Origin of the sequence: Micromonospora sp. NBC_01392 (genome assembly GCF_045040125.1) — a bacterium.
Taxonomy (GTDB): Bacteria; Actinomycetota; Actinomycetes; order Mycobacteriales; family Micromonosporaceae; genus Micromonospora.
In genome coordinates, this window is record NZ_CP109549.1 from 2,940,172 (window position 1) to 2,997,842 (window position 57,671).

The window sequence follows — 57,671 nt, forward strand, 5'->3', positions numbered from 1 at the left end:
CGCCACCGCGACCCTGGCCGAGGTGTCACCGGTGGACGGCGGCGTGCAGGTGGTCACCGCGGTCACCGTGGAGAGCGACGCCGGCGGCAAGCCGGTCTGCGTCGCCGAGACGGTCAGCCGCCTGGTGCGGGGCGTGGCCCGATGACCGCGCTGTCGCTGGCGGGTTCTCCTGCAGCCGTTCATGGTCGACCGGGTCGGGATTCGTGTACGAGAGCCGCGCCCTGCCGCTAACCGAGGCTCAGCGGGGCGAAGGCGGCTGCCTGTTCGCCTCGTTGATCTCGTACAGTGGCCGCCGGCTTCGGCTATCGCCGTACGAAGGCGGGTCTGAGCATCGATGAACCAGGTGCACGTGTACGACATGCCGTTCGTGCCAGCGGGCAGGGACTGCCAGTTCTGCGGCGAGCCCTTGGTCGACGTCGTCCACCCGAGCTTGCGGTCATGGACCGCCTCCAGGAACCTCGTCCAGAACTCCTGGTAGGCCAAGGCTCGGTCGCTTGCAGCGGTGTCGCCCTTGGCGATCGTGCTCCTTCCAGTTCGCGCCCGCGCGCGAGGCGAGCCATCCCGGCGTCCATTCCTGGTCGGCAGCCCAGAGATTTGGGTCCGTCGCAGACCTGACCGGCGCCGGCGATGAAGGGCAGCCGGGCGTCGAGGTCAGGTGATGGCCAGCAGCACGGCTTGGCCGTCTGCGGCTGCGGCACGGTAGAACCGGCGCAGATCGGTGTAGTGCGCATGCGCGGATGCGGGCGCGTGCCGGCCCGGCGTGAGCCCTCGTCGACGCGCAGCGGGCCTTCGGCTCGGCGGGCGGCGGTCCCGCCCGGTGGGCGCCACGGTATTGACAGACAGAGTCCCGACCGCCGAGGCTGTATCAAGCGATATCTGTCGATGAGTACGGGGCATGATGCGACGCAGGATCTTCGCGCTGGCCACCGCCGCCGCGGTCGTCGTCGGCGGGGCCATGACGATGGTGCTGCCGTCGGCGTACGCCGCGACGGCGTGCACGGTGGACTACACCATCACCCGAGAGTGGTCCAAAGGGTTCTGGGCCGAGCTCACCGTCACCAACCTGGGCTCTCCCGTCACCGACTGGTGGCTGCGGTTCCGTCAGGTCAGCGGCCAAACGATCACCATGGGCCTCGACCGGCTGCCGGACGGATACACGCTCGGCAGCGGCGAGCTGTACCCGATGACCATGCTCCGCCCACCGGCGGGGTCCACGCTGCCGACCGGCGCCTCGGTGACGGTGCGCTTCGGCGGCAACTACCGGGACGCGGAGCCCGAGCCGACCGACTGGGTCTTGAGCGGCCAGCCGTGCAACGTGGACGTCGGCAGCCCGACCGGTTCGTCGCAGCCGACGGCTTCGGCGAGCCCGCAGCCCAGCCCACGGCCGGGCGGCCCGTCGGTGTCGCTCACCTCGCCCCTGCCCAACGACTTCTTCGCCGCGCGGGGCGTCATCCCGATCCGTGCGGAGGCCACGGCGGCGGCCGGCCGGCGGATCGAGCGGGTCGAGTTCCGGGAGCGCGGCACGTTGCTCGCCGTGGACACCACCGCGCCGTACGCGTTCGACTGGCGCGGCGCGTCGCCGAACAGCGGCACCCGCGTCACCGCCACCGCCTACGACAGCGAGGGCGCCCAGGCCACCGCCGAGGTCCGCGGCATCCGGGTGCTCCCGCCGCCGGCACCCGGTGCCGCACCCGCGCTGAAGGCGATCGGCAACCGCATCCGCACGGTCACCACCGACCCGAGGCCGTACCGGCCACGCGGAATCATCCGGTCGGCCGCGCCCGGCGAGTGCGCGTGGGGACCGATCCGCTGGGACGGCCCGGTCGACGACGCGTCCGTGGGCGCGCTGCGGGCCCGCGGCGTCGACGCGGTGCGGGTCGTGCTGAGCGACGCCTGCTTCGTCTACACCGGCAGCCCCACCGACAGACAGAACCGCGTCGGCTACGTCGACGAGGCGGCCCGGTACGTCGACCGGCTCGTCCGGGCCGGCATCACACCCATCGTGTCGCTGCGCCAGAGCGACCTTCTCGCCGTGCGCTCCTTCTGGAGCGCGGCGGCGGAGGTGTTCGGCGCCGACAACGCGGTGATCTTCGACATCTCGCCCTACGACTTCCCGGCGGCCGGTGGCACCGGTCCCGCGGTGGCCTGGACCTGCTGGCGCGACGGCGGCGTCGCGTGCGCGGGCACCAGCCTGCCGAGTTTCGGTGTGCAGGAGCAGATCCGCCTGCTTCGCGTGCAGGGCTCGTTCAACCTGGTCCTCGCCGCCGGGATCGACGGCGGCAACGACCTGCGCCGGTGGCTGGAATACCGCCCGGCCGACCCGGACGGCCGCAACGTGGCCGCCGCCTGGCGCGTCGACGACCGCTCGGCCTGCGCCACGCCGGCCTGCTGGCAGTCCACCCTGCTCCCGGTCGCCGCCCAGGTACCGCTGGTCGCCACCGACGTCAGCGCCGGTTCGGCGGCGCCGACGTTCGTGCTGCGGACGGTCACCTGGCTCGACCAGCACGGCATCGGCCACCTGCGCCGGTGACCGGGGGAGAGGTAAGCCTGAGGTTCCCCGGTTGGCCGGAACCATGATGGCATTCGTCAACCTGGGCGCAGCCTGGGCCTGTCGCGACGAAGAGGTGGCTCCTTCGCGGCCGGCCAGTCCGGTGACCGTGTGGCGGACAGGGCTGGCCCTGGTCATGGAGTCGACCGCCGGGTGCCGGCGATGACGGAGTACGAGCGTCCGACAATCATCGCCGTCCTCGACGGCGCGCTCATCCGAGCCGGCTCTGGCACGCCGATCGGCGCAGTGGTCTCGGCGCTCCCGCACGGGTGGTGGACCGCAGGGTCGGTTTCGGACAGTGGGGTATTGTGCCGAGCGGCACGAACTGTTGCGAGGTGCCCCACCCGGTGGTGGGGAGAATCGGGAAGCCGGTGTGACTCCGGCACGGGCCCGCCGCGGTAACCAGGGAGCTGCCGCCCACGCGCACGTGTGCGCAGTCACTGGCCGAACCGGCTGGGAAGGCGGGCGGACCGGTGTTGATCTGGGAGTCCGAAGACCGGCCTCGCGTCATCGGGCCCCACCGAGGTGGGGCATGAGCGCAGCGGGAGCCTGCCCATGATCAGCGACATCTACGACGTGATCCACCGTCGCCGCGACGTCCGTGGCCAGTTCAGTGGCGAGCCCCTCGCCCCTGGCGTACTCGACCGCGTCCTTGCGGCGGCGCACGCCGCACCCAGTGTCGGGCTGTCCCAGCCCTGGGACTTCATTGTGATCCGTGACCGGGGCCTGCGCGAAGCGTTCCATCGGCATGTCCGTGCCGAGCGCGACACGTTCGCCGCCACCCTCGGCGTCCAGGACGCTCGACGATTCTCCGGCATCAAGATCGACGGCATCCTGGAGTCGACACTGTCGATCGTGGTGACCTACGACCCCGACCGTGGTGGCCCAGCGGTCCTGGGTCGCCACGCCATCTCCGACACCGGCCTGTATTCGACCTGTCTGGCCATCCAGAACCTCTGGCTGGCCGCCACCGCCGAAGACCTCGGCCTCGGCTGGGTGTCGTTCTATCGCGAGCAGTTCCTCCAGCGGTTGCTCGCCATTCCGGCCGGCATCCGACCCGTCGCCTGGCTCTGCCTCGGCCCCGTCACCCACCTCGAAGCGGTGCCCGATCTCGAACGACACGGCTGGCGCCACCGCCGCCCCCTGGCCGCGGCGATCCACCACGACCGCTGGAACCCCGCGTCCGCCACGAGGTGACGTCTCTGCCGCATGGGTAGGGGCAGCGCCGGACTGCTCCTACCCGCGCTACCTGATCGCTCTCGGTCAGCGGCCTGTTCGGGGCTGTGCGATCGAGACGGCCCGGGCACCGGCGGAGCGCCGGTCCGGAGGGTCGTGACCCCGGCGGGCCAGCTGGGGGACTGATCGGCCGGTCTCGATGGTCCGGGCGACGGTTGCCCGCGGTGGAGTGGCGTTGACCGCAGGTCGTGAGGTGTGGCAGCATTCGCGGCCTGACGGCAGTGAAGGAAGCCGGTGCGATTCCGGCGCGGTCCCGCCACTGTCACCGGGGAGTGATCCCCCCTTGCGAGCCACGACCGTGCGTGCGCGGTTGGAAGGCCGGGGGTGAGCGTTGATCCGGGAGCCAGGATACTTCGGCCGTCGGACGTACCCCAGGGCGTGGACACCCGAGGAGGACCCGATGACGCACGGCATCTCTTTCATCGACGAACATCGTCATGATCCGCACGGTGGACGCTCCGCCGCACCCGTTGCCTGCCACGCCGCCGGTCGTGCCGGCGTGCCCCGTGCCGGCGCACCCGGGACCGTGGACCCCCTCGGCCGGGGCGCGTGCCGCCAGCGTTGACCGCTCCCCGACCCGCGTCTCGGTGAGTCGCGCCGCGGGTCGCCGCACCCGCTGACGCCGCTCCCATCCCGCTTCGCCCCGGTCGCCTTCGCGCGACCCGGTGCGTCACTCTCCGGAGTTTTCCGTGCGCATCCTGTTGCTGTCCACCGCCGACACCGACCTGCTGGCCGCCCGCGCCAGCGACGCCGACTACCGGCTCGCCAACCCCGCGCGGGTCGCCGCCGACGCGGTGCCCGCGCTCGTCGACGGCGTCGACCTCGCCGTCGTACGCCTGCTCGGCGGCCGGCAGACCTGGCCGGACGGGCTGGCCGCCGTGCTGGCCAGCGGCGTCCCGACGGTGGTGCTCGGCGGTGAGGCGCTGCCCGACGCGGAGCTGATGGCGGTCTCCACCGCGCCGTCCGGTGTGGTCACCCAGGCGCTCGCGTACCTGGTCGAGGGCGGCCCGGCGAACCTGGGCCGGCTGGCCCGGTTCCTGTCCGACCGGGTGCTGCTCACCGGCGAGGGCTTCGCCCCGCCCGCGCCCACCCCGGCTTACGGCGTGCACGGCGATCCGGAGATCGTCCCCGGCCGGCCCACCGTGGGGATCGTCTTCTACCGGGCGCACGCGCTGGCCGGCAACACCGGCTTCGTCGACGTGCTCGCCGACGCGGTACGGGCCGCCGGCGGGAACCCGCTGCCGATCTTCTGCGGCTCGCTGCGGGGGATGACCGCCGGCGCCGGTCCGCTCGGTCTCTTCGGCCGGTGCGACGCGCTGCTGGTCACCGTGCTCGCCGCCGGCGGAGCGGTGGCCGCTGACGCCTCCGGCGGCGGCGACGAGGACGCCTGGGACGTCGGCGCCCTCGCGGCGCTGGACGTGCCGGTGATCCAGGCCCTCTGCCTCACCAGCACCCGCGAGCAGTGGGCCGGCAGCGACGCCGGACTGTCCCCGCTGGACGCCGCCATGCAGGTCGCCATCCCCGAGTTCGACGGCCGGATCATCACCGTGCCGTTCTCGTTCAAGCGAATCGACGCCGACGGGCTCTCGGTCTACGCCGCCGACCCCGACCGGGCCGCCCGGGTGGCCGGCATCGCGGTCCGCCACGCCCGGCTGCGGCACGTGCCCGCCGCCGACAAGCGCGTCGCGGTGGTGCTCAGCTCGTACCCGACCAAGCATTCCCGGGTCGGCAACGCGGTCGGTCTGGACACCCCGGCCTCCGCCGTCCGGCTGTTCGCGGCGATGGCCGACGCCGGCTACCACCTGGGCGACGCCCCGCCACCCGACGACGGCGACGCCCTGATCCACGCGTTGATCGCCGCGGGCGGCCACGACGTGGAGTGGCTCACCCCGGAGCAGCAGCGCGCCGCCGAGGCCCGGATACCGGGGCGCACGTACCGGCGGTGGTTCGACGAGTTGCCCGCCGCGCTGCGTGAGCGGATGCGGGAGCACTGGGGTGAGCCGCCCGGCGAGCTGTACACCGAGGGTGGGGACATCGTCCTGGCCGGCCTGCGCTTCGGCAACGTGGTGCTGCTGATCCAGCCGCCGCGCGGCTTCGGGGAGAACCCGATCGCCATCTACCACGACCCGGACCTGCCGCCCAGCCACCACTACCTGGCCGCGTACCGCTGGCTCGCCGCGCCGGTCGCCGACGGTGGGTTCGGCGCGGACGCCGTGGTGCACCTGGGCAAGCACGGCACCCTGGAGTGGCTGCCCGGCAAGGGCCTCGGCCTGGCGGCCGACTGCGCCCCCGACGCGGTGCTGGGCGACCTGCCGCTGGTCTATCCGTTCATCGTCAACGATCCCGGTGAGGGCACCCAGGCCAAACGGCGTGCCCACGCCGTCGTGGTCGACCACCTGGTGCCGCCGATGGCCCGCGCCGAGACCTACGGGGACCTGGCCAGACTGGAGCAACTGCTCGACGAGTACGCCACCGTGCAGGCCCTCGACCCGGCCAAGGCGCCGACCGTGCGGGCGCAGATCTGGGACCTGGTCTGCGCCGCCGAACTGCACCACGACCTGCACGCCGAGGCGATGCCCGACGCCGACGACTTCGACGACTTCGTGCTGCACCTCGACGGCTACCTCTGTGAGGTCAAGGACGTGCAGATCCGCGACGGGCTGCACGTCCTCGCCACCGCCCCCACCGGCGAACCGCGGGTCAACCTGGTCCTCGCGGTGCTACGCGCCCCGCAGGTCTGGGGCGGCGCCCGTGCCCTGCCCGGCCTGCGGCAGGCTCTCGCCGGCGCGTACGGTCTCGACGAGCAGGCGCTGCTCGCGTCGCCGGGGCGGCGGGTGGCCCTGCCGGCCGCGCTGACCGAGGTCGTGGACGGGCCGTCGGTCACCGCCGCCGACGCCGTCGACCTGATCGAGGCGCTGGCGCGCCGGCTGGTGGTCGGCATGGAGACCCTCGGCTGGGACGCCGACGCGGTCGAGGCGGTGGTCACGGAGGTGACCGGCCGGGCCGTCCCGGACGCCGCCGCGGTGCTCCGTTTCGCCGCCACCGAGGTGGTGCCCCGCCTGGCGCGGACCACCGACGAGCTGACCAACACCCTCGGCGCCCTGGACGGCCGGTTCGTGCCGCCCGGCCCGTCCGGCTCTCCCACCCGGGGGCTGGTCAACGTGCTGCCCACCGGTCGCAACTTCTACTCCGTCGATCCCAAGGCCATTCCCAGCCGCAACGCCTGGGACGTCGGCACGGCGCTGGCCGACTCGCTGCTCGCGCGGCACCTCGCCGACACCGGCGCGTACCCCCGGTCGGTGGGGTTGTCCGTCTGGGGCACCAGCGCCATGCGGACCCAGGGCGACGACATCGCCGAGGTGCTGGCCCTGCTCGGCTGCCGACCCGTGTGGGACGACCGGTCGCGGCGGGTCACCGGCGTCGAGGTGGTGCCGACCGCGGAACTGGGCCGCCCCCGCGTCGACGTCACGGTCCGCATCTCCGGGTTCTTCCGCGACGCGTTCCCGCACGTGGTGGCGCTGCTCGACGACGCCGTCCGGCTTGTGGCCGCGCTGGACGAGCCGGACGCGGAGAACTTCGTCCGCGCGCACGTCGCCGCCGACCTGGCCGAGCACGGCGACGAGCGGCGGGCCACCGCCCGGATCTTCGGCTCCAAACCGGGCGCGTACGGCGCGGGACTGCTGCCGCTGATCGACGCCCGTACCTGGCGCAGTGACGCCGACCTCGCCGAGGTGTACGCGGTCTGGGGTGGCTACGCCTACGGCCGCGGTCTCGACGGGCGGGAGGCGCGTGCCGACATGGAACGCTCGTTCGCCCGGATCGCGGTGGCCGTGAAGAACCAGGACACCCGCGAGCACGACATCGTCGACTCCGACGACTACTTCCAGTACCACGGCGGGATGGTGGCGATGGTCCGCCACCTGACCGGCGCCTCGCCGGAGGCGTACGTGGGTGACTCGGCGATGCCGCACGACGTGCGCACCCGGACGCTGGGCGAGGAGACCCGGCGGGTGTTCCGGGCCCGGGTGGTCAACCCGAAGTGGATCGCCGCGATGCGCCGGCACGGCTACAAGGGCGCGTTCGAGCTGGCCGCCACCGTGGACTACCTGTTCGGCTACGACGCCACCGCCGGGGTGGTCGACGACTGGATGTACGAGCACCTGGCCGCCGCCTACGTCTTCGACGACACCACCCGTGACTTCCTGGAGCGGTCCAACCCGTGGGCGTTGCGCGGCATCACCGAGCGACTGCTGGAGGCCGCCGACCGGGGGCTGTGGGCCGAACCGGAGCCGGCCACCCTGGACCGGCTCCGCGACACGTACCTCGCCAGCGAGGGTGACCTGGAGGAACGCGCATGAGCACCTTCCCGTTCAGCGCTGTGCTCGGCATGGCCGACATGCGGCTGGCGCTGCTGCTCAACGCCGTCTCCCCGGCGATCGGCGGGGTGCTGGTGCGGGGCGAGAAGGGCACCGCCAAGTCCACCGCCGTACGGGCCCTCGCCGCGCTGCTGCCACCGGTGCGGCGGCTGGCGGGCTGCCGGTTCGGGTGCGATCCGGCCGCGCCCGACCCGGCCTGCCCGGACGGTCCGCACCCCGCCGGCGCCGCCGCCGAGACCGCGCCGGCCCGGCTGGTCGAGCTGCCGGTCGGCGCCGCCGAGGACCGGGTGGTCGGCTCGCTGGACCTGGAGCGGGCCCTCGGCGAGGGGGTACGCGCCTTCGAACCGGGCCTGCTGGCCGCCGCGCACCGCGGCGTGCTCTACGTCGACGAGGTGAACCTGCTGCACGACCACCTGGTCGACCTGCTGCTCGACGCCGCCGCGATGGGTCGCAACCACGTCGAGCGGGAGGGCGTCTCGGTCAGCCACGCCGCCCGGTTCCTGCTGGTCGGCACGATGAACCCGGAGGAGGGTGAGCTGCGTCCGCAGCTCCTCGACCGGTTCGGGCTCACCGTCGAGGTGGGCGCCAGCCGGGACCCGGCGGTCCGGGTCGAGGTGGTCCGTCGCCGGCTGGCCGCCGACGCCGACCCGGCCGGCTTCGCCGCCCGCTGGGCCGAGGCCGATGCGCGGACCGCCCGACAGGTGGCCGCCGCCCGGCAGCGGCTCGCCCGAGTGCGACTGCCGGACTCCTCGCTGCGCCAGATCGCCGAGGTCTGCGCCACGTTCGACGTGGACGGGATGCGCGCCGACATCGTCACCGCCCGTACCGCGATGGCGCACGCCGCCTGGCACGGGCGGGACCGGGTGACCGTCGACGACGTCCGGGTGGCCGCCCGGCTGGCCCTGCCGCACCGGCGTCGCCGCGACCCGTTCGACACTCCCGGCCTGGACGACAAGCGCCTCGACGAGGCGTTGCAGCGCGCCCAGGACGAACACCCCGACGACCCGGACGACGGCGGCGGCGACGGCGACGGCGACGGCGACGGCCCGCGGGGCGGCGGTTCCGGCGGTCCGGGCGGTCCGGGCGGTCCCGGCGGTCCGGGCGGTCCCGGTGGGGCGGCGGGGGACGGTCCCGGCTTCGGCGGGGGCGGCCCGGACGGGCGCGGCGGAGACCCGGCGGCCGGGGACGGTCGTGGTCCCGACAGGGCCGGTCCGGGGCGGCACAGCTCCGGCGGGCGCGACACCGTCGACGCCGAGCGTCGTGGACCCGACGCCGACCGAGGCGGACCCGACGGAGAGCCGTTCGCCGGGGACAGGTCGCACGGTCCCGCCGGTCGGCCTGCGGACGGCCGGCCCGGGTGGGCCGACGGCGGCGGGCCCGGCGACGGCGACGACCAGCGTCGTGACCGGCCCGGTCCGGGCGACGCCGCCGCCGGTCAGTCGGTGGCCGTACCCCGGGGTGGGCTGAAGGCGCGGCTGCTCACCGCGCCCGGGGTGGGGGACGGGGTGCCCGGTCGGCGGTCCCGCGCCCGCACCGGGCGGGGCCGCACCACGGGCGCCCGGGTGCCGGCCGGTCGGGTGGCCGCGCTGCACCTGCCGGCCACGGTCCGCGCGGGCGCGCCGCACCAGGCGGCCCGGGGTCGGCTCACCGGCCCACTGCGGCTGCGCCCGGACGACGTGCGCGAGGCGGTCCGCGAGGGACGCGAGGGCAACCTGGTGCTGTTCGTGGTGGACGCCAGCGGGTCGATGGGCGCCCGCGAGCGGATGACGGCGGTCAAGGACGCCGTGCTCGCCCTGCTCACCGACGCGTACCAGCGGCGGGACAAGGTGGCGGTGATCGCCTTCCGGGGTGACCGGGCACGCACCCTGCTGCCGGCCACCTCGTCGGTGCTGACCGCCTCGATCCGGCTGGCCGAGATGTCCACCGGTGGGCGCACCCCGCTGGCCGAGGGCCTGCTCGCGGCGGCCGACCTGCTGAGCCGGGAACGGCTGCGCGACCCGAAGCGCCGCCCCCTGGTGCTCATCGTCACCGACGGCCGGGCCACCGCGGGCCGGCGCCCGCTGGAGCGGGCGGCCACGGCGGCGACGGTGCTCGCCGCCACCGGCGCCCCCTGCGTGGTCGTCGACTGCGAATCGGGCCCCGTTCGCCTACACCTGGCCCGCCGCCTGGCCGTCCAGCTCAGTGCCCCGCACCACCTGCTGAACGCCCTCACCCACCCTCTCGCCCGCGATCTTGCACTTACTGCCCCGGCATAGCGGACGAAGCGCACACATGGCGGACCGAAACCGCAAGATCGCGGGAGTGCTCGCGGGGATGACGACGAGGAGAGATCGCTGATGCCACAGGGGAAGCCGAGCACGGTACCCGACGACGGCCTGACCACCCGGCAGCGGCGGCACCGGCCACTGCTGCTCGTCCACACCGGACAGATGAAGGGGAAGTCGACCGCCGCGTTCGGGTTGGCGCTGCGGGCCTGGACCGCCGGCCTGCCGATCGGGGTGTTCCAGTTCGTCAAGAGCGCCAAGTGGCGGGTCGGTGAGGAGAACGCCTTCCGGGCGCTCGGCGAGGTGCACGAGCGCACCGGTCAGGGCGCGCCGGTGGCCTGGCACAAGATGGGCGAGGGCTGGTCCTGGATCCAGCGCGGCGGTGCGGCCGACCACGCCGCCGACGCGCTGGAGGGCTGGCGGCAGATCCAGCGCGACCTGGCCGCCCAGCGGTACGGGCTGTACGTGCTGGACGAGTTCACCTACCCGATGAAGTGGGGCTGGGTGGACGTCGACGAGGTGGTCGCCACCCTCGCCGACCGGCCCGGCTTCCAGCACGTGGTGATCACCGGACGGGACGCCGACCCACGGCTGGTGGAGGCGGCCGACCTGGTCGCCGAACTGACGAAGGTCAAGCACCCGATGGACGCCGGTCAGAAGGGCCAGAAGGGTATCGAGTGGTGACCGGCCCGACGACGCCCTGGGCGCTGCCCCGGCTGGTGGTGGCCGCGTCGGCCAGCGGGCACGGCAAGACCACGGTGGCCACCGGGCTGCTCGCCGCGCTGCGCCGCCGTGGCCTGACGGTCAGCCCGCACAAGGTCGGTCCGGATTACATCGACCCCGGCTACCACGCGCTCGCCGCCGGCCGGGCCGGCCGCAACCTCGACCCCTTCCTGGTCGGCGCGGACCGGATCGCCCCGCTGCTGCGACACGGCGCGAGCGTCCCCACGCCCGCCGACGTCGCCGTGGTCGAGGGCGTGATGGGCCTGCACGACGGCGCCGTGGGCCGGGGCGACTTCGCCTCCACCGCGCACGTCGCCCGGCTGATCGACGCGCCGGTGCTGCTGGTGCTCGACACCACCGCGCAGGGTCGATCGGCCGCCGCGCTCACCCTCGGCATGGCCGCCTTCGACCCGACGGTGCGCATCGGCGGGGTGATCCTCAACCGGGTCGGTTCGCCCCGGCACGAGACGCTGCTGCGCGACGCGCTCGCCGAAGTGGGCGTGCCGGTGCTCGGGGCGGTCACCCGGGCCGTCGAGGTGGCCGCCCCGGCCCGGCACCTGGGGCTCGTCCCGGTCGCCGAGCGGGCGCCCGAGTCGCTCGCGATCGTCGCGGGCCTCGCCGACCTGGTCGAGTCCACCGTGGACCTGGACGCCGTGCTCGATCTGGCCCGCACCGCCGCGCCGCTGCGGGTGCCCGCCTGGGATCCGGTCGCCGCCGTCGGCGGCCCGGCCGGCGGGGACCGTCCGCTGGTCGCGGTCGCCGGTGGTCCGGCCTTCACCTTCTCGTACGCGGAGACCACCGAACTGCTCACCGCGGCCGGCGCCGACGTGGTCACCGTCGACCCGCTGCGCGACCCGGCGCTGCCCGCCGGCACCCGCGCGGTGATCGTCGGGGGCGGTTTCCCCGAGGCGTACGCGGAGGCGCTGGCCGGCAACGCCACCCTCCGTGCCGAGGTGGCCGCCTTCGACGGCCCGATCGTCGCCGAGTGCGCCGGGCTGCTCTACCTCGGCCGGTCCCTGGACGGCGCGCCCATGTGCGGCCGGCTCGACCTGACCGCCCGGATGACCGGTCGGCTGACCCTCGGCTACCGGGAGGCGGTCGCCGCCGCGGACTCCCCGGTGTCCCGGGCCGGCGACGCGGTACGCGGCCACGAGTTCCACCGCACCACCACCGACCCCGGCCACGGCGCGCAGCCGGCGTGGCGCTGGAACGGCACGGCGCACGGCTTCGTGGCCGGCCGGGTGCACGCCTCCTACCTGCACACCCACTGGGCGGGCGCCCCGGCCGCCGCCCGGCGCCTGGTCGAGGCATGTCGATGACCGCCGGCAGTCGAGCCGCCGCACCTGTCGACGCGGTGCTGACCGGGGTCGGCGTCGGGCCCGGCGACCCGGAACTGCTCACCCTCAAGGCGGTGCGGGTGCTGCGCGCGGCCGACCTGGTCTTCGTACCCGTGATGGCGGACCGCCCCGCGGGCGGCGTGGACCAGGGCGGGGGCGCCGGCCGGGCCGAGCGGACCGTGCTGGCGCACGTCGGGGCGGACCGGCTGCGCCGGCTGCCGTTCGCCCTGGACGACCGGGGCGGGGTGAGCCCCCGGCGCGCGGCGGCCTGGGACGCCGCCGCCCGCGTGGTGGTCGAGGCGGTCGACGCCGGGGCGCGGGCGCTCGCCTTCGCCACCATCGGCGACCCCAACGTCTACTCCACCTTCGGCTACCTGGCGCAGAGCGTCCGCGCGCTGCGCCCGGCGGTGCGGGTCGCCACCGTGCCCGGCATCACCGCCATGCAGGAGCTGGCCGCGCGCAGCGGCACCCCGCTCTGCGAGGGACGCGAGCCGCTGACCCTGCTACCGGCGACCGCCGGGCTGGCGCTCTTCGCCGACGCGCTGGCCGGCCCCGGCACCGTGGTCGCCTACAAGGGCTGGCGGCGGCACCCGGAGCTGGTCGGGGAGCTGCGCCGGCAGGGCCGCCTCGGCGATGCCGTGCTCGGGTGCGGCCTCGGGCTGCCCGACGAGCGGATCGGTGCGGTGGACGACGCCGCGCACGACCTGCCGTACCTGTCGACGCTGCTGGTTCCCGCCCGCCGGGACCGCCGAGGAGGAAAACTGTGACCAGCTCCGGCAAGGTGTGGTTCGTCGGGGCCGGCCCCGGCGCGGCGGACCTGTTGACCCTGCGGGCGGCCCGGGTGATCGCCGACGCCGACCTGGTGATCTGGGCGGCCAGCCTGGTGCACGCCGACGTGCTCGGCCACGCCCGCGCCGACGCGGAGATCGTGGACTCGTCGCAACTGCCCGTCGAGGGAGTGCTGCCGCTGTACGAGCGGGCCGCGCGGCGCGGGCTGACGGTGGCCCGGATCCACTCCGGCGACCCGGCGCTCTGGGGCGCGGTGCAGGAGCAACTGGACCTGTGCCGGGCGCTCGGCCTGGCCGTCGAGATCGTTCCCGGCGTCTCGTCGTTCACTGCCGTCGCCGCGATCGCCGGACGCGAACTGACCGTCCCCGAGGTCGCCCAGTCGGTGATCCTCACCCGTCTCGAAGGCGGCAAGACCCCGATGCCGCCCGGCGAACGGGTCCGCGACTTCGCCCGGCACGGCACCACGATGGCGCTGTTCCTCTCCGCCGCACGGTCCGGCCAGGCGCAGGCCGAGCTGCTGGCCGGCGGCTACCCGGCGGACACCCCGGCGGTGGTCGCGTACCGGGCGACCTGGCCGGACGAGCTGGTGGTGCGCTGCACGGTGGGCACCCTGGCGGCGACGGTCAAGGAGCACCGGCTCTGGAAGCACACGCTCTTCCTGGTCGGGCCGGCGCTGGCCGCCACCGGGACGCGTTCCCACCTCTACCACCCCGGGCACTTCCACACCTACCGGCGGGCCGAGCCGGCCGCCCGGGCCGAGTTGCGCCGCCGCGCCGCCGCCCGCCCCGCCGATCCGGTGGGCGGTTCCGAGTGACGTACCCGGAACCGCCGCTGCGGGAGCCGGACCTGCCGCGTACCGCGAAGGTGCGGCCCACCGCGCTGCGTACCGGCTGGACCACCGGGGCCTGCGCGACGGCCGCGGCCAAGGCCGCGGTGACCGCGCTGGTCACCGGCGTGCCGCAGCCCGAGGTGGAGATCGGGCTGCCGGCCGGCCGACGGGTCCGCTTCCCGGTCGCCCGCTGCGAGCTGACCGGCGTCCCGCCGCGGCGCGCCGAGGCGGTCGTGGTCAAGGACGCCGGTGACGACCCGGACGTCACCCACGGCGCGGAGCTGACCGCCACGGTCGACTGGACCGACGCCCCCGGGCTGCGCCTGGCCGGCGGGCCGGGCGTGGGCACCGTCACCAAACCCGGCCTGGGGCTCGCCGTGGGCGGCCCGGCGATCAACGACACCCCGCGTCGCATGATCGACGCGGCGGTGGCCGAGGTGGTCGACCTGGCCGAGGTCGGCGTCCAGGTGGTGATCAGCGTCCCCGGGGGCGAGATCATGGCCCGCAAGACCACCAACCGGCGGCTCGGCATCCTCGGCGGCATCTCGATCCTCGGCACCACCGGGATCGTCCGGCCCTTCTCCACCGCCTCCTGGCGGGCCAGCGTCGTGCAGGCCGTGCACGTCATGGCCGCGCAGGGCGAGCGGACCGTGGTGCTCTGCACCGGAGGGCGTACCGAGCGGGCGGCCCGCGCGCTGCTGCCGGAGCTGCCCGAGGTCTGCTTCGTCGAGGTCGGTGACTTCACCGGCGCGGCGGTCCGGGCCGCCGTCGCCGACGGCATGACCGGTGTGGTGTTCGTCGGCATGGCCGGCAAGCTGGCCAAGCTCGCCGCCGGCGTCCTGATGACCCACTACACCCGCTCGGCCGTGGACCTGTCGCTGCTCGGCGCCGTGACCGCCGAGGCCGGGGGCGGACCGGCGCTGGTCGCCGCCGTGACCGGGGCGAACACCGGCCGGCACGCGTACGAGCTGTGGGAGGCCGCCGGGCTGCTCGGCCCGGCCGGGGACCTGCTCTGCCAGCGGGTCCGGCAGGTGCTGCTGCGCTTCGCCGGGCACGCCGTCACCGTGGACGTGGCGATGGTCGACTTCGCCGGGAGTCGCACGGTCGCCGCCACCGGCCGGTGGTCGCGGTGAGCACGGTGACAGTGGTCGGCCTGGACGCGGCCGGTGCGCCGGCGCATCCCGCCCTGACGCCGGCGCTCGCCGCGGCCCGGCTGGTGGTCGGCGCGGCCCGACACCTGGCCGCGGTGCCCGTGCCGCCCGGCGCGGCCACCGTCACGCTCGGGCCGCTCGCCCCCGCCGTGGACCGGCTGGCCGCCGCCGTAGCCGCCGGCGTACCCGCCGTGGTGCTGGCCAGCGGCGATCCCGGCCTGTTCGGCATCGTGCGGCGGCTGCGCGCGGCCGGGCTGCCGCTGCGGGTGGTGCCGGCGGTGTCCAGCGTGGCCGCCGCGTTCGCCCGCGCCGGGCTGCCCTGGGACGGCGCCGCGGTGGTCACCGCGCACGGCCGGGACCCGCGGCCGGCGCTGAACGCCTGCCGGGCACTGCCGCTGGTGGCGGTGCTCACCGCCCCCGGCGCCGGGGCTGCCGAGCTGGGCGCCGGGCTGGTCGGCTGGTCCCGCCGGCTGCTGGTCGCCGAGCACCTGGGCACCGACGCCGAACGGATCTGCGAGGTCACCCCGGCGCAGGCCGCCGCCGGGACGTGGTCCGATCCGCACGTGCTGCTCAGCGTCGCCGCGCCCGAGTCCGGCGGGATGCGGTGGGACAACCAGCCGGCCGCCGCGCCGGTCGACGGGTGGGCCCTGCCGGAGAGCGCCTACGCCCACCGCGACTCCATGATCACCAAGTCGGAGGTGCGCGCCCTCGTCGTCGCCCGGCTGCGCCCCCGGCTGGGCCGGCTGGTCTGGGACGTCGGCGCGGGCAGCGGATCGGTCGGCGTCGAGTGCGCCCTGCTCGGTGCGGCGGTGCTCGCCGTCGAGCACGACGCCGGGGCCGCCGACGCGATCCGGGCCAACGCCGCCGCGCACGCCGTCGACGTACGGCTGGTCGTCGGGCGGGCCCCGGCGGTGCTGGCCGGCCTGCCCGACCCGGACGCGGTCTTCGTCGGCGGCGGGGGCACCGACGTCCTCGCCGCCGTGCTGGCCCGCCGCCCCGACCGGGTGGTGCTCACGCTGGCCGCCCTGGACCGGGTCGCGCCGGCCGTGGCGCTGCTCCGCGCCGCCGGCTACCGGGCCGGGGGCAGCCAGCTCTCCGCCGCCCGCCTCGCCGACCTGCCCGGCGGGTCGATCCGTCTCGCGGCCACCAACCCGGTGGTCGTCCTCACCGGGGAGCTCACGTGCACCACCTGACCCCGCACGCCCGGATCGGGCTCGTCGCGGCCACCGCCGCCGGCCGACGCCACGCCCGGACCGTCGCCGCCGCCTGGCCGCACGCCCGGCTGGTGCCGGGGGAGAGCGTCGCCGACGCACTGCGAACCGCCTGGTCCGACTGCGACGCGGTGATCGCCTTCCTGGCCACCGGCGCGGTGGTCCGGATCCTCGCACCGCTGCTCGGCGACAAGCGCACCGACCCGGCCGTCGTGGTCGTCGACGAGGCGGCCCGGCACGCCGTGGCGCTGCTCGGCGGGCACGCCGGCGGCGGCAACGCCCTCGCCGAGGCCGTCGGCGCGCTGGTGGACGCCCGGCCGGTGGTCACCACCGCCACCGACGCGGTCGACCTGCCCGGCCTGGACACCCTCGGCTGGCCGGTGGAGGGTGCCGTCGCCGCGGTCTCCCGGGCCGTCCTGGACGGCGAACCGGTCCGGCTGGTCGCCGACGCCGACTGGCCACTGCCCGCCCTGCCGCCGAACGTCCGCCCGTCCGTCGCCGACGCGCCGGGTGCCGCCGACGGGGTGCCGGCCGGCTACCGGCTGCTGGTCACCGACCGGCTGGTGCCGCCGGACGACCGGACCGCCGTGCTGCGACCCCCGTCGCTGGTCGCCGGCGTCGGGGCCAGCCGGGGCGTGCCCGCCGACGAGGTGCGCGACCTGCTGCACCGGGAGCTGACGTCGGCGGGGCTCAGTCCGGCCAGCCTGCGCTGCCTGGCCAGCGTCGACGCCAAGGCCGACGAGGCGGGCATCGTGGCGACCGCGGACGCGCTGGGCGTACCGCTGGTGACGCATCCGGCGGTGACGCTGGCGGCGGTCGACGTGCCGCACCCCAGCGAGGTGGTGCGCGCCGTGGTCGGCACACCCAGCGTCGCGGAGGCCGCCGCGCTGCTCGACGTCGACGGCCGGTCCGGCGACGCCGAACTGCTGGTGCCCAAGACGGCGTCCGCGATGGCCACCGTGGCGGTGGCCCGGCACGCGCCGCGCGGCCGGCTCGCCGTGGTCGGGCTCGGGCCGGGCGCCGCCGACCTGCGCACTCCCCGCGCGGTCGCCGAGCTGCGCCGGGCGGCCGTGGTGGTCGGTCTGGACCAGTACGTCGACCAGGTGCGCGGCGTGCTGCGCCCGGGCACCCGGGTGCTGGCCAGCGGGCTGGGCGCGGAGGAGGCCCGGGCCCGGGCCGCCGTCGCCGAGGCCGCCGCCGGCCGGGCGGTCGCGCTGATCGGCTCCGGCGACGCCGGGGTGTACGCGATGGCCAGCCCCGCCCTGGAGTACGCCGACGAGCGGATCGACGTGGTCGGCGTACCCGGGGTGACCGCGGCGCTGGCCGCCGGCGCGCTGCTCGGCGCCCCGCTCGGCCACGACCACGCGTACCTGAGCCTGTCCGACCTGCACACCCCCTGGGAGGTCATCGAGCGGCGGGTGACCGCCGTCGCCGAGGGCGACTTCGTGGCGCTGTTCTACAACCCGCGCAGCCGGGCCCGCGACTGGCAGCTCGGCCGGGCGCTGGCGATCCTCGCCGCGCACCGCCCACCGGACACCCCGGTCGGCGTGGTGCGCAACGCCAGCCGCGACGGCGAGCGGGTGCACCTGGCCACCCTGGCCACCCTCGATCCGCAGGTGGTCGACATGTACAGCGTGGTCGTCGTGGGCAGCAGCGACACCCGCCTGGTCGCCGGCCGGATGGTCACCCCCCGGGGGTACCGGTGGCGCTCGTGACCATCGGCGCCTGCCAGGGCTGCGGCGCCTGCCTGCTCACCTGTCCCACGCACGCGATCCGGCCGGTCGCCGGCGGCCTGACCGTCCGGGCCGACCGCTGCACCGGCTGCCTGGAATGCGTGGAGATCTGCCCGGTGGACGCGATCCGGGTCACCGACCCCGACGAACGTGGAGGAACCCGATGAGTACGACCACCGTCAGCACCGCACCCCCGGTCGGCCGGTGGAGCCGCGCCGAACGGGTCCGCCTCGGCGGCATCGTGCTCGCCGTCGCGATGCTGCACGTCGCCGGCTGGAGCCTCTACCTGTACTGGAACAACCAGCCCGCGGCGGCCGGTGGGCTGGCCGGCGCCGGCACCCTGGCGTACGTGCTCGGGGTGCGGCACGCGTTCGACGCCGACCACATCGCCGCCATCGACGACACCACCCGGCTGATGCTGCTGCGCGGTCGGCGGCCGGTGGGCGTCGGCTTCTTCTTCGCGCTCGGGCACAGCGCGGTGGTGCTGCTGCTGGCCCTGATCGTCGGCCTGGCCTCGACGAACCTCAGCGGCGCGGGGCTGGTGCGGGCCCGCGAGCTGGGCGCCACCGTCGCGATCGTCACCGCCACCGTGTTCCTGGCGCTGGTCGCGGTGCTCAACGCGGTGGTGTTGAGCGGGCTGGCCCGGCTGTGGCGCCGGCTGCGCCACGGTGGCCTGGACGAGCGGGAGCTGGACCTGCACCTGCTCAACCGAGGGCTCATGCAGCGGGTCCTCGGCGGTCGGGCCCGGGCGCTGGTGCGCTCCTCGTGGCACATGGCCCCGGTCGGTTTCCTGTTCGGCCTCGGCCTGGAGACCGCCAGCGAGGTGACCCTGCTGGCGCTGTCGGCGAGTACCGCCGCCGCCGGTGGCCTGCCGGTGCTGGCCCTGCTGACCCTGCCGCTGCTCTTCGCCGCCGGGATGTCCGCCATGGACACCGCGGACAGTCTGCTGATGAGCCGCGCCTACTCGTGGGCGTACCGGCAGCCGGCCCGGCGGCTCTTCTACAACCTGGCCACCACCGCGATGACGGTGCTGGTGGGCGCCGTGGTGGCCAGCGTCTACCTGGCCGGGCTGCTGGTCGACCAGCTGGGGATGACCGCGCTCGCCGGGTACGCCGCCGTCGCCGACCACTTCGAGCAGCTCGGATACGTCGTGGTGGGTCTCTTCGTGGCCTCCTGGGTGGGCGCGGTCGCGCTGTGGAAGCTGCGCGGCTACGACCGCCGCTACGCCGGCACGCTGCCCGCCGGCACCGGGGAGCAGCCGTGAGCCGGGTGGTGCACCCGATCGAGGCGGAGTCGTACCGGATCCTGCGCGAACGGGTCGACCTCACGCACCTGCCGCCGCTGACCCGCGCGGTGACCGAGCGGGTGGTGCACGCCAGCGCCGACCTGGCGTACGTCGACGAGCTGGTCTGCGACGAGGCGGGCCTGGCGTCCGGGCTGGCCGCGCTGCGCGCCGGCGTGCCCGTGGTGACCGACGTGGCGATGGTCGCCGCCGGGATCACCCGGGCCGGCCTGGACCTGGTCTGCCCGGTCGCCGAGCCGGCCGCCGCCGAGCTGGGCCGGGCCGCCGGGATCACCCGGTCGGCGGCGGCCGTGCGGATCGCCCTGGACCGGGTCGGTCCGGGCGCGGTCTGGGTGGTCGGCTGCGCGCCGACCGCGCTTGTCGAACTGCTCACGCTGGCCGCCGCACCGGCGCTTGTCGTCGGTATGCCGGTCGGTTTCGTCGGCGCCGCCGAGTCCAAGGCGGCGCTGCGGGCCAGCGGCCTGCCCGCCGTGTCCAACGTGGGGGAGAAGGGCGGTTCGGCGGTCGCCGCCGCCGCCCTCAACGCCCTGCTCTACATCGAGGAGATGCCATGACCGGTCTGGTCATCGTCGGGCACGGTACGCGCAGCGCGGCCGGGGTCGACCAGTTCGCCGCGCTCGTCGAGCGGGTTCGTCGACGCGGTGTCGTCGGGGACGTCGAGGGTGGCTTCATCGAGCTGTCCCGTCCGCCGCTGACCGACGCGGTGACCGCGTTGGTGGAGCGGGGACACCGGGCGCTGGTGGCGCTGCCGCTGGTGCTCACCGCCGCCGGGCACGGCAAGGGCGACATCCCCGCCGCGATGGCCCGCGAGCAGCAGCGCCACCCCGGGTTGACCTACCGCTACGGTCGTCCGCTGGGCCCGCATCCCCTGCTGCACGCCGCCATCGAGGAGCGGATCGACGCCGCGCTGGCCGGCGCCGACCGGGCCGGTACGTGGATCGCGTTGATCGGCCGGGGCTCCACCGACCCGGACGCCAACGCCGAGGTGGCGAAGGTCGCGCGGCTGCTCTGGGAGGGACGCGGTTACGCCGGTGTCGAGCCGGGGTTCATCTCCCTCGCGGAGCCGTCGGTGCCGGCGGTGCTGGAGCGGCTGCGCCGGCTCGGGGCGCGGCGGATCGTGGTGGCGCCGTACTTCCTGTTCGCCGGGGTGCTGCCGGACCGGATCGTCGCCCGGTCGGCCGAGTTCGCCGCCGCGCACCCGGATCTGGACGTGCGGGTGGCCGAGGTGATCGGCGACTGCGACGCGCTGGCGGACCTGGTGCTCGAACGGCACGCCGAGGCGCTGGCCGGGGACATCCGGATGAACTGCGACACCTGCGCGTACCGGGTGCTGATGCCGGGCTTCGCCGACAAGGTGGGCCGTCCGCAGCGCCCGCACGACCACCCGGACGACCCGGTCGACGGTCACCACCATCACCACGGCCACGGCCACCATCACCACCACGAGGCGACGGCGGGGTCGGTCGCGGTCGTCGGCGGCGGGCCCGGCCCGGACGACCTGATCACGGTACGCGGAAAGGCCCTGCTGGACGCCGCGGACGTGGTGGTGGTCGACCGACTGGCCCCGCAGGGGCTGCTCGCGGGGCTGCGTGACGACGTGCTGGTGGTCGACGCGGCCAAGGTGCCCCGCGGTCCGTCGATGGCGCAGGACACGATCAACGCGGCGCTGGTGACGCACGCCCGCGCCGGCCGGCGGGTGGTCCGGCTCAAGGGCGGCGACCCGTACCTGTTCGGTCGCGGCCACGAGGAGGTGCGGGCCTGCGCGGAGGCCGGTGTGCCGGTGACCGTGGTGCCCGGCGTGAGCAGTGCGTTCGCCGCGCCGGCGCTGGCCGGTGTCCCGGTGACCCACCGCGGCGTCGCGCACGACGTCACCGTCGTCTCCGGGCACCTGCCGCCGGGTCACCCCGGCTCGCTTGTCGACTGGGCGGCGCTGGGCCGCGCCCGGGGCACGCTGGTGCTCCTCATGGCGGTGGACACCATCGCCAAGATCGCCGCCGTGCTGGTCGAGCACGGCCGCGCCCCGGAGACGCCGGTGCTCGCCGTGCAGGACGCCGGGCACCCCGGGCAACGCGCGGTGCCGGCCCGGCTGGACGAGATCGGCACGGTCGCCGCCCGGCAGGGTATCCGTCCGCCGGCCGTGTTCGTGGTGGGTCAGGTGGCCGCGCTGGGCTGACCGGCGGGCGGGCGGGGCGTGGGCGACGACAGGTGTCCCGGACCGGGCCAGGGCGAGCGCCGTGGGTGGCAGGAACGCCTTGATGCGCAGCGCCCCGCTCAGGGGCTCGCCGGATCCGGCCGGCGACGCGCGAAGGCGTCGAGCCGGCCCCAGCGGCCGGGAATGTCCAGCAGGGTGATCCGCTCGAAGGCGGGCGGGAGCGCCGGGGTGGTGGCGAGGTGGTCCTCGTGGGGCTCCATGCCCAGCATCGTGCGGAGCAGAAGCAGCGACGCCCCGCTGGACCACGCCTGCGGGCTGCCGGCGGTCGGATACCGGACCGGGTAGCGGGTGGTCCGGCGGTCGAACCCGCCGAACGCCTCGGGCAGGCGACCCTCGAAGAAGCCCGCGGCCTCGATGATTCCCTCGGCGATGCGTCCCGCCTCGTCGGTCAGACCGTAGCGCCGCAGGCCCCAGGCGATGAAGGAGTTGTCGAACGGCCACACGGTCCCGTTGTGGTAGCCCAGCGGGTTGTAGCGGGCCTGCCCCTCGGCCAGCGTGCGGACACCCCAGCCGGAGAACAGCGCGGGACTCATCAGGAGTTCGGCGACCCGGCCGGCGCGCTCCGGCGGGACGATGCCACTCCACAGGAGGTGCCCGATGTTCGAGGACAGGCTGTCCACCGGCGTGCCGTCGCCGTCGAGCGCGAGGGCGTAGTAGCCGCGGTCCGCCAACCAGAAGTCGCGGTTGAACCGCTCGTACAACGCCGCCGCCTCGTTCTCCAGACGCTCGGCCAGGGCCGGATCGTTCCAGAAGGTACGCGCCAGCCGGACCGCGCGGATCTTGGCGTCGTAGGCGTAGCCCTGGGTCTCGCACGTCGAGCGGGGGAAGCCCGGGAGCCGGCCGTCGGCGTAGGAGATGCTGTCCCACGAGTCCTTCCAGCACTGGTTTTCCAGGCCGGTGGAGCGGTTGCGGCGTTCGTACGAGACGTAGCCGGCGCCGGTGAGGTCGGCGTGGTTGTCCAGCCAGTCGAGCGCGGCGCGCGCCTCCTGTTCCAGCTCGCGGACGAGGTCCGCGTCGCCGCTCCACCGCTCGTACTCGTCGAGCAGCACCAGGAACAGCGGTGTGGCGTCCACGGTGCCGTAGTACGGCGAGTGGGGTTGCTCCTCGAAGGCCGCTGACTCGCCGTAGCGCAGTTCGTGCAGGATCCGGCCGGGATCCTCCTCCAACACGTCGTCGGTGCGCGCGCCCTGGAGCGAGGCCAGGATCCGCAGGGTGGTCGGTGCCAGGGACGGTGTGAACGGCAGCGCCTGTAGACAGGTGAGCAGACTGTCCCGGCCGAAGAGGGTCATGAACCAGGGCAACCCGGCGGCGGGCACGGTGGCGCCGCCGAGCGAGAGCGGCGTGAACCGCAGCGCCGCCAGGTCCACCAGGCTGCGTTGGTAGACCTGCCGCAGCGCCGGGCTGTCGGTGTCGAGTGTCGGAGCCGCCGCCACCCAGGCGCGAACGCTGTCGGGCAGGGTCGACGCGTCGGGCCGGAGGGCCCGGAGCCCGGACCGCAGGTCGACGCCGTCGGGTCGCAGCGCTCTCATCTCGGCCCGTACCTCGACCGTCCAACTGGCTCCGGCGTCCAGCCGGATCGAGAAGTCGAGGTGCTCCGGGGTGAAGGTCGCCGGCTCGCTGGCCGTGAGGACGACCTCCCGCTGGAAGGTGGCACGGCGATAGCCCAGCCGTAGCTCGTCGGGGGTGACGTGGGCGTAACGTTCGCCGACCTTCGCGTCGGCGGCGAACTTGATCTCGAAGATGTCGGCGAAGTCGGCGGCCACCTCGAGACGTACCGTCAGGTCGAGATTCGACTCGCCGTAGTTGAAGACGGTGAGGGTCTCGACCATGTCGGCGCCGATACGGCGTCGTCGGATCGCGGACACGTCCGCCTGGACGTAGTCCATCCGGCCGCCCGGCACGAGGAAGAACCCCACCTCGAAGTACTGGCTGTCGTCCACCGAGAGGGCGGTCATCCGCTCGCCGTCGATGGTGAGCACCCACCGGGACAGGTAGCGCGTGTCGGCGGTGAACAGACCCACCGGCGCGGCCGACGACGCCTCGATGTCCCCACTGCTGTCGGAGACGACGAACGTGTTGCCGTCGATGCACGACACGGTGCCCGGCACGTCCCTCACGCGGTGCCTCCACCGTGCCGGCCGGCCGTCGCCGCGGGCTTGGGGAAGAGCCGGCCGATCCGCAGTGCGAGCGCGAGATCACCGTCGACCAGGATCTCGCCCCGGGAGATCGCCGCCAGTCCGTTCATCCCGCCGGCCACCATCTCCACGGCGGTCCGTTCGGAGAGCGTGATGACCGTGGTGGCGGGGCCGTCGTCCTCGCTGACCCGTAGCCGTCCGTGGTCGATGTCGAGCCGCCGGTGGTGTACCCCTCGGTCGTCGTGGATGTCGAACCGCACGCTGCCACTGACCTTGACGAGCCGCTCGTCGGGGCCGCTCCGACCCAGACCGTCGAAGAAGGCGTCGATCGACCTCACCCGGACCTCCTCGCTGCCACCGGTGCCTGGCCGGCTACCCGCGCCGGGGCGGCTCTAACACCGACACACGGTCGGAGCGGGGTGGAAAGCACGCGGGCGGGCCGATCTGCGGAACCCGTACCCGGCCCGGCGCAACGCCCGGTTCGGCAGCCGTTCCTGAGCGGCACGACGCCCGTCCTCGGCCCACCTCGGACGGGACGCCGTGTCGGGGCGCTCCGCTCAGCCGGTGCGCCACTTCTGGTTGGCAGTGCCGCCGCACTCCCAGAGTTGCAACCGCGCGCCGTCGTTGCCGTTCCAGTCCTTGATGTCGACACACTTGTTGGCCTGCGGGTTGACCAGGTCCCCGGCGGCGGACAACACGAACTGCTGCGCGGCGTTGCCGCTGCAGGTGGCGATCTGGATGACCGCGCCGTTGTCCCGGGACCCCCAGGCGACATCCATGCACATGTTGTTCTGTGTGCGCAGGCTACCGCCGGTGAAGGTCCAGCCCTGTGCCGCCGTGCCGTTGCAGGTCCAGGTCTGGAGGGGAACGCCGTCGGAGAAGTTCGAGTTCGGCACGTCGACGCACTTGTTGTTCCAGTTGCTGATGATCCGGGTCCCGGTGCCGCCACCGCCGGTGGTGACCAGGTTCAGCCCGTAGACGCCGAGGATCTCGTTGACCGGCTGGAACCACATGGTGCCGCCGGAGGTGCAGTTGCCCGATCCGCCCGAGGTCACCCCCTGTGCCTGGTCGCCGGAGAGCCAGGCGCCGCCGGAGTCGCCCCCCTCGGCGCAGGCGTTGCTGCGGCTGAGCCCGTAGACCGCGCCCTGCGCGTAGTTGACCGTCTCCTCCCGACCCAGGAGGGTGCCGCAGCGCCAGCCGGTCGTCCGTCCCGACCGGCATACCGAGCTGCCGATCACCGCGTCCCGGGAGCCGGCGACGGGAGCGTTGCCCCCGGCGTAGTTGTTCACCCAGGGGCGTGGCGTCCAGTCTCCGTTGGTGCGGACCCAGGCGTAGTCGTTGCCGGGGAACGACGAGCCGGCGAAGGTGCCCTGCGCTACGTTGTTGTACCCCCGGGTGGGGCTGCCGGTGGCCCCGCAGTGTCCGGCGGTGACGAAGCCGCCCGCGACGGCGAAGCCGACCGAGCAGAGCACGTTGCCGTTGATGACGAACTGGTCGCCACCTCGGATGTCGTACACCGGGCGCGGCGCGTCCGGAGCCGTCGCGTAGCGGACGAGCCCGCCGGCGAGGCCGCTGCCGCCGACGAACGCGCGGGCGGTGCGCTCCTGGCCCGGCGCGACCCGCACCACGACCTCGTTGGCGACGGCGTCGACGTACCAGCCGCGCACGGCGGCGCCGGGAGGATGGCTGCGTGCCCGTCGATCCAGTGTGGACAGTGCCGAGGTGAGACTCGTGAGCGCCCGGGGGACGAGCCGGGGCCGGGCCCCCTCGGCCCGTACCGCCGCGGCGGCGGACGCGTCGGTGACGGCGACCGTGAGGGGGCCGCTCGGGTCCAGCCACGAGCCGGCGTACCGGGCGCCGAGGCGGGAGCGCAGCCGTCGGTCGACCACCGCAGCGGCGGCCTCGGCCGTGAGGCGGGCGGTGAGTTGGTCGTCGGTCAGGTGCAGATCGCGGCGCATCGCCTCGGCCATGCCGGCCGGCAGGCCGGACACCTGCGCCTGTGCCCGAGCGGTGGGGGGAGCCTCCGGCGGGGCGGCGGCCGGCATCGGCAGCGCGAGCGTCGCGGCGGCGAGCAGCGCCATTGTTCTGGTCATCGAACTCCTTCCGGTTGGTGCGGCGTCGCGCCGTGTCTCCAGGCGCGAGAGAGCGCTCTCAGAGTGAAACCGTAAACAATCTTTGTCAATAGACGTGCCTCGATCGAGGAGGCGGGGGCGCTGCCGGGTGAGTCAGCGCCCCGGCTTGGTCAGGGCGCCCAGGGCGTCGTGACGTTCCAGGTGCTGTCCGCGGCCCACAGCGCGGGTGAGTTCCACGCCTCGCCGCCCGCGCCGTTGCTCAGCCAGACCTCGGAGTCGTAGTGCCGCAGGTACCTGCCGCGGAAGTTGTGGGACTCCAACGAGACGCCGCTTCCGGTGACCCCGACCCGGGCGCACCAGGTGGCGTCCGCGCGGAGCAGCGCCGAGCCGTCGTTCGGCGAGTTGCGTACGCGCGAGTTCTGGTGCCGGAGGAACTGCCCGGGGAAGTTGACCGACTCGAACGAATAGCACGTCGCGTCGGCCAGACCTGCCCGGACCGTGTAGGTCGCGTCGTTCCTGAGCAGCGCGGAGCTGTTCCCGTCCACGACCTCCGTGTAGGCGAGGCTGTCCCGGTGCCGCAGGTACCGGTTGGTGAGTCCGGGGGTGGTCACCTGGAAGGAACGGCGGGTGTTCGGCGGCAGCGCCACCGGCGCCGAGCTGCCGACGGATCTCGACGCGTTGATGAGGGACAGGTTGGCGGCCCGTACCCGGGCCTGGTCCATCTTGACCACCTGCCGGTCGTAGGTGAGGAATCCGTTCAGCTCACCCTCCTGGTCGGCGATCTCGGTGTAGACCGAGGCGCTCAGTCCCTTGCCGAGCATGAGGTTCTGCGTGCCCTGCACGAGGCCGACGTAGCGGTCGGTCAGCGCGGTGGAGTTCGGTTGCCACTCGTACGCGAAGAAGGCGCCGTTCGGGCTCCACTCGTGTCCGGGCGCGCGCAGGCCCAGGCCGCCGAACTCGCCGAGCACGGCGATCCGGCTGCTCGACGGCACCGGCGAGTCCGGCCCCAGGTAGACGTGCCAGTCGTCGATGTCGCCGTTGCCGGGGTTGCCCAACGACTGGCAGCAGTTGTAACCGCTGTGCGCGTTGACCAGCCGGGTCGGATCCTGGTTCTTCACATTCTGGGCGACCCGGCGGGTGTCGGCCAGCGCACGCTCCCCCCACCCCTCGTTGTAGACGGTGTAGGTGACGACGGCCGGCGAGCTGCGATGCTCGTCCACGATCTCGCGGGCCTCGGCCTCGAGCTGCGCCTGCTGCGCGTCGGTCGCGTCGATGTCCTGCGCGGTCAGTGACGGGACGTCCTGCCACACCAGCAGACCGAGCCGGTCGGCGTGGTAGAACCAGCGCTGCGGTTCGACCTTGATGTGCTTGCGCACCATGTTGAAGCCAAGGTCCTTGTGCTTCTGCAGGTCGAAGGCGAGCGCGGCGTCGGTGGGCGCGGTGTAGAGCCCGTCCGGCCAGAACCCCTGGTCCAGCGTGCCGGTCTGGAAGACGAACTGGCCGTTGAGCTTCGGCCGCAGGACGCCGTTGACCACGCCGGTGCTGATCTCACGCATGCCGAAGTAGTGCGTGGTCCGGTCGACCTGACCGCCCGCCGCATCACGCAGGGTGATCCGCAGCTGGTAGAGAAACGGGTCGTCGGGCGACCAACGGCGGGCGTTCGGCACGGGCACCGTGAACTCGGTGAAGCCGCCGGTCGCGGAGCCGACCACGGTGGAACCGTTGAGCGCCTCGGCCACGACGCGGTGTCCGCTGACGTCCCCGCGGGTGAAGACCCGCACGCGGAGGGTGTTGTCGGCCAGGCGTGGGTAGAGGTCGACGCTGCTGATCGACGCCGCCGGCACCGGTTCCAGCCACACCGTCTGCCAGATGCCCGAGCTCGGCGTGTAGAAGATGCCGCCGGGTTGCTTGGTCTGCTTGCCGATCGGCGGCAGACTGCCGTTCTGCCGGCTGTCCGTCGGGTCCCACACCTTCACCACGATCTCGTTCGCGCCGCTCCGCAGCTGCGCGGTGACGTCGAAGGTGAAGGCGTCGTAGCCACCGGTGTGGCCGCCAACCGCCACGCCGTTGACCCAGACGGAGGTCTGCCAGTCGACGGCGCCGAAGTGCAGCAGGACGCGGCGTCCGCTCCAGTTCGTGGGCACCGTCACGATGCGCCGGTAGAACAGGTGGTTGCGGTTGTCGCCGGCGGACCGTTGCACTCCGGAGAGGGCGCTCTCCACCGGGAACGGCACGTTGATCCGCTCGGGCAGGTCGGTGCCGAACTGTGGGGCGTCGTCCGTGGCGGACTGGCGTAGCTGCCATTCGCCGTTCAGGTTGAGCCAGTCCGGCCGGGTCATCTGCGGTCGCGGGTAGTCCGGCAGCGGCACGCCGTCGAGGGCCTGGGCGGTCCAGGGGGTGGTCAGCGGCGGGTTCTTGGCCGGCACGGCGTGCGCCGGCGCGGCCGGCGCGGTGAGCAGGCCGGCGATCAGCGTGAGAACGGCCAGCAGGGGCGCGGCGAGGCGGACAGGATCGGGACGTGTCATGCCGTCTCCATCGGACGGGCCGTCAGGGCCGAGCTGCGCCGCCGGCGGCTGGCGGGTGTCGGGCGGCCGATCAGGTCAGGTCCGGTCCCGAGTCCGGGCGCGGATACCGATGGGATCTCCGGGAGCGAACGGCGGCGACCGTCGTGCCGTCGTCGCCGTCCGTCTAACGTTATAAAACCCGGACGGACGAACCGTCAATCCTCGTTCATCGATATCTCGCATGGCGTCATCCACCGGATCGGCAGCCTCGTCCCCGTCCTGCGGTCCCGCGCCCGGTCTCAGGTGGTCAGGGGCGTGAGGAACACCGTGGCGGTGCAAGCTGATCGCGCCGACGTTCGTCACGGTCGGGGCGAGCTGGCGTTGGGTGGTGCCGTCCAACGGCTACCTCGCGCCCGCCGGCGTGCAACAGGCGGTCACCTGCCTCGTCCGGGGCCAGAACTGCGGGGCCTACATCCGCGCAGCGGAACGAACCCCAACTTCCGCGGCCTCATGACCTGGTTCGTCAACTGGGACCTGACGGCCGGACACGCCGACCGTCGGCGGTCCGAACCGGCATCGCGGCCCGGTCCACCCGGGACCGGGCCGAGGCCGACACCGCTGCCCTCGCCGGGCGGCCCCGATTGACAGTCGATCGACGTGCTGCTATCTGTTAGTACAGTTTACTGATTCTCGTATGCCCGCTGGGCCACGGTCGCGTCGGGCACCGACCCGGCCGGCGGCTTGCCGCCCTTTCCCCGAGGAACGTCATGGTGCGCAGAAGGACAGTCGCCTACGCCGTGGGCACCCTGCTGACCGGCATCGCGGTGGCCGGCTACGGCCTGCCGTCGGCCAGCGCCGCGACCGCCGGCCCGATCACCGGCCTGGCCGGCAAGTGTGTCGACGTGGCCGGGGCCGACCCGGCCAACGGCACGGCGGTGCAGCTCTACGACTGCAACGGCACCGCGGCCCAGACGTGGACGGTGGGCAACAGCGACAGCTCGATCCGCGCGCTCGGCAAGTGCCTCGACGTCACCGCCGCGTCGACCACCAACGGCGCCAAGATCCAGCTGTACGACTGCAACAACACCGGCGCCCAGAAGTGGACCGCCGCCGGCGGTGGCGCCCTGGTCAACACCGCCTCGGGCAAGTGTCTCGACGTCACCGACCGGAGCACCGCGAACGGCGCCCGACTCCAGATCTGGACCTGCGGCGGCACCGCCAACCAGCAGTGGGCCCTTCCCGGCGGCGGCAATCCCACCCCCACCCCGACCACCACCGTCCCGGCCGGCGCCAACCTCGACGACCCGGCGAAGAAGGACATCGCCATGCAGCTCGTCTCGGCGGCCGAGAACTCCTCGCTCGACTGGCGCGCCCAGTTCTCCTACATCGAGGACATCGGCGACGGTCGCGGCTACACCGCCGGCATCATCGGCTTCTGCTCCGGCACCGGCGACATGCTCGAACTGGTCCAGGCGTACACGAACACCAAGCCCGGCAACGTGCTGGCCGGCTACCTGCCGGCGCTGCGCGCCGTCAACGGCACCGCGTCGCACGCGGGCCTCGACCCGAACTACCCCCGCGACTGGCGTACCGCGGCCAACGACTCGGTGTTCCGCGCCGCGCAGGAGGCCGAGCGGGACCGGGTCTACTTCGACCCGTCGGTCCGCGACGGCAAGAACGACGGGGTCCGGGCGCTCGGCCAGTTCGCCTACTACGACGCGGCGGTCATGCACGGGTACGAGGGCATGCGTCAGATCCGCAGCCGCGCCCTCGCCCGGGCGAAGCCCCCGGCACAGGGCGGCAACGAGCGGACCTGGCTCAACGCGTTCCTCGACGAGCGGGTCGTCGAGATGAAGAAGGAGGCGGCCCACTCGGACACCTCCCGCGTCGACACGGCACAGCGGGTGTTCCTCGCCAACGGCAACCTCGACCTGAACACCCCGTTGGTGTTCGCCGTCTACGGCGAGCAGTTCCGGATCGGCTGATCGCCACTCCGGGCCGTCCCGCCCGGATGGCGGTCTGCGGGGTGAAAGGCTCGTCGGACTCACGCGGCCTGGCGGAGGACGCCGGCCCGTACCAGCGCGCGAATCACGCGGTGCGGGTCGGCGGAGACGACGGCCGCCACCTTGCCGGCCGGCCACCGGCCCCCGGTGTCGCGCAGTTCGCGCAACGCGTCGACCAGTCTTGCGTCCAGGCGATACGTGGTCGCGTCGACGGTCACCGCGTCGTCGGCAACGATGCAGGACGGGCCGATCTCGATGTCGTCGTCCAGTTCGACCCGGTCGGCGTCGGCGAGCTGCGCGAACCGGCCCGGCTCATGTGACGGTCGCGCGCCGGGAAGGACGCCCAGCGACGGGGTGGCGTCCGGGTCGGTGCGCAGTCGTGCGGCGAGGTCGTCGAGTTCGAGCGCGGACAATCGGTGCAGCAGTGCGTCGCGCCGGGCCGGCAGAACCGGCCCGGTTGCGTCGACCGGCAGCGGCCGCTCCAGGAAGTCGTCGTCCAGGAGCAGATCGGCCACCAGGTCCGTCATCAGGTTCCGCCACGTGGGCTGGCGGAACGTCACGCTCACGTGCAGCGACAGGTTGCCGCCGTAGTCGCCCACGTACGGCGAGTGGGAGGGCACGTAGAGGACGTCGCCGGGTTCCAGGACGGTGTCCACGGCCGGCTCACCCGATGCGCCGACACGGCTGGTGTCGGCGTGCTGGGGCTTCGTCGGCCAGACCCGCCACCGGCGGGTACCGGTGAGCTGGACAATGGCTATCTCCACCGGCCGGTCGTGGACGACCAGGTCCATCCGTCCGGCCGGGGTCAGGCAGCCGTCGACCCAGGTCGGGGTTCCCACGGTGGCCGCCACGTCGCGGGCCAGGTCGAACAGAGCCGGCACGAAGCGCTGCAGATGCGGCCAGATCAGCGTGGCGCCCGCCTCGAAGTAGCGGTACACCCGCTCGGCCACCGCGTATTCGGCGTGCACACCGCCCGAGGACTCGGCCACCGCGGTGTACTCGACCGGGACGATGATGGTGTTCTCGGCGGCGATCCGGATGTCCGCTGCGCGAATGGTGCGGGACCGGAGCAGGCGATCCAGGTCGCGCACGGTGAGCAGGTCGCCGGGTGGGCACCGCATGGCCTGCCTGCGCACGACGGCCTCGCGGGCCAGCACGGTGGCGAACTCGGTCGGCGACCCGAAGATGTCGACAAACGTCACTGTAGATCACTCCTGTGCTGGTAGATCGAGATGCAGACGCCGGTTCCGGTGAAGGGCTCCCGGGACCAGCCGCCGAATCGGCCGGTGCGGCCCAGTCCGGCCAGGCGCGCCATCAGATCCAGCTCGGCGGGCCAGACGTAGCGCATCCGCAACGGCGCGAGGTGCACGCCGTCAGCGCGGAAGTTCACCGTCTGCCGCACCAGGGTCTGCTCCGCCGGATCGTGCAGGATCATGACAAGCTCGGTGCGGTCGGGCCGGATCTGCGTGGGTGCGATGATCTTGTTGTTGACGAAGTCGGACAACCCGATCATCTGGGTTTCCAGCACCAGGCGGCCGTCGTCGGCGAGATGACGTGCGGCGTTGCGCAGGAAGGCGACCTGCGTGTCCTGGTCGGGCAGGGAATAGATGGTGTTGAACACGCAGTACACGAGGTCGAAGCGTTCGTCGAGCTGGACGTCGACCATGTCCGCGTGGCGCGTCTGGATCAGGCCGGCCGGGTCCTTGGTGCCCAGCACGGCAAGCATGTCCGCGGAGTTGTCCACGCCGGTGAGTTTCAGGCCCGAGCCGGACCCGAGCGGCAGGGCGATACGGCCGGTGCCGACACCGAACTCCAGGACCCGGCTGCCGGCACCGACGAGATCCCTGAGGAATCGGACCGTCGGCTCGGTGGGCCAGCCGGCGCCGATCTCGTCGTCGTAGTGCCCGGCCTCGTTGCGCAGGTACTGCGCGGAGGACGACCATTCACTCATCGGGCACCACCGACCAGGTCGGGCTCGGGGGCCGGTACTGCCGGCGAGACCGGAGCGTTCCGGCGGTACACCGACGCGAAGCGCCGCCTGAGCCAGTCGCGGGTCGCGCGGTAGTCGCCGTCGGACAGCAGCGCACAGTCAGCGGCGATCATGTAGAGCGCGAAGCTGACGAGGCCCATGGTGGCCCCGATGCCGAGGTGCATGCCGATCACCAGCAGCAGCGCGATCTCGCGGAGCCGCCGGTTGCGGCTGGGCACCAGCAACACCACCGCCATCTGCACCGTGATGGTCAGGTAGCAGGCGAGCGTCACCAGTGCCGCGTTGTGCAGGAGCGCGGTGGCGGTGTCGCTGTACTGGAACTGGTGCAGTTGGCTGATGTAGTAGAGCGCGTTGCCCTCGCGCCAGCGGGTGTCGACGATCTTCCAGAAGCTGGACACGGCGTAGACGACGCAGATCTGGAAGACAACCAGCACCGCAGCGGCGTTGTGCACACTGTTGAGCAGCGTCGGCTGGTCGCTGGTCGCTGCCAGCCGGGCGCGGGTGCGCGCGGCGAGCGGGCTGAGGTACGCGTTGGTGGTGACGAACACCAGCAGCAGCAACAGGATCCGGGCCAGGTTGTCGCCGCCGTCGAGCACGTTGGGATTGCGCTGGTCAAGTGACCAGATGAAGATCGCGTTGACCAGGGTCAGTGTCCTTCCGCCCAGGACGGTCCAGACCAAGGCAGCCACCAGCCCGGAAAGGTAGACCACGTTGAACCATGTGTCACCGTCGCTGAGGCGATAGAGGGAGAAGACGCTCCCGGAGGAGTGTTGCGAGGCGCTGAAGCTGGCGAAGCTGGTGGTCCCGTTCGGCCCGTAGAGGGCGTCGCGGTACGGGAAGTTGGCCAGGTAGATGAGGGCGGTGGTGGCGCCGAGCCCGATTCTGAGCAGGGACAGGCCGATCAGTCGTCGGCGGCCGGTGGCGAAACGGTCGAGGAAGGTGGACATTCACCGCTCCGGGGGTTGGTAGGACATCCAGCCGGTGTCGGCGATGCGGATGGGCGGGTCCTGTTCGGGGTTCGCCTCGTGCCGCTGGGAAAAGCGCAGGATCGCGGTCCAGGTGTAGAAGACCCGCACCCGCACCGGTTCGCCGTCGAGTTGGACGCCGGGCACCATCATCGAGGCGAGCCGGCCGATCTGCCCGCTCACCTGCTTGCGGGCACCGGCCAGGCTCTCTCGGGCCGCGGCGAGGTACTCGGTGTCACTCATCTGCCCGGCGCCCTCCAACTCCTGCCAGCCGGCTGGCAGGATGCTGGCCTCCTGCACGCTGATCGGGTGGCGGGGATCGGCGGGGTCGGTCAGCGGCTGCCCGTTCTGTCGACTCGCGATGAGCCGCTCGAGCTTGGTCTCCGAGGTCGCGATGTCGGAGAGCGAATAGCCGAGGTTCAGCACGGTGCGGTCGACCCGGGGCGGGAAGAGCCGGTGCGCCTTGGCCTCGGCGATCAGCGGCTGCGTGAGCGACAGCACCGGGCTGGTCGTCGTGGTGCCGCCGGTGCGGTACTCGACCTGGAGCCAGCCGTCGTAGTTGCCGTTGGGCGGGTTGGGTGCGAAGAGTCGCCACCGCTGCGTCAGGTAGGGGTCGACGATGGCGTCGAGGGTCGACTGCAACCGCACCTTCAGCGGCGACGGCGGCAGGTTGTACCCGATGACGGACACCGCGTACGCCGTGACGACGAGCAGGGGCAGGAGACGGACGGCCCGTTGCGCGACGCGGGCCGGCCCGGACTGCATCCAGCCGGGGGGTCTGATCACCAACCGCGGCATGCGCGTGCTCCCTTCAGTTGAACTGGCGGTCGGAGTTGGCCGAATCGGGTTGCCGGCGTGGATTGACCTGTCCGACCGCACTCTCGATGGCCTGGTCAGCGGGCAACATGGTGTTGGCCCCGTCCGCGTCGTGCGACTCGAAGATCACGCCGTTACGGCTGTCGAGCACGTCGGCGGGGGCGGGCACCTTGATGGTCGGCGTGGGATCGGCGGGCACCGCGAAGGCGGTCAGCCATGCGGCGACCAGCGCGCCCAGCGCGCCGATCAGGACCTTGCGGATCACGGGAGCTCCCTGCGGTCGATCAGGCGGCGCAGTTCCGCAGCCGCGTCGAGCTGGTCCAGCCGGGCAGCGAAGCGGGCCAGTGCCGCTTCGTCGGAACGAGCGGCGTCGCCGTACTCCCCGCTGTCGAGGAGCCGCCGTACGCTGACCGCCAGGACGTCGCGCCACAACCGTGGCTGGACGCTCACCGACAGGTGCAGCGACACCCGGTCCTCGGCCACCGCCACGTGGGGCGTGTTGTACGGCATGTACAGCACGTCGCCCGGCTCCAGCACCGCCTCGAACGCCGGCTCACCCAGTTCCTCGATCCGGTAGTGACCGAAGGTCTCCTTGCGCGGTGCCAGCGTCTCCCACAGCTTCCAGTGCTTGGTGCCTTCGACCTGGATGACGAACACGTCGATCGGGTCGTGGTGCGGAGAGAAGCCCTGCCGCCCGGCCGGGGTGAGGAAGGCGGTCACGCTGCTGCGGGCCGAGAACCTCTCGGCGAGCACCGCCGTGAGCGCCCGGAGCGACGGGCTGAGCTGCTCGGCCGAACTCCAGGTCACCGTCGCGCCGGTGCGGAACAGTTCGTACACCCGCTGCGGCACGACAACGTCGGCCACCATGGCGCCCTGCACGCGGACCGGCGCGGTGTACGCCGCCAGTGGCGTCGCCTGACCGTCGACGGTCACGCCGAGATACGGCGGCCGGATCGCTTCGAGGTGCAGCAGGCCGTCCAGGTCGGCGATCGAGAGGACGGACCGAGGATCGTCGGACAGCGCTACCCGGCGCAACAGTGGCGCCTGGTTGAAGTGGTGTGCGAAGAACTGTTTCTCGTCGCCCGCGAGTTCGGCGAACGTCGGGGTGTACATCGGACCCCGCCCGGTCAGCGCGCGACGGTGAGGACGCCGAGTCGCGCGAGCGCCTGGGCGATGCCGACCGAGCGCTCGGTCTCGACATCGGGATTGATCTCCCGGGCGGGGACCGGCTCGCCGCTGGTCATCCGTTCGAGGGTCGCCGCAACCGCGCTGGGAATCGCGATGGTGTGGCCGTTGACCTTGGTCTTGGTCCGGCCGTCCCGGCTCTCCTGGAACGTCACGGCGACGTCGGTACGCCGCAGCAGCGTGCTCCCGCCGATGGCGTCCAGGGCCGCGATGGTCTGGAACTCGTTGCCCTGGGCGGTGCCCTCGGAGTGTTGTCCGAGCGTCATCAGCCGGCGCAGCTCGGCCTCGACGTCGATCTCCCGTAGCCGCTCGGCCAGCAGCGCCGCGTGGTCGGTGAAGGTCGGGACGAGGTCGGTGACGGTGCTTTCGTGCAGGTAGGGGAACTGCCAGAATCCCTCGGTGTCCAGCAGCCGTTCGACGGCCAGGCCGAGCAGATCGCGCCACATCCTCGGCCGCACCATCACCGACAGGTGCAGCGAGACCTGGTCCTCGGCCGCCGCCACGTGCGGCGTGTTGTAGGGCAGGTAGAGCACGTCGCCGGCCTGCAGGGTCGTCTCGATCACCGGGGTGCCGAGTTCTTCGAGCTTGTAGTGTCCGATGTCGCCGCGGCGCGTCGCCGGCGGCTCCCACAGCTTCCAGTGCTTGGTGCCTTCGAGTTGGATGATGAACAGGTCGACCGGGTCGTGGTGTGGTGAGAAGCCCTGCCGGCCCGCCGGCGTCAGAAAGGCCACCACGTCGCTGCGGGCCGCGAATTTGGTGGCGAGCATCCGGGTCAGCGCCCGCACCGAGGGCAGCACGTGGTTGAGGGAACTCCAGGTGAGGGTGGCCCCGGTGCGGAACAGCTCGTAGACGCGCTCCGCCACGACCGTGTCGGTGACCGTGGTGCCCTGGACGCGGGTCAGGGTGGTGTATGCCCGTTCCGGCACACCGTCGCCGTCCTTGGTGATGGCGAGGTACGGCGGGCGGATGGCTTCGAGATGCAGGAGTTCGTCGAGGTCCGCGACGGACAGGACGTCGCGGGAGTCTCCGGACAGCGCGGCCCGCCGCAGCAGTGGGGTCTGGTTGAAGTGATTCGCGAAGAACTCAGCCTCGTCGCCGGCGAGCTCCTCGAATGTCGGAGTACGCATTTTCATCCATTCTCAAGAACTGTAACAAGCGAGGTGGTGCTGGTGGAGCGATTCGCCCCACCAGCACCACGGTTCGGTCACGCGATCGCGTTGAAGTACGAGAGGGCCCGCAGGTCGGCGGAGGTCTCGATGAATTCGAGGTCCATTTTCCACACCTCCAATCAGTGATCGACGGAACATTTGCTCGCGATATCGACGAGTTGGCTGACCAAATGCATCAGTGGGCCAACCGAGAGCAAGCCTGGCACAGGAGAAGAGTGCCGGATATCGCGGAAAGCCGAGACGGGCAGTAGTTGCCAGTGGGCGGGGTCTCTGATATGAGAGCCGTCTGCGGCTCACCGAGCGTCATGCCGCATGGCGATCAGATATGGCAATGCTGCTGGTCAATGTCCCGACAGCAAATCATGCACGTTTACGATGCGTGTTTATGGAACTCGGGTCCTTGTTGGGAACTCGGGGTCGAGGTAAGTTCGGCGAAGCTGGCCCGCGCTCGGGTCGCACTCCATGGCAGCTCGTGAGACATATCACTGTGAACTGTGAGTCTAGCCAGTGGAACGGGGACAATGAAAAAGATCATCATTCAGGGCCCCACGTACCCCGGGGTCCAGTCAAGTCAGGTCACCCTGACTTCAGGGCAAAGTGCGACTATCGGCGTCTGTCAATGCAGACGATGCCCCTTCGATCTGCCGGTGCTGGCCGCGGCCGCGCCACCGTTGAGCTGGCGGATCACCGCCCGGGAAAGTTTCTGGCTGCTCAGCAATCTGTCCGATCGGCATCCCGTCACCGTGCAGAACATGGATGACTGGTACCAGTACATCATCGTCGACCCCGAGCGGCTGGACGTGCCGGTGCCGTTCGAGCTCGCACATATCGACCTGACCGCTGCGTCTTCCGGACCGAAGGTCTCCGTGTTCGGCCACGAACCGCGATACATCCGTGCGTCGCCCAGGCCGTGCGCCGTTTGCCAGAAGGTGGCGGCCCGCAGGCCGCTGCTCGACCAACGGTCCACGTACTTCGCGGTGCTCGGGGAACTGTGCGGGGAACGGCTGCGCGGCGAGATGGACGCGGTGCTGCCCACGTCGGCCGAGATGGCCCGCCGGCTGTCCGGCAGGGGGCACCCGATCAGTGCGGGAGCGGTGGACGCCCACATCAAGTATGTTGCCGAAAAACTCGGCCTTCCCAAGGGGGTCGATCGGGCGACGCTGGTCGCCGTCGTCATCCGTTCCGGCCTGCTGCACCAGCGAGCGTGAGGGAATCGTCTGCCGCGTGCCGTTGCCGGCGACTCATCGTCAGGACCGGCACCGCACTCGCGAGCACCAGGACCAGTGCGGACGCGCCGGACCAGATGAGCACCAGACGCGGTGAGATGACCTCCAGGAGTCCACCGGCGATCAGAAACCCGGCCACCATCGCTCCATTGATCACCGCGCCGAGGGTGGCGAACCCCATTCCCCGCGCCTCCTCCGGCGTACGGCGCGCGACGAGCGTTCCGGCCGCGGAGCCCAGCATGCCGTTGCCGATCCCGCCGATCACGAACGCCGGTATCGCCCAGCCCGCGTGGCTGACGGTGCCGCCGGCCAGGATGCCGGCGCTGACCAGCGCAAGGCCGGCGACCAGCCTGACCAGGTAGCCATGGTCGTCGGTCCGGCCACGCGCCGCCGCCCACGCCCCGAACACCAGGCCGAGCATCCAACTACCCATGACGAGGCCGTACATCGATGCGGGGGCGTGCAACGTGCCGCGGACGAAGAAGACGACCGCGACATCCATCAGGTTCGCCGCCGCGACGACCGCCGCCACCATGACCAGCGCGACGAGCAGCACGCGGTCGTCACGCACCCGGTAGGCCACGACCGGCGGGCTGTGCGGTGCGGACGGCGCCGGCTGCCGGTGGGCGCGGCTGGTGCGGATCACCAGACCCACCAGCGCGATGGCCAGGAAGCTGGCCGCGTCGAGCACCAGCGGCAACCTCGGTCCGTCGATCGAGACGAGGACGCCGGCGAGCACCGGCCCGGCGAACATCCCCGCGGACGTGAACGTCTGGGTGATCGCGCTTGCCCGTGGGACGTTGTCCACGCCCACCATCGCGGGCGCGAGCGCGGCGAACACCGGTTGGGTGACGGCGACCCCGCACGCCAGCAGCGCGTTGAGGGCGATGAGCATCCCAGGGACCGACGTGGTGAGCATCGCCAGGCAGCACAACGCCTGCAGCGGCGCGACCGCCATGATGATCCGGCGGCTGTCGAGCCGGTCGGCGATCCGTCCGGTCAACCTGGCCAGTAGCACCGGCGGCAGGGCCGCACTGAGCAGCAACGCGGCCACGGTGTATCCGCCGGCACCCTGCTGCTGCAGCACGATAGCCAGCGCCGTCGCGGCGAGCAGGTCACCGCACACCGAGATCCCACGCGCGCTCGCGATCAGATAGACCTCGTTCCAGCGTGGCTCGTCCATCTCCACTCCCCATCAACGCCATCGATGCACCAATAGACCTGGTCATGCAATGGATTGCGGTGCGAAAGAATCAGTCCTCAAGATGGGAACCCACCTGGACGAATGTCGGGGACCATGTCAACCCGATACGGCAACCGTACTATAGAACGCTCGGCGTGCCCAGACATTCTTATCGTCCGCGACCGGCGCCGCCCTAGCGTGGGTCGCATGAAGCGTCCGGTGCCCCCACGAGCCAAGCGGATCGCGACCCCGCGCGTCCACCACGGTGACACGGTCATCGACGAGTATGCGTGGCTGCAGCAGCGTGAGGACCCCGACACGATCGCCTATCTCAGCGCGGAGGCCGACCACACGGCGACGGCGACGGCGCACCTGGCGGGTCTGAGGAACCTGCTGCTTGACGAGTTCCGGTCCCGAACGCCGCCGGCCGAACTGACCGTGCCGGTGCTCAAGGACGGTTACTGGTACTACAACCGCACCGAGGCGGGTAGGCCCTACTTCCTGCATTGCCGCGTCGCGGCGTCGGCGGGTGCGACAGCCCCGCCCGAGGTCGGCGGTGCGGCGGGGGCCGGCGGCCCCTTGCCCGGCGAGGAAGTGCTGCTGGACCGCAACATCCTCGCGGGCGACTCGCCGTACTTCAATCTCGGCATCTTCGACGTCAGTCCGAACGGTCGGCTGCTGGCGCACGGTGTCGACCACACCGGAGACGAGCGGTTCACCCTGCAGATCAAGGATCTGTGCAGCGGCACCCTGCTGCCCGACCGGATGCCCGACGTCAGCTACGGATCGGCGTGGTCCGCCGACGGAACCAGGCTGTTCTACGTCACCGCCGACGTCACCGGCCGCCCGTATCGGATCTGGCGGCACACGATCGGCTCATCGTCCGGCGACCTTCTGGTCCACGAGGAGCCCGACCGTCAGTTCCGGCTCGGGGTCGCCCTCAGCCGCTCCCGCGGATTCATCGTCATCACCTCGCGCAGTCGAACCACCAGCGAGGTGCATGTGATCGCCGCGGACCGGGCCGACGGCCCGCCGGTCGTCGTCGCGCCCCGACGTCCCGGCGTCGACTACACGGTCGACCACCAAGGAGACCGGTTCCTGGTCCTGCACAACGCTGGCGCCCCCGACTTCACGCTCGCCTGGACCCCGGCCGCCGCCCCGGGCGCCTGGCATTCCCTGGTGGAGCACGTCCCCGGTGTCCGACTCACCCAGGTGTACGCGTTTGCTCAGCACACGGTGCTGGCGCTGCGCCGCGACGGCCTGACCGGGCTGCGCATCCTGTCCCCGGACGGCAACCGGATCCGTGACGTCGCGTTCCCCGAGCCGATCCACACGGTCCGGCCCGATCGGAACCTGGAGTACTCCACCACGCTGTTCCGGCTTCGATACGCGTCGCTCGTCACGCCCGAGTCGGTCTACGACTGCGACCTCGGCTCGGGCGAGTTGCTGCTGCGTCGGCGGACCAGGGTGGGGGGCGGATTCCGGCCCGAACACTACGAGCAGCACCGGGAGTGGGCGACGGCTCCGGATGGCGTACGGGTGCCGGTGTCCATCCTGGCCCGGCGTGACACCGCCCGCATCGGCGGCGTGCTGTACGCCTACGGCGCCTACCAGGCGCCGGCTGACCCGTGGTTCTCGCCGACGCTGCTGTCCCTGGTGGACCGGGGGGTGGTCTTCGCCGTCGCACATCCGCGTGGCGGCGGGGAACTCGGCCGGTCCTGGTGGGACGGCGGCCGACTGCTGGCGAAGAAGAACACCTTCACCGATTTCCTGGCGGCCGCCAAGCACCTGACGGACGCGGGGTGGGTCGCCCCCGGCCGTCTCGTGGCGCGGGGCGCGTCAGCCGGCGGACTGCTCGTCGGCGCCGTCGCCAACCTCGCGCCGGACCGGTTCGCCGGGATCGTGGCGGAGGTGCCGTTCGTGGATCCTCTCACCACGATGTTGGACCCGGGCCGGCCGCTGACCGTGCAGGACCGGGAGGAGTGGGGCGACCCGATCGCCGACCCCGACGTCTATGCATACCTCAAGTCGTACGCTCCCTACGACAACGTCGGCGCGCACCGGTACCCTCCGATCCTCGCGACGGCCGGCCTGCACGACACTCGGGTCGCCTATCACGAACCGGCGAAGTGGGTGGCCCGCATCCGGTCGCTGTCACCGGCCACAGCGGTGCTGTTGCGCACCGAGATGCACGGCGGGCACAGCGGGCCGAGCGGGCGGGACCGGTCGTGGCGAGCGGAGGCGTTCATCACCGCATGGATACTCGACCGCCTGGCCGCGCCCGCCGCCCGGCCGGCCTCCGGTTGAGGACGGCGCGGGAAATCGGCCCGTCGGCCGGCGGGCCAGGCCGGCGCCGTCATCGCCGGAGCCGGCCCCACGTCCGCCGGACTAGATGATCATGGAAGGCAGCGGCCAGCGGCGTAGCCGATACGGCAGCCAGACCAGCATGGTGCCCACCTGCACGACCAGGCCCTCGGCCGCGAAGTCGCGGGCGATGTCCAGGTCGATGTCGGCGATCGGGGCGCCCTCCATGACCTGTGCCAGCATCGCCAGATATGCCGGGTCGTCGATGGTCAGCAGGTTGAGCCGGCTGGACCGCCGGTCGCGGACCTGCACGAACCCCGGGCCACGCCGGAAGGTGCACTTGTCGATGTAGTAGGACCGTCGCCACGCGTCGAGCGGCTCCATCTCGTCCCCGGCCGCCGGGGAGAGCTCGGCCGGCGGATAGAGGTGGCAGAAGACCCGCCAGTCCGCCCCGCCGTCGACCGGCAGCAGCAGCCGCCATGCGACGCCGATCCCGTGACTGGTCAGCTCCCGAACCAGCACCAGGCGGCGGACCGCGTCGCGGGACGCGGTGTCGTCCTCGACGGCCAAGTTCACCGGGTCGATCAGGGTGACGTGGCGGATGCCCGCGTCGAACCAGCCGGCGACGGCCTCGCCGGGAGGCCCCTGCAGCTCGGTGACACCGAGGTCGATCCCGGGTACGTCGCCGACCTCGCGGTCGTGGTCGTGGGCGAGACGGACGGGCACGGGGGCCAGGGTGGGTCCGGCGATGGCCACGGTGGTTCTCCTCAGACGGTGGTCAGGGTGGCCGGCTCGGCCGACCGGATCTCGGAGTTGTCGGCCCCCGGCCGCGCGCCGACACGTTCCGGGTGTAGGTGGTCGATGCGCAGCAGGTGCTGGTTCATCGAGCGGGGCGCGACGTGCACGAACTGCCCGCCGTCGGTGAAGACGACCCCCAGCTCCCGCCAGCGTTGCAGGAGGACCGCCAGTTCCGGTTCGGGCCGGGACAGCCGGCGGGCCAGGGAGCCCAGGCTGTGCGGCTGGTCGAGCAGCCGGAAGGCGGCGACCTCCCCTGCGTCGGTCAGCCGGACGACGCGCCAGTCGAAGTGGCGACGGCGGCTGACCAGGACGATCTCGTGCCCGAGGTCGAGGTGGGTGAGGCGGCTGCGGGCGTACTCGTCCTGCCATTCGGTGACCGCCGCGTCGAGCCGGGCGGCCAGGTCGGTGCCGATGCCCCGCTGGGGTACGTCGAAGATGTACGCCAGGTTCATCAGTTCCGACTCGGGCAGGTCGTAGTTCAGGAGGTACTGCGCGGCCGGTCGCAGCTCGCCGAAACCCAGCTCCGGCCGGTTGAAGTAGGGGCTGAACCGCTCGATGGCGATCCGGCTGCTGCCACCCGCCGGGGACAGGTGGTGCAGGGCCGGGAACTGCGCCAGGATGCTCTCGTAGTCCTCCCCGGTCTCGCCCGGGAAGCCGTAGAGGTAGTTCCAGGCGACGGTGATGCCGCTGGTCTCGGCGTCCCGCAGCATCCGCACGTTCAGACAGCCGGTCACGCCCTTGTCCATGATCTTGAGTACCCGGGCGCTGAGGCTCTCGATGCCGGGCTGCACGCTCACCAGGCCGGCGTCGGCCAGCGCCTGCACCTGCGCGCCCTTCATGTTCGACTTGATCTCGTACTGCAACCGCAGGTCGTATCCGGACTCGGCAAGCCGAGGGAGGAGTGTCGACACATAGCTCATGTCGAGGATGTTGTCGACCACGAACATGTCGAGCACCTGATGCCGCTCGGCAAGCCCGATGATCTCGTCGTAGAACGCGCCCGGGTGCTTGCTGCGAAACTCCATGAACGATCCGTTCAGCCCGCAGAACGTGCAGTGGTGCTTCTCGCCCCACCAGCAGCCCCGCGCCCCCTCCACGACCAGTTTCGGCTCGACCCAGTTGCGGGCCCGGGACGCGGCGAGCCGCTCGAAGTAGCCGGTGTAGTCGGGGGAGACGATCTCGGCCGGCGGCAGTGGCTTCGTGCTCATCGGGTTCGCGGTCCGCCGGCCGTCGCGGTCCGTCCAGCACAGGCCCTCGACGGAAGCCAGGGCCCGGTCGTCGCCGGTCAGCGCCGCGAGCAGGCCGGGAAACGCCGCCTCGCCCTCGCCCCGCACGACCAGGTCGACGAAGGGGAAGTTGCGGTGCAGGGCCGCGCCCTGCTCGCCGTCGCAGTTGGCGCCGCCGAAGACGGTACGGATCGTCGGATCGAGTCGCTTGACGTGCTTGGCCGCCGCCAGCGCGGCGGTGTTCTGCTGGAAGGTGGACGTGAAGCCCACCAGGTCCGGTCCCCGTTCGACGATCCTGGCCGCGAGGTCGCCGATGAACTCGGGGGCGCAACGGTGCAGTTCGACGTTGAGCGCCAACTCCCGCTCGGACATCTGGTCGCGGACCCGGCTGGTGAACTCCTCCACCCGCCACTCCGGGTCGTCGTAGAGGGCCGAGGAGAAGACCCAGTCACCGCAGCCGGCGAAGTAGGTGAACAACGAGTAGTACTGGTAGTCGCGTAACCCGAACTCGGTCCGGTCGACCACCCAGTCGACGTAGTCGAGGTTGGCGTGCAGGACCTCCACCTCGGCGTCCGGATATCTCCGGCGGACGCTGTTGGTGAGGATCCCCAACGCCAGGGACGGGACATCGATGGACGCCCACGGCATGTTGACCAGCAGAATCCGCACGTCGTCTCTCCTTGCTCACCATGCCCCGGGCAGGACGGTGGGGGTGGGGGTGGAGTGGGACCGCAGGTCGCCGGCCGAGAGCCCGGACCGTCGGTCCCACTCCACCGTGCTGCGTCAGAAACTGACAGAGACCGTCACCGTCACGGAGACGTCGGAACGGCCCTGGTCGCGGTTACCGCTGATCGGGTCGTTCTCGATGATGTTCTTACGCATGCTCTTCACCTCCCCTCGTCGTGGGTAGACCGTCAGGCCGCCGCCCGGTACGTCAGTCCCTCGGCCGCGCCATGGCGAGCGCGACCGGTGTCCCCTCGTTCCGTGCGCCGTCGAAGTGCTGCTGCATGAACATCAGCACCGCCTGCATCAGGGCGACGTGACCTCGAGCGTCGAAGTCCTCGTGCCCGGCTCGCGTCCGCAGCAGTTTCACGGGAACCCGGCGCCGCATCAGCGCTCCGGCGTACCGCTCCACCGGTGCTGGCGGGCACTGAACGTCGTCGGTGGCGACCGCGAGGAAGGTGGGCGCGCGTACCTGGTCGACGTAGCTGGCCGGGGACGATTCGGCGTACCGCTGGGGGACCTCGCCCGGGGTGCCGCCGAACAGCGCGGTGTCGAGCGCGCGGATCGCCGGGGTGGCCGCCTCGAAGGCTGCCGCGTAGTCGGCGATCGGGTTGATCGCCACCCCGAGCCGCCACAGCTCCGGCTGTCGGCCGAGGGCGAGCAGGGTCAGGTAGCCGCCCCACGAGCTTCCCCACAGCGCCACCCGGTGCGGGATGATCACACTCCGGTCACTCAGGTGGGATCGGACCGCCGCGAGATCCTCGAGCTGGGTGAGCCCCACCCCGGCCCGGAAGTCGTTACGCCAGGCGGCACCGTAGCCACTGGACCCGCGGTAGTTGACCCGCACGACCGCGCAGCCGGCGCGGACCAGGACCTCGACCAGCGGTTCATAGGCGTCCCGGGCATGTTGGAAGGGCCCGCCGTGAACCAGGAAGACCGCGGGCAGCGGCCCGGTCCGGTCGGCGGGCGCGGCCACCAGCGCGTGGATCGGGCCCGCGGCTCCCGCCGCCCAGACCTCGCTCCGCCGGCAGAACTCGGCCAGCGACACCGCCTCGTCAGCCGGCCCGTCCTCCGGTCCCCGCGGCAACTCCAGCCCGGCGACCGAGCGGATCTGTGGTGGAGTGGTGGAGTCCGTCCAGACGTACGCCACGTCGTCGTCGGGCCAGACCGCCGCGTCCAGGATGCTGCCGGCCGGCGTGGGAACTCCCGTCAGCGTGCCGGCGGTCAGGTCGGCGCAGTGCAGGCGGCTGCCGGCGTGCCGGTCCTGCCGGACGAGAACCCGGTTCCCGTCCGGATACCAACTCGCCGTGATCTCGGTGTCGAACCGCCACCGGTGCCGGCTCAGCCCGTCGGCCCGGGCCCACGTGGCGATCGCGTACTCGTCGTCCTCCTCGACGACCAGCAGCAGCCGGGCGGGGCCGGAACCGGGCGCGAAGCCCAGCGGCCAGATCCGCCGACCCGCACCCCCCGACAGCACCGCCACCGGTCCGCCGCGGGAGTCGAGGACCGTCGTCCCCTCCGGCGACGCGGCGTCCCGGCCGACCACGAGCAGGTCGCCGGTCGGATCCACGTCGACCAGATGGGCGTATCCGGACATCCGGGTGACCGGCGTGACCCTGCCGTCGGTGGTCCACCGGTACAGCGTCATGCCTTCCTCGTCGGAGAGGCCGACCATGGCCGTGCCGTCGGCGGTCATGGCGAGGCCGGCGTGCCGTGCCGGCGCGATCCCCGGCAGCGCCTCGGACGAGCGTTCCGGATGGTCGAAGTCGCTGATCCGCCACGTTCCGGTCCCGGTCAGGTCGTCGTCGAACCACCAGACAGCGGTGCCGGCGGGATCGACGGCCGCGCGGTTGGTGCCAGCCGTGCGGGCGGTGACCTGGTGGGCCACCCCGGCTGCCCGGTCCCAGGCGAAGACCTGGCAGCGGCCGTCCGCGTCGCCGATGTAGGTGGCCCGGTGCGGTGCGTGCTCGGCCACCAGTGGCAGTGCCGGGTAGTAGACCCGGAAGGGGCGGGCCATCTTTCAGTCCTCCCTGACGGTCGGAGCGCTGGTGCGCAACCGCCGGACGTTGACTGTCGCGTATGCGGCGAGCAGGGCCGTGAGCACCGCGAGGGACAGGGCCGCGATGCCCGGGGCGAACCGGGCGACCAGGGCGCCCGCGACGACCGGCGCGAACACCCGCAGGACATCACCGGTGGTGCCGATCACCGTCGCCACCCGCCCCTGGAGATGGTCGGGCGTGACGGTGATGGCGCGGGACTGGAAGACGATGGCCACGATGGGTGTGAGTAGGAAGATCAGTCCGAAGATGAGTCCGTAGCTCCAGGGTTGTCGGGCCACGGCCAGGAGGGCTACCAGGCCCACCGTCACCCAGGACACGACCGGGATGGCCACCACCGGGCGGACCCGACGCAGCACCCCGGGAGCGGCCAGCGCGCCGATCAGGCCGCCCACGCTGGCGATCGCCAGGATCAGGCCGATCGACACCGGCAGGTCGCCACGACGGCCGGTGACCAGGATGGTGTGGTAGACGAGCGCCCCGAGCACGAAATTGATTCCGGCGGCCCAGAACGTGACGAACCGCAGGAATTTTCGTCTCCACACGAAGCGGAGACCGGCCCGGAGATCGGTGAGGAACGAATGACGTGCCGTCCGTTGTGGGGACAGATCCGTCCGGATGGCGGCGACACAGGCAGCGGCGATTAAATAGGTCATCACGTCGGCTAGGAACGGCATCCAGCGCGCCACCTGGAAAAGCGCGCCCCCGAGCATTGGCCCGGCGATCCGCATGGCGTGGTTGCGCGCTTCGAGCCGGGCCAGTGCCTGCTTGTCGTCGGCGGGCAGCACTCGACGGATGGCACCCGCGCCGGCCGATTCGTAGCCGGCCTGGGCCACCCCCTCGACGAACGCGGCACCGGTCAGGACGGCGAGGGTCGCCGCGCCCGCCGCCAGCGTGGCGGTGACCATGCCGATCGCCCCGGCCGCCACCAGCAGTGCGGTGACCATCATGGCCTTGCGGGGCAACCGGTCCGCCAGGACTCCCGCCACCGGCGCGGTGACCAGCCGTCCGGCCAGACCGACGCCGCCGACCAGGCCGGCGGCGGTGGGCGAGCCGCTGATCGCCAGCGCCACCAGCGGGAGCACCAGGCCAGAGGCCTGGGAACCGAGCAGGTTGACTCCGCCGGCGAGCCAGTACAGGCGAAAGTCGCGGGACCGGGAGGAATCGAGTGTAAATGGCGATTCACGAGCCGAGGTGGCGGTCATCCTCGCGGTCGCTTTGATTGCACACGAATCTCCTACGGGCGAGCATGAAGTGAGCGTTCAGGGCAATTTGTGGCGTTGATGGAAGCCATTGTCCTGATTGGTGACCGAAGGGGGGATCGAGCTGTATCCGAACGCTAACACTCGGTAGCGTGGCTGACAAGACAATCTCTCTGCCGGCGCCAGGTTGCATCGGTTTAGCTCGATTGTGCCTTGGTGGCGAAATAGTCCTGAGTCGAATGGGTGCCCCGCCCGGCCGGCGGGGCACTGCGCCGTCGGCATGGTCCTGGGGTCCGCCGCCGCCGGAATGCCCGCCGACGTCGCCAGGACGGCCGGGACGGCCAGCTTGGCCGGGGCGGTCGGCGTCCGGACGGCGCAACTCGTCGAAGATGGTGCTCGGACGACCGGGGCGAGCAGCCGGCGTCCTCGGCCGACTGCCGCATCCCGGCCAGCGCGGCCTGCTCGCTGTCCTCCACCACCCGAGCAGATTCACCTCTGGCGCCGGCTGCCCGGGCGGGGTCGGCCGGCGAAGGCCACCTCGCGCGCCTGCTCACGGGACGGTGTGATGGCCCGCCTTGATCACCTGGTCGTACTCCCGGCGTCGGGCGTCGTAGGCGAGCTTCAGGAACGCCTCCGAGTCGGATCCCACCGGCAGCCGAAGCGGCGGCGAGTCCATCTGACCGAGCCGCCAGACCACGTCGGCGAAGAGCTCGGGGGTGTTGATCTCCGCATAGGTGTTCATCTCGTGCAGCGCGCGGAGCGCGCTCTCGGTGACCGGCGTGTAGTCCGCGATACGGTGCTCCGGCATCTGCATGTTGGCGCTGTAACCGGTGGCGAAGCCGCCCGGCTGCAGGATGGTCACCTTGACCCCGAGGTGCCCGGCCTCGGCGGCCAGCGCTTCGGCCGCTCCCTCCAGAGCGAACTTGCTCGCGGTGTACGCGGCGAGCCCTGGGAAGGGAGCCGCGCCGTTGACCGAGCTGACGAAGACGGCGTGCCCGCGGCGCTGCGCCCGCCACAGCGGCAGCACGGCGCGGGTGAGCCGCCACGGCCCGAAGAGGTTGGTGGCGAACTGTGCGGCGAGCTCCGCGTCGGAAGCCTCCTCGAAGGTGCCGAACTGGCCGTAGGCCGCGTTGTTGACCAGTACATCGATGCCGCCGAAGGCCTCCACCGCACGCTCGACCGCTGCCGCGCACTGCTCCGGATCCCGTACGTCCAGGGCGGCGGCCACCACGTTGTTCGGATGCCGGGCGACCAACCCGTCCAGGGTCTTCGGCTGCCGGGCGGTCGCCACCACCTGGTCGCCCTCGGCGGCGAGCCGGGCCGCGAGAGCCTGACCGAGTCCGCTCGAACACCCCGTGACCAGCCAACACTTTGTCATCGCTCTCGACCCGCCTATCCACTGGGTTATGTCGCGATTGCAGGGTGTCAGAGGTGACGCAAAAGGTGAAGAAGTATTGACCGTCACCACACTGATTCGTCGGGTATCCGGCATCGGGCCCGCTGCTGTGCTCTCGGTGCCGGTCTCCTCCCTGGTGAGTGTGGCGACGGTCCTGTGGATCAGGTCAAATACTAGCTAAGAGTTACAGCGGTCGATGCAAGCTGAGCGGCCTAATTGCAGCTCAGTGACCATCTCGGGCAAGTAATGACAAGCCCGATCCGGCTACGTTCCGTAAAGGCGCACCGTCGTGGAACGCTGCTTCAGCCGCCTCAAGCGGCGGCGTGACCTGGCCACTCGCTATGCCAGACGCACATCCGCTACCGGGCCGGCCTCGTCCTGATCGCCGCCATCATCGGGCTTCCATGATCGGCGGACAGGCCTGGTCGAAACCCGCCCCGACCTGGTTCCCGCCAATTTCCTGCGCTTTGCTGGGAAGTTCTCCGGCCGGTCGAGCGACAGGTGCCCGCGGCGGGCGGGCATGGCGCCGGCGTACGTCCCACGCCATAATCACTGCATGGAGGATATGAGCGGGCCGATTCGGCAGGACAGATTGTTCACCCTCAAGGCGCTGGAAAACCCGACCCGCCTGTTCCACCGAATTCGGGCGGAATCCCCGGTGACCTGGGTTCCGGAGCTCAACGCGTACCTCGTCACCCGGCACGCGGACATCGTCGCCGGGATGAAGGACCGCCGCCTGGCCAACGCGAACATGGCCCAGGGTCTCCGGCGGCTGAGTCCCGCCGAGCAGGACGAGTTGCTGCCGCTGCGCGCCTCGCTCGACATGTGGATGGGGCACACCAACCCCGCTGACCACGTCCGCTTCCAGCAGCTGTTGAAGCGGTACTTCATGCCCGCCACAGTGGACGCGCTGCGCCCGCGGGTACGGGAGTTGACCCACGAGCTGCTCGACGCCGTGGCGCCGCAGGGCCGGATGGACGTGGTCAAGGACCTGGCGTTCCCGCTGCCGGCGAATGTCATCGCCGAGATGCTCGGCATGCCGATCCGCGACCGCGATTTGCTCCATGCCTGGTCGCGGGACATCCACACAGTCTTTCAGATCGCCAACCTGGCCCAGCTGCGCCGGTGCCAGCGCAGCCTCCTGGAGATGCAGGACTACCTGCGGCCACTGCTGGCGGAGCGCCGGCAACAGCCGCGCGAGGACGTGCTGAGCACGTTCGCGGCCGCCGAGAAGGACGGCCTGGTCACCGAGGACGAGATCGTCGCCAACTGCGTGCTGCTGCTGTTCGCCGGCCACGAGACGACGGCCCACCTCATCGCGAACGGGCTGCTCCTGCTGTTCCAGAACCCCGAGCAGCTCGACCTGCTCAAGAAGAAGCCAGAGCTGACCCCGTCAGCCGTGGAGGAGATGCTGCGCTGCGACGGCCCGGGCGGGAGCGTCGTGCGGATCACCACCGAACCGGTGGTGATCGGCGGCGTGCCCATCGCGGCGCACCAGACCATCTACCTCGCCATGGTGGCCGGCAACCGCGACCCCGAGGTGTTCGACGAACCCGACCGTTTCGACGTCACCCGTACCCCCAACCGGCACACCGCGTTCGGCATGGGCGCGTCCTACTGCCTGGGCGCCGCGCTGGCCCGGATGGAAACGGACGAGTGCTTCCGCATCCTGCTTGATCGTTTCCCGGACCTGCGCCCGGTCGACGCGACACCGGACTGGCATGTCAACTCGCCGTTCCAGCATCACCTGAACACGCTGCGGGTCGAGCTGACCGGCCGCCACTGACCCGGGCAGCCCGCCCGTCCGGCGGTTCAGCCGGTCCGGCGGCGGGCGCCGGCGATCCAGCGATCCCGGTCGGCGGCCTTGTGCCGCACGTACCGGGACACCTCGGGGCGTGGCAGGACGAGGAACCGCTCGGCCGCCAGACCCTCGACCACCACGCCGGCGACGTCGTCCGGCTCAAGCAGCTCGCCGGCCGCGGTGACGGCCTTCGCCGCGGCCGACCGGCCTCGGGGCCGGTCGGCGACAACGGGGGTACGCACGCCCTGCGGGCACAGCGCGCTGACCCGAAGGCCGGCGTCGCCGTAGGTCACCGCCAGCCATTCGGCGTACGCCACCGCGGCGTGCTTCGTCGCGGCGTACCGGCGTTTCGCCCGGGGCCACCAGCAGACCGGGCCGCCGAGCAGGTGTGCAGCAGGTATCCGCCGCCGCGGGCCAACATCCGGGCGCCAGGCACGCGCGGAGCAGACGTGGGCCGGCACGTTCACCTGCCAGGCCAGGGCCCCGTCCTGGTCCCGGGGCGTCCAGCCCGTGGCCGAACGCGTTGCCCGCGCTGGCGCAGAACAGGTCGATCGGCCCGAGCTGCCGGTCGACGGCGTCGATCAGCGCGACGACCTCGTACTCCCCACCGCCACGTCGGTGCGCGTCGCCGGCGCGGGAACGCTCGCCTGCCAGATTTCGACGGCCACCGCGGCGACGGCCGCGCGTAGTGATCCGCGACGCGGACGCCGGCCGCGTCCTCAGCGGCGAACCGGCGCGCCGTCGCGGCGCCGATCCCGCTGGCGCCGCTGCGGGTGCCGGAAACCCTGTCCGTGCAGTTCGGGCAGCAGGCTCGTCTTCGTGGAGGACTCCGCCGAGGCGGTCACGTCGGCGGATGGCCAGGTGGGTGATCGTGTCTGGGTTGGTGATCGGTCTGGGCGGCGGATGCAGCGGCCGTGCCGGGCAGCGATCAGGTTGCGGTGCCAGCGAAGCGCGGGCCGTGCATCTGCCGTTCGAGGACGGCGATCTGGTGTCGCAGGGTCAAGATTCCCGCGTCCTTGGCCCGATCGCTCAGATGCGAGCAGCCTGGACAGGTCGAGGAGCACACGTTCTCGTCCTGGCCGTCAAACCTGTCATGAGCAGGGCGGACGCCATTGCCGGCACCCGCAAGGCGAAGGACTAACATGTCGGGATGACTGCCTTTCGTGTCGCTATATCAACGGATGACGATGAAGTTGCTGGTGCGGTTCAACTCCTGATCAGGATTGAAGCCAGCGGCGGCGTGCACCGGATCGCTGAGATAACGATGCGCAGCAATGGTCCGACCGGTTTGACTGTCAGCTCGCTGCCTGAGATAGATCTTGAGGCGATCGGGCAGGCTCTGATCAGGGGCGCGGGAGCCTCGCGTGCCAGCAGTTCGGCAGTGGAGGCCGGCGCGGCGACTGGAGTCGTTGGTCCCAGCGCGCCCGCTGGCGGTCGGGTTACGACTCGCAGGCGGTCCGACACTCAGCAGTCGGTTGACGGTTCGGCGGATCATGGCCGGCTTGCCGCAGCGCAACCGGCAGAGACAACGCGCGATCAGGGGACCGGGTCGGGCCGCGCCTACCGGCGCATGCCCGATGCGGAAGAAGTCCGGGCCGTGTACGAGGCCGCTGGTACCGTCACCGGCGTCGCCGAACACTACGGGGTTCCGCGGCACACCGCGAAGGGTTGGGTAGGCCGGTTGCGGAAGCTGGACGGTAAGCCATCGTAACGGTGTGCTGCCCGTGGTCGGGCTCACCGCATAGAGGAGAGCTTTGATGAGCGAGTACCTCATCACAGTTGAGCAGGTTGGCGGCAGCGGGCAGATAAAGGTCGTTGTGGACCTGGCCTCAACTGGCCCTACCCTCCGGGAGATTTCGGTACGGCCTGACGACGATGGTTCCGCTGTGCCGCAGACGCTGGCTGAGCTGGACTTTCGACAGATTGTCGAGATCGCGTTTCGGCTGTCTGGAGAGGCGGAAACCGCTGGCTCGGTGCCAGACATCGTTGACGGACATGACGTGGAACGAGACGAACCTGCGCAACCATTCGACGGAGGGCGGATGTCGGCGCCTGCGGACAAGGTGCCACCCGGACGCGTCGGTAAGCACGTCAGCGACATGCCGCCCGACTTCCCCGTCAAGTACTGGAAGATGGGGAGTGCGGCGAGGGTCGCCGAGCATTACTCGGTTCCCCGGCAGATCGCCAACGGCTGGATCAAGGAGCTGCGACGAACCGGCAAGGCGCCGGATCCATGGCGTCAGGGACGGACGCGCGGGCGGCCACTCTGAGCCAGGCCATGTCGCACGCCTCCCGGACACGGGTTCAAGCCGCTGCAGGCAGAACGTGAGTGCGAACGACCTTGCCGACATCGGCTTCGAGGGCCGAGAACCCGTACGAATCCGTTCCAGGCGCTCTCACGCCGGGACGACGCCCGGCGCTGGCGGTCCTGCACCCGATTGAACGCGGCCCGTCGGACCCGGCAGCGGCGCTGTCGGTCGTCTCCACGTGCCGCGTTCCTCAACGGCCAGTTCCTCCGTGGCCGCCGGAAGGCCAGACCAGCAGGCGCGGCGGTCGCCCCGATCGACTGCCACAAGCGGTGCATCGACCCGGCCGACGCCCACGACTGGTGCGAGGACCCGCTCAGCGAATCGGAGTGGGCCCGCGCCGGGTCCCGCCGCCGGGTCGCGGCGCGACGACGGCTCACGACGGCAACCGCGCTCCTCAAGGCCACGGTTGCCGAGTCGGCCGATGACGATCCGCGGAAGGTCAAGCTTCGCCGCGAGTGTCCGGACTGCCGAGGTCCGCACGGGCACCCTGAGGTCGTCGGAAGCACGCTCAACGGCTCCCGCACGCATGCCGGCGACATGGTGGCGGTCGCGCTGTGCGCGGACGCAGCCGTCGGAGTAGACGTCGGGCAGGTGATCGCCGACGTCGACGTCGACAGCATGCTGGGGCTGGTGCTCAGCGACGCCCAGCGCGCGGACTTCCGCGCTGTTCACGGCCGGAGGGCCCGGACCCAGGCATTCTTCCACTGTTGGACGCGTAAGGAGTCGGTGCTGAGGGTGACCGGCGACGGGCTGCGGATCCCGATGTCGAACGTGACAGTGTGGGCGTCGCACGACCTGGTCCGCGAACGCGACGGGCGCGGCCGCGTCTGCCGCCACCGGCTTTGTCCGCTGGTCCGGACCGGCGGTCAGAGCCAGCCGAACTCGCCGGTAGCGGCGAACGACACGATCGGCCGGCCGCGTCCTCGCGTCCCTTCTTCGTGATTGCGGTCGTTGCGCCGGACGCTTGACAGGGTGCGCGGATATTGAGAATCGTGTATGGAGAAGCCGTTCCGGTGAAGAAAACTTCTACGGGGGAAGGATCATCGATGCCTCGTCATCGTTCACCTCGACGTGTCTTCCCGGCCAGGTTGGGGCAGTCGGCTGTGCCAACGCGGCCCCGGCCTCAAGTAGACGCTTCCCCGGGGAGGTAAGCGGTTCATGTGAACGGCCGCCCAGGCAATCAACGGGTCTGTCACACCTCATGGATCGCCTCACACGACGATCTGGGATCACCAGTCTTTTGTAGACGGCGGCCCATAGTGGATTTGCCATGTGAAAGGGCCACCAGCTGCTATGGATGATTCTGGACGGGTTCTGGGACTGGATCGGGCCGCTGTCGCCCGGCACGCGCAGTGGTGCCGCCCGCTGGGATCAAAATGGTGACACGAGGTGCTGCCGGCCGATCCGCATGCTGCGGACATGCTCGACTGGGTGCAGGCGCTGTTCGACAATTCGTACGTGTGGGATCAGAAGGGCGACCCACGATAGGGCGACAGCGTCGAAACCGGCTCGAAACGTCATATCATCATCGAAGGCCCGAGTATCCCGATCGCTGTCAGTCTGACCGTCGGCAACCGGCTCGACGTCTCCAGTTGACGGCGGCTCTGCCGCCTGCCGGATGGGCTCGAATTCGATCGAGGCCATGGCGACGAAATATGCCAAGATCAGGGCATCGCGCACGACATTTTCGCTCAACTCGCTACACGATACGGCCGATTGGCGCTCACCAGTGGGCGTGGATCGAACCGCCGCATCGCTGCACCATTCCTCCGCGATCGGGTCCGGTGGCTGATCCTCAAGGACATTCGCCGGAGGTCTTCACGTGCCCCACCTGCCGAATCATTGCTGATGACGTCTCGTCAAACGATTCAGTGTCAAGACTCCGACCGCGTGGCGTTGACCTGATGGTCCGTAATCGAAGATCACATGTAGGTCGGGTGGCTGTGTGAGCCCAGCCGGGGTGTCACCGGCAGGCTCACTTCCAGGCCGCTGGTTCGTGTTTTCCGCTGTGTGGATGAGAATATCTGAGGTTGGCGATGTTTGAGATTTTCAGCGATGTCTGAGGCCTTTCGGGGTCAGGATAGTGCGATTGCCGTTGTCGGTGTGTCGTGTCGGCTGCCGCGCGCGGCTGGTCCGGCAGCATTCTGGGCCTTGTTGCGTGATGGGTTGGACGGGATTTCTTCTACTCCTGCTGATCGGTGGGGCGTTGCTGCGGTCGACCCGGGTAGTCCGGCCCTGGGTGCGGGGTATGGGGGTTACCTTGCCGGGGTTGATCAGTTCGATGCGGGGTTTTTCGGGATTTCGCCGCGGGAGGCTGCTGCAGTTGATCCGCAGCAGCGGCTGACGCTGGAGTTGGGTTGGGAGGCGCTTGAGGACGCCGGCATCGTGCCGGAGCGAGTCAGGGGCGCCCGTGTCGGGGTGTTCATCGGTGCGAACAAGGATGACTACGCCACCGTGGCGCGTCGGCGCGGGGTGGAGGCGATCACTGAGCACAGCACCACTGGTTTGCAGCGTGGCATGATCGCTAATCGGGTGTCGTATGTGTTCGGGTTGACTGGGCCGAGTATCACTGTTGATACCGCCCAGTCGTCGTCGTTGGTCGCTGTTCACCTGGCTTGTGAAAGTCTGCGTCGTGGTGAGTGTTCCAGCGCGATTGTTGGCGGGGTTGTTCTTAATCTCAGCGCAGAGGCTGCCGTTGAGTTGTCGAGGTTCGGGGCGTTGTCGCCGGATGGCCGCTGTTTCACGTTTGATGCCCGGGCCAACGGGTTCGTGCGTGGCGAGGGTGGTGCGGTCGTTGTCCTGAAGCCGTTACGGCAGGCGTTGGCCGACGGTGACCACGTGTATTGCGTCATTCGCGGTAGCGCTGTCAACCACGATGGGGTAAGTGAGGGTCTGACGGTTCCTAGTGCCTCCGCGCAGGAGGAGGTCATTCGGCTCGCGCATGAACGCGCGGGCGTGCAGGCGGCAGACATTCAGTATGTGGAGTTGCACGGCACGGGCACGAAGGTTGGTGATCCGATCGAGGCGGCCGCGCTGGGCGCGGCCGTGGGCAGGCCCCGCCGTGCTCATGGCCCGCTGCGGGTGGGCTCGGTCAAGACGAACATTGGCCATCTTGAGGGCGCTGCGGGTATCGCCGGGTTACTCAAGGTGGTCTTGGCGATCTACCACCGTCAGATTCCGGCCAGTTTGAACTTCCGGCAGGCGAGTCCGTGGGTTCGGCTGCAGGAACAGAACCTCCAGGTTCAGACGCGGACCGCCGGATGGCCGGAACCCAGCCGGCCGCTGGTCGCGGGCGTCAGCTCGTTCGGCATGGGCGGCGCCAACTGCCACGTCGTCGTCAGCGAGGTCACCGACGCTGAGGTCGCGGAGGGTGTCAGGCTCGGCGGGCCGGTGGAGTCGGCGCCGTGGGCGCTGCCGCTGTCGGCGAGATCGGCCCGGGCGTTGGGTGAGCAGGCGATGAGGCTACGGGCGCTCGTGACCGAGCAGCCGGAGCTCTCGGTCCGGGATGTGGCCTGGACCCTGGCCACCGCCCGGTCGGTGTTCGCGCACCGGGCGGTGGTGGTGACCGCAGATGTGGACGGCCTCCTGGCCGGGTTGCAGGATCTGGCCGGGCTGCAGGATCCGGCGGGGTTGCGGGATGTGGATGTTTCGTCGGTGGTGGTGCGGGGTGTCGCGGCTGGTCCGGCTGGGTTGGGTCCGGTGTTTGTGTTTCCGGGTCAGGGGGCGCAGTGGGTGGGGATGGGGGTGGCGTTGTGGGATGTGGAGCCGGTGTTCGCGGAGGCGATGGGTCGGTGTGCGGAGGTGTTGGCGCCGTTTGTGGATTGGTCGTTGCGGGAGGCGTTGGCTGATCCGGTGTTGTTGGGTCGGGTGGATGTGGTGCAGCCGGTGTCGTGGGCGGTGATGGTGTCGTTGGCGGAGTTGTGGCGTTCGGTGGGTGTGGTTCCGGCGGCGGTGGTGGGACACAGTCAGGGTGAGATCGCGGCGGCGTGTGTGGCTGGTGTTTTGTCGTTGGCGGATGGGGCGCGGGTGGTGGCGTTGCGGAGTCGGGCGATTGTGGCGTTGTCGGGGTCGGGGGGCATGGTGTCGGTGCCTGCGCCGCTGGACGAGGTGCTGGAGTTGATTGTCGGGTGGGGTGGGGACCTGTCGGTGGCGGCGGTCAACGGTCCGGCGCAGGTGGTGATTTCCGGTACCACGACCGCGTGTGAGGAGTTCGTCCAGGCGCACGCGGAGTTGGGTGTCCGTCGGATCGCGGTGGACTACGCGTCGCATTCGCCGCAGGTGCAGGCGATCCGCGACCGGTTGCACACCGATCTGGCCGGTCTGCAGCCTCGTAGTGGGCAGGTGCCGTTCTACTCGACGCTGGAAGCGGCGTTGGTGGATACCGCTGGTCTTGATGGTGGCTACTGGTATCGGAACTTGCGGCACACGGTCCGGTTCGGCGAGGTGATTCAGACGCTGACCGAGGCCGGTCATCGGACGTTCGTGGAGGTTAGTCCGCATCCGGTGTTGGCGATGGCGGTGGAGCAGGCCGGTGAGGATCTGGTGGTGGCCGGCACTCTGCGTCGTGACGACGGCGGACGGGACCGGTGGCTGCGTTCGATGGCCGCCCTGCACGTCGCCGGTGTCGCCATCGATTGGAGCCCGACTTTTGTCGGTGACGTGCCTCGACGCGTGCCGCTGCCTACCTACCCGTTCCAGCGTCAGCGCCACTGGCTCCCGGACACCCTGGCCGAGCCTCTTGGCCGCGCTGTCGCCCCGATCAACCAGTCCCAGGACGCGGTCGAGCGCCACGACATGAAGGCCAGCGCGGCTGCGCTCGGACTTGCCGAGACGGAACGCTCCGCGATGCGGGACCACTCTGGTGAAGCCGGTGTGAGAAGCGAGCCGGCGGAGGG

The 57,671-nt window shown here is 71.6% G+C and carries 40 protein-coding genes, 5 pseudogenes and 2 riboswitches (2 of these 47 only partly in view); of the genes and pseudogenes, 25 read left to right on the forward strand and 20 right to left on the reverse strand.

The window, feature by feature from the left end:
* The 16 genes and pseudogenes from OG767_RS13510 to cobA all read left to right on the forward strand — a co-directional run.
* Positions 1 to 145: the end of a MaoC family dehydratase gene (locus OG767_RS13510; protein WP_405093704.1), read on the forward strand. 320 nt of this gene lie to the left of the window's left edge; 145 of the gene's 465 nt are visible here — the last part of the coding sequence; the start codon falls outside the window, past its left edge; its stop codon occupies positions 143 to 145.
* Between the two features lie 750 nt (positions 146 to 895).
* A complete protein-coding gene (locus tag OG767_RS13515) occupies positions 896 to 2,530 on the forward strand; it encodes an Ig-like domain-containing protein (RefSeq protein WP_405093705.1) in 1,635 nt (544 codons plus the stop codon).
* Positions 2,531 to 2,864: 334 nt separating this feature from the next.
* Positions 2,865 to 3,068: riboswitch (cobalamin riboswitch) on the forward strand.
* Between the two features lie 35 nt (positions 3,069 to 3,103).
* Positions 3,104 to 3,745 (forward strand): 5,6-dimethylbenzimidazole synthase, encoded by a 642-nt coding sequence (gene bluB / locus OG767_RS13520; RefSeq protein WP_405093706.1) that lies wholly within the window; start codon positions 3,104 to 3,106, stop codon positions 3,743 to 3,745.
* A 263-nt stretch (positions 3,746 to 4,008) separates the two neighbouring features.
* A riboswitch (cobalamin riboswitch) is annotated at positions 4,009 to 4,138 on the forward strand.
* 335 nt (positions 4,139 to 4,473) lie between these two features.
* Positions 4,474 to 8,142: a cobaltochelatase subunit CobN gene (gene cobN / locus OG767_RS13525; protein ID WP_405093707.1), complete on the forward strand. Its 3,669-nt coding sequence runs from the start codon at positions 4,474 to 4,476 to the stop codon at positions 8,140 to 8,142.
* Positions 8,139 to 10,415: a VWA domain-containing protein gene (locus OG767_RS13530; protein WP_405093708.1), complete on the forward strand. Its 2,277-nt coding sequence runs from the start codon at positions 8,139 to 8,141 to the stop codon at positions 10,413 to 10,415. The genes cobN and OG767_RS13530 overlap by 4 nt, the downstream gene beginning before the upstream one ends.
* Positions 10,416 to 10,496: 81 nt before the next feature.
* Entirely contained in the window at positions 10,497 to 11,108 is a 612-nt protein-coding gene (gene cobO, locus OG767_RS13535; RefSeq protein ID WP_396778293.1) for a cob(I)yrinic acid a,c-diamide adenosyltransferase, read from the forward strand.
* The gene (locus OG767_RS13540; protein WP_405093709.1) at positions 11,105 to 12,466 is read left to right on the forward strand and encodes a cobyrinate a,c-diamide synthase; all 1,362 of its coding nucleotides are present in this window, start codon (positions 11,105 to 11,107) and stop codon (positions 12,464 to 12,466) included. Before cobO ends, OG767_RS13540 begins: the two co-directional genes overlap by 4 nt.
* Positions 12,463 to 13,251 (forward strand): precorrin-2 C(20)-methyltransferase, encoded by a 789-nt coding sequence (gene cobI / locus OG767_RS13545; RefSeq protein WP_405093710.1) that lies wholly within the window; start codon positions 12,463 to 12,465, stop codon positions 13,249 to 13,251. Before OG767_RS13540 ends, cobI begins: the two co-directional genes overlap by 4 nt.
* Positions 13,248 to 14,087 (forward strand): precorrin-4 C(11)-methyltransferase, encoded by an 840-nt coding sequence (cobM, locus tag OG767_RS13550; protein ID WP_405093711.1) that lies wholly within the window; start codon positions 13,248 to 13,250, stop codon positions 14,085 to 14,087. Before cobI ends, cobM begins: the two co-directional genes overlap by 4 nt.
* 50 nt (positions 14,088 to 14,137) lie before the next feature.
* A pseudogene (locus OG767_RS13555) lies at positions 14,138 to 15,154 on the forward strand (cobalt-precorrin-5B (C(1))-methyltransferase); the annotation flags it as partial.
* Positions 15,115 to 16,446: a precorrin-6y C5,15-methyltransferase (decarboxylating) subunit CbiE gene (gene cbiE, locus OG767_RS13560; protein ID WP_405094213.1), complete on the forward strand. Its 1,332-nt coding sequence runs from the start codon at positions 15,115 to 15,117 to the stop codon at positions 16,444 to 16,446. The pseudogene OG767_RS13555 and the gene cbiE, both read left to right, overlap by 40 nt.
* Positions 16,434 to 18,179: a precorrin-3B C(17)-methyltransferase gene (cobJ, locus tag OG767_RS13565; RefSeq protein ID WP_405093712.1), complete on the forward strand. Its 1,746-nt coding sequence runs from the start codon at positions 16,434 to 16,436 to the stop codon at positions 18,177 to 18,179. The genes cbiE and cobJ overlap by 13 nt, the downstream gene beginning before the upstream one ends.
* Positions 18,167 to 18,390 (forward strand): annotated as a pseudogene (locus OG767_RS13570) (4Fe-4S binding protein); the annotation flags it as partial. The gene cobJ and the pseudogene OG767_RS13570, both read left to right, overlap by 13 nt.
* A gap of 63 nt (positions 18,391 to 18,453) precedes the next feature.
* Positions 18,454 to 19,461 carry a HoxN/HupN/NixA family nickel/cobalt transporter gene (locus OG767_RS13575; RefSeq protein ID WP_405094214.1) on the forward strand — a complete coding sequence of 336 codons (1,008 nt, stop codon included), beginning with the start codon at positions 18,454 to 18,456 and terminating at the stop codon, positions 19,459 to 19,461.
* Entirely contained in the window at positions 19,458 to 20,054 is a 597-nt protein-coding gene (locus tag OG767_RS13580) for a precorrin-8X methylmutase (RefSeq protein ID WP_281939106.1), read from the forward strand. Before OG767_RS13575 ends, OG767_RS13580 begins: the two co-directional genes overlap by 4 nt.
* A complete protein-coding gene (gene cobA, locus OG767_RS13585; protein ID WP_405093713.1) occupies positions 20,051 to 21,673 on the forward strand; it encodes a uroporphyrinogen-III C-methyltransferase in 1,623 nt (540 codons plus the stop codon). The genes OG767_RS13580 and cobA overlap by 4 nt, the downstream gene beginning before the upstream one ends.
* Positions 21,674 to 21,771: 98 nt before the next feature.
* On the opposite strand, the gene OG767_RS13590 is transcribed toward cobA, so the two are convergent.
* The 4 genes from OG767_RS13590 to OG767_RS13605 all read right to left on the reverse strand — a co-directional run bounded on the left by OG767_RS13590 (position 21,772) and on the right by OG767_RS13605 (position 28,444).
* Positions 21,772 to 23,820 (reverse strand): glycogen debranching N-terminal domain-containing protein, encoded by a 2,049-nt coding sequence (locus OG767_RS13590; RefSeq protein WP_405094215.1) that lies wholly within the window; start codon positions 23,818 to 23,820, stop codon positions 21,772 to 21,774.
* A 5-nt stretch (positions 23,821 to 23,825) separates the two neighbouring features.
* The gene (locus OG767_RS13595; protein ID WP_405093714.1) at positions 23,826 to 24,185 is read right to left on the reverse strand and encodes an SCP2 sterol-binding domain-containing protein; all 360 of its coding nucleotides are present in this window, start codon (positions 24,183 to 24,185) and stop codon (positions 23,826 to 23,828) included.
* Positions 24,186 to 24,404: 219 nt separating this feature from the next.
* On the reverse strand, positions 24,405 to 25,940 hold the full coding sequence (locus tag OG767_RS13600; RefSeq protein ID WP_405093715.1) for a ricin-type beta-trefoil lectin domain protein: 1,536 nt from the start codon (positions 25,938 to 25,940) through the stop codon (positions 24,405 to 24,407).
* A gap of 149 nt (positions 25,941 to 26,089) precedes the next feature.
* Complete coding sequence (locus OG767_RS13605; RefSeq protein ID WP_405093716.1) at positions 26,090 to 28,444, reverse strand: AbfB domain-containing protein; 2,355 nt, start codon at positions 28,442 to 28,444, stop codon at positions 26,090 to 26,092.
* A gap of 364 nt (positions 28,445 to 28,808) precedes the next feature.
* On the opposite strand from OG767_RS13605, the pseudogene OG767_RS13610 reads away from it, so the two are divergent.
* Positions 28,809 to 29,068 (forward strand): annotated as a pseudogene (locus tag OG767_RS13610) (hypothetical protein); the annotation flags it as partial.
* 122 nt (positions 29,069 to 29,190) lie between these two features.
* Positions 29,191 to 30,408, forward strand: a complete 1,218-nt coding sequence (locus tag OG767_RS13615) for a chitosanase (protein WP_405093717.1) — start codon at positions 29,191 to 29,193, stop codon at positions 30,406 to 30,408.
* 59 nt (positions 30,409 to 30,467) lie between these two features.
* On the opposite strand, the gene OG767_RS13620 is transcribed toward OG767_RS13615, so the two are convergent.
* Genes OG767_RS13620 through OG767_RS13650 form a run of 7 tightly spaced genes read right to left on the reverse strand, consistent with a single transcriptional unit; the run spans position 30,468 to position 36,509 of the window.
* Positions 30,468 to 31,628 (reverse strand): JmjC domain-containing protein, encoded by a 1,161-nt coding sequence (locus OG767_RS13620; RefSeq protein ID WP_405093718.1) that lies wholly within the window; start codon positions 31,626 to 31,628, stop codon positions 30,468 to 30,470.
* On the reverse strand, positions 31,625 to 32,377 hold the full coding sequence (locus OG767_RS13625; RefSeq protein ID WP_405093719.1) for a class I SAM-dependent methyltransferase: 753 nt from the start codon (positions 32,375 to 32,377) through the stop codon (positions 31,625 to 31,627). The genes OG767_RS13620 and OG767_RS13625 overlap by 4 nt, the downstream gene beginning before the upstream one ends.
* Positions 32,374 to 33,363 carry a hypothetical protein gene (locus tag OG767_RS13630; RefSeq protein WP_405093720.1) on the reverse strand — a complete coding sequence of 330 codons (990 nt, stop codon included), beginning with the start codon at positions 33,361 to 33,363 and terminating at the stop codon, positions 32,374 to 32,376. The genes OG767_RS13625 and OG767_RS13630 overlap by 4 nt, the downstream gene beginning before the upstream one ends.
* Entirely contained in the window at positions 33,364 to 34,167 is an 804-nt protein-coding gene (locus OG767_RS13635) for a DUF5819 family protein (protein WP_405093721.1), read from the reverse strand.
* Between the two features lie 25 nt (positions 34,168 to 34,192).
* Positions 34,193 to 34,462 carry a hypothetical protein gene (locus OG767_RS13640; protein ID WP_405093722.1) on the reverse strand — a complete coding sequence of 90 codons (270 nt, stop codon included), beginning with the start codon at positions 34,460 to 34,462 and terminating at the stop codon, positions 34,193 to 34,195.
* The gene (locus OG767_RS13645) at positions 34,459 to 35,310 is read right to left on the reverse strand and encodes a JmjC domain-containing protein (protein WP_405093723.1); all 852 of its coding nucleotides are present in this window, start codon (positions 35,308 to 35,310) and stop codon (positions 34,459 to 34,461) included. The genes OG767_RS13640 and OG767_RS13645 overlap by 4 nt, the downstream gene beginning before the upstream one ends.
* Positions 35,311 to 35,324: 14 nt before the next feature.
* Positions 35,325 to 36,509 carry a cupin domain-containing protein gene (locus tag OG767_RS13650; RefSeq protein ID WP_405093724.1) on the reverse strand — a complete coding sequence of 395 codons (1,185 nt, stop codon included), beginning with the start codon at positions 36,507 to 36,509 and terminating at the stop codon, positions 35,325 to 35,327.
* A 689-nt stretch (positions 36,510 to 37,198) separates the two neighbouring features.
* Between OG767_RS13650 and OG767_RS13655 the strand changes: the two genes are divergently transcribed.
* Positions 37,199 to 37,759, forward strand: a complete 561-nt coding sequence (locus OG767_RS13655) for a hypothetical protein (RefSeq protein WP_405093725.1) — start codon at positions 37,199 to 37,201, stop codon at positions 37,757 to 37,759.
* Here OG767_RS13655 and OG767_RS13660 read toward each other — a convergent pair.
* Entirely contained in the window at positions 37,725 to 38,960 is a 1,236-nt protein-coding gene (locus tag OG767_RS13660) for an MFS transporter (protein WP_405093726.1), read from the reverse strand. The two genes, OG767_RS13655 and OG767_RS13660, sit on opposite strands and share 35 nt — an antisense overlap.
* A gap of 207 nt (positions 38,961 to 39,167) precedes the next feature.
* Here OG767_RS13660 and OG767_RS13665 point away from each other — a divergent pair, with 207 nt between their 5' ends.
* The gene (locus OG767_RS13665; RefSeq protein WP_405093727.1) at positions 39,168 to 41,267 is read left to right on the forward strand and encodes a S9 family peptidase; all 2,100 of its coding nucleotides are present in this window, start codon (positions 39,168 to 39,170) and stop codon (positions 41,265 to 41,267) included.
* Between the two features lie 81 nt (positions 41,268 to 41,348).
* Here OG767_RS13665 and OG767_RS13670 read toward each other — a convergent pair whose 3' ends face one another.
* From OG767_RS13670 to OG767_RS13690, 5 genes are all read right to left on the reverse strand, one after another.
* Positions 41,349 to 41,990, reverse strand: a complete 642-nt coding sequence (locus OG767_RS13670; protein ID WP_405093728.1) for a DUF5825 family protein — start codon at positions 41,988 to 41,990, stop codon at positions 41,349 to 41,351.
* Between the two features lie 41 nt (positions 41,991 to 42,031).
* Positions 42,032 to 43,957, reverse strand: a complete 1,926-nt coding sequence (locus tag OG767_RS13675) for a RiPP maturation radical SAM C-methyltransferase (RefSeq protein ID WP_281940177.1) — start codon at positions 43,955 to 43,957, stop codon at positions 42,032 to 42,034.
* A 265-nt stretch (positions 43,958 to 44,222) separates the two neighbouring features.
* Positions 44,223 to 46,028 carry an alpha/beta hydrolase family protein gene (locus tag OG767_RS13680; protein ID WP_405093729.1) on the reverse strand — a complete coding sequence of 602 codons (1,806 nt, stop codon included), beginning with the start codon at positions 46,026 to 46,028 and terminating at the stop codon, positions 44,223 to 44,225.
* Between the two features lie 3 nt (positions 46,029 to 46,031).
* Complete coding sequence (locus OG767_RS13685; RefSeq protein WP_405093730.1) at positions 46,032 to 47,273, reverse strand: MFS transporter; 1,242 nt, start codon at positions 47,271 to 47,273, stop codon at positions 46,032 to 46,034.
* 547 nt (positions 47,274 to 47,820) lie between these two features.
* The gene (locus OG767_RS13690; RefSeq protein ID WP_405093731.1) at positions 47,821 to 48,648 is read right to left on the reverse strand and encodes an SDR family oxidoreductase; all 828 of its coding nucleotides are present in this window, start codon (positions 48,646 to 48,648) and stop codon (positions 47,821 to 47,823) included.
* 275 nt (positions 48,649 to 48,923) lie between these two features.
* On the opposite strand from OG767_RS13690, the pseudogene OG767_RS13695 reads away from it, so the two are divergent.
* Both OG767_RS13695 and OG767_RS13700 read left to right on the forward strand, forming a co-directional pair.
* Positions 48,924 to 49,074, forward strand: a pseudogene (locus tag OG767_RS13695) (IS5/IS1182 family transposase); the annotation flags it as partial.
* 250 nt (positions 49,075 to 49,324) lie between these two features.
* Complete coding sequence (locus tag OG767_RS13700) at positions 49,325 to 50,452, forward strand: cytochrome P450 (RefSeq protein WP_405093732.1); 1,128 nt, start codon at positions 49,325 to 49,327, stop codon at positions 50,450 to 50,452.
* Between the two features lie 26 nt (positions 50,453 to 50,478).
* Here OG767_RS13700 and OG767_RS13705 read toward each other — a convergent pair whose 3' ends face one another.
* Both OG767_RS13705 and OG767_RS13710 read right to left on the reverse strand, forming a co-directional pair.
* Complete coding sequence (locus OG767_RS13705) at positions 50,479 to 50,934, reverse strand: SDR family oxidoreductase (RefSeq protein ID WP_405093733.1); 456 nt, start codon at positions 50,932 to 50,934, stop codon at positions 50,479 to 50,481.
* Between the two features lie 707 nt (positions 50,935 to 51,641).
* Positions 51,642 to 52,106, reverse strand: a complete 465-nt coding sequence (locus OG767_RS13710; protein ID WP_405093734.1) for a hypothetical protein — start codon at positions 52,104 to 52,106, stop codon at positions 51,642 to 51,644.
* 118 nt (positions 52,107 to 52,224) lie between these two features.
* Between OG767_RS13710 and OG767_RS13715 the strand changes: the two genes are divergently transcribed.
* Together OG767_RS13715 and OG767_RS13720 are read left to right on the forward strand one after the other, a co-directional pair.
* The gene (locus OG767_RS13715) at positions 52,225 to 52,737 is read left to right on the forward strand and encodes a hypothetical protein (protein WP_405093735.1); all 513 of its coding nucleotides are present in this window, start codon (positions 52,225 to 52,227) and stop codon (positions 52,735 to 52,737) included.
* Positions 52,738 to 53,313: 576 nt separating this feature from the next.
* A complete protein-coding gene (locus tag OG767_RS13720) occupies positions 53,314 to 53,718 on the forward strand; it encodes a 4'-phosphopantetheinyl transferase family protein (RefSeq protein WP_405093736.1) in 405 nt (134 codons plus the stop codon).
* Positions 53,719 to 54,147: 429 nt separating this feature from the next.
* Here the strand turns inward: OG767_RS13720 and OG767_RS13725 are convergent, their stop codons facing one another.
* Positions 54,148 to 54,471 (reverse strand): hypothetical protein, encoded by a 324-nt coding sequence (locus OG767_RS13725; protein WP_405093737.1) that lies wholly within the window; start codon positions 54,469 to 54,471, stop codon positions 54,148 to 54,150.
* A gap of 360 nt (positions 54,472 to 54,831) precedes the next feature.
* Between OG767_RS13725 and OG767_RS13730 the strand changes: the two are divergent.
* Positions 54,832 to 57,671 (forward strand): annotated as a pseudogene (locus tag OG767_RS13730) (type I polyketide synthase); its annotated part runs 2,761 nt beyond the window's last position; the annotation flags it as partial.

Bases quoted from the DNA above. Each gene is read 5' to 3' on its own strand.
- OG767_RS13515 (WP_405093705.1), top strand. From the start codon at position 896: ATGATGCGACGCAGGATCTTCGCGCTGGCCACCGCCGCCGCGGTCGTC.
- bluB (WP_405093706.1), top strand. From the start codon at position 3,104: ATGATCAGCGACATCTACGACGTGATCCACCGTCGCCGCGACGTCCGT.
- OG767_RS13530 (WP_405093708.1), top strand. From the start codon at position 8,139: ATGAGCACCTTCCCGTTCAGCGCTGTGCTCGGCATGGCCGACATGCGG.
- cobO (WP_396778293.1), top strand. From the start codon at position 10,497: ATGCCACAGGGGAAGCCGAGCACGGTACCCGACGACGGCCTGACCACC.
- cobI (WP_405093710.1), top strand. From the start codon at position 12,463: ATGACCGCCGGCAGTCGAGCCGCCGCACCTGTCGACGCGGTGCTGACC.
- OG767_RS13575 (WP_405094214.1), top strand. From the start codon at position 18,454: ATGCTGCACGTCGCCGGCTGGAGCCTCTACCTGTACTGGAACAACCAG.
- cobA (WP_405093713.1), top strand. From the start codon at position 20,051: ATGACCGGTCTGGTCATCGTCGGGCACGGTACGCGCAGCGCGGCCGGG.
- OG767_RS13600 (WP_405093715.1), bottom strand. From the start codon at position 25,940: ATGACCAGAACAATGGCGCTGCTCGCCGCCGCGACGCTCGCGCTGCCG.
- OG767_RS13605 (WP_405093716.1), bottom strand. From the start codon at position 28,444: ATGACACGTCCCGATCCTGTCCGCCTCGCCGCGCCCCTGCTGGCCGTT.
- OG767_RS13615 (WP_405093717.1), top strand. From the start codon at position 29,191: ATGGTGCGCAGAAGGACAGTCGCCTACGCCGTGGGCACCCTGCTGACC.
- OG767_RS13625 (WP_405093719.1), bottom strand. From the start codon at position 32,377: ATGAGTGAATGGTCGTCCTCCGCGCAGTACCTGCGCAACGAGGCCGGG.
- OG767_RS13630 (WP_405093720.1), bottom strand. From the start codon at position 33,363: ATGTCCACCTTCCTCGACCGTTTCGCCACCGGCCGCCGACGACTGATC.
- OG767_RS13645 (WP_405093723.1), bottom strand. From the start codon at position 35,310: ATGTACACCCCGACGTTCGCCGAACTCGCGGGCGACGAGAAACAGTTC.
- OG767_RS13650 (WP_405093724.1), bottom strand. From the start codon at position 36,509: ATGCGTACTCCGACATTCGAGGAGCTCGCCGGCGACGAGGCTGAGTTC.
- OG767_RS13660 (WP_405093726.1), bottom strand. From the start codon at position 38,960: ATGGACGAGCCACGCTGGAACGAGGTCTATCTGATCGCGAGCGCGCGT.
- OG767_RS13665 (WP_405093727.1), top strand. From the start codon at position 39,168: ATGAAGCGTCCGGTGCCCCCACGAGCCAAGCGGATCGCGACCCCGCGC.
- OG767_RS13680 (WP_405093729.1), bottom strand. From the start codon at position 46,028: ATGGCCCGCCCCTTCCGGGTCTACTACCCGGCACTGCCACTGGTGGCC.
- OG767_RS13685 (WP_405093730.1), bottom strand. From the start codon at position 47,273: ATGACCGCCACCTCGGCTCGTGAATCGCCATTTACACTCGATTCCTCC.
- OG767_RS13690 (WP_405093731.1), bottom strand. From the start codon at position 48,648: ATGACAAAGTGTTGGCTGGTCACGGGGTGTTCGAGCGGACTCGGTCAG.
- OG767_RS13715 (WP_405093735.1), top strand. From the start codon at position 52,225: ATGAGCGAGTACCTCATCACAGTTGAGCAGGTTGGCGGCAGCGGGCAG.
- OG767_RS13720 (WP_405093736.1), top strand. From the start codon at position 53,314: ATGGTGGCGGTCGCGCTGTGCGCGGACGCAGCCGTCGGAGTAGACGTC.